Here is a 49,105-nt window from a genome sequence, read left to right as displayed (position 1 = left end):
ATTAATTTAGGTTAGTCTACCTTCCTGATTAAAAGGAAGGGGTTTTTTTTATGAAGTGACACAGTTACAAGGGCTATCTATCTATTAGTGAAATGTCAACTCATTTATTCGCTTATATCCTGGACTTTAATCATTAGGATTGAATAATCAGAATCACCTTAGGCCACCGCTCCTCCGAATGACAAAATGTTTCAAAATTCGACAACAAGGGTAAAAGAATGTTGGCGCATTTATACGGTTATACTAACTCCGTGGGTCGTCAGGATTATTCTCGGTCCTGGACGGCTTTTGTTTTGGCCAAAAATACATTTATATAGGAGGCTGTACTTTTGGAAAAATGGATGAAATTCCTCGAGGTCAATGCACCTCGGATCCTTGATTTGACCATAGAGCATGCGGTGCTTGTTGGACTTGCGATTATCGTGGCGCTTTTAATCGGGGTACCTTTGGGAATCTATTTAACGACAAATGATTATTTGGCGGAAACTGTGTTACAGATTGCGTCTGTTATGCTGACGATTCCGAGTATTGCTCTTTTTGGAGTGATGATTCCGATCTTTTCTATCATCAATCAGGGAATTGGATTTGTTCCTGCCTTTGTGGCATTGGTGCTTTATTCTCAGCTTCCGATCATACGGAATACATATACTGCAATACGGAATGTAAGCCCTGAAATGCGCGATGCAGCGAAGGGGGTCGGAATGAAGACCCATCAGCGTCTCTTAAGAGTTGAAATACCGAATGCCTTTCCAGTGATTATGGCAGGAATACGTACGGCGGTTGTTATGAATATAGGAATTGGTGTAATCGCAGCTTACATAGGTGCTGGCGGCCTCGGTGTCCTAATCACCCAGGGGATTTCCAGGGGTGATAACTATCTGATCATCAGTGGATCGGTTGCCGTGGCGATTTTAGCCATGATAGCAGACGCGATTTTGTTATGGTTGCAGAAACGTTACACACCAAAAAGCATTGCATAAAGTGGAAGAGGTGAAGCTATGATTACGTTTGATCAAACAACGAAGACATATGATGGCGGTGTCACAGCTGTAAAAGGTGTCGACTTTACCGTAGAGGAAGGTCATATCGTCGTATTACTTGGACCATCGGGATGTGGGAAGACCACTTTACTACGGATGGTGAACCGGCTGGAATCGATAACCGACGGGAAGATCATCATCGACGGTCAGGATTCAATGGAATTAAATCAGATTGAACTTCGCAGAAAAATCGGTTACGTCATTCAAAGTAACGGCTTATTCCCGAATATGACCATAGAAGAGAACGTCATGATCGTACCCGACATGTTGGGCTGGAGCAAGAAGGAGAAGAAGGAGCGCTTCAATAAGCTGATGGACATGATCGGGCTTGACGGGGATAAATTTGGTAAAAGATATCCTCACGAATTATCGGGGGGACAACAACAGCGTATTGGTGTGATCCGTGCACTTGCCGCAGATCCTCCCGTTATGTTGATGGATGAGCCATTCGGGGCTCTTGATCCGATTATACGTGAAAAGATTCAGGATGAATTCCTGCAGATACAACGGGAAGTGAAGAAAACCATCTTGTTTGTAAGTCATGATATCGATGAGGCGATTAAGATGGCTGACAAGATCGTGTTATTACGAGGTGGCGAAATCATGCAATATGATACTCCCTCGGAAATGCTCGTCCGTCCAAAGAGTGACTTTGTCTATGAGTTCTTTGGGAAAGATCGTGCCATCAAGAGTCTCAGCCTGCATACGATATCGAACTTGGAAAATATCATAGGTTTAGCAGCATATGATGAATCCATTCCTGATACAAAGACCATCAATGTTCATCATGACCTCAGAAATACATTGTCGATGCTCTTGAATCAGGAAGCTGATCAGGTAATCGTAACCGATGATCATGGGAATAAATTAGGCGCGATAACCATCGATCTGGTTCAAAAATATCTTCACTATGAAATCAAAGGAAAATCGAACGTGGTTCAGAAAGGATGATTCTGTGAACACGAAAAAGGTTGTCAGCAATATTGTCCGTTACGCTGTGTATGCACTGGTCATCCTGTTCTTTTTCTGGGCAATTAAAAATCAATATTTTGATTATATGTTCAGTCAATCCAAGACATTTCTCCATTTATTGAAACAGCATCTTCAACTGGTCCTTGTATCTTCTTTACTGGCTCTGGTCGTTGCGGTTCCGGCGGGCATCCTGATTACCAGGAAACAGTTCAGAAGAGCGGAGTGGATTGTATCCAATACAGTCAATTTCGGTCAAACCATTCCAAGTTTGGCGGTTCTTGCCCTTATGATCAGTATATTGGGGATCGGTTTTAAAACAGCCATATTTGCCCTGTTCATTTATTCTCTACTACCGATTTACCGGAATACAGTGGCCGGAATTGACTCGATTGACGAGAACCTGATTGACGCTGCAAGAGGGATGGGGATGAAGCCTTATCAAATCCTTTTCCGGATCGAACTGCCAAACGCAGCATACTCGATCCTGGCCGGAATCAGAACAGCGGTTGTATTGAACATAGGAACCGCAGCCCTTGCTTATGTCGTGGGAGGCGGAGGATTGGGCGTCTGGATTTTTACAGGCATTCAATTATTTGACAATGGTTATTTAATTTCCGGTGCGATTCCGGTTACCATACTGGCTATTCTGGTTGATTTATTATTGAGATGGATCGAAAGAGTAGTTGTACCTAAAGGGACTAAACAAACATTAGAAATGTAATGGTTGAACGAGGAGGTGAGATTCATGAAACAGAAGCTGAAATGGGTCGCAATCATGTCCCTTATACTTATGCTTACCGCTTGTTCAAATGTCGGGATAGGCGGTAAACAAATATCCGTCGGTGGTAAGAACTTTACAGAGCAATACATACTTTCCGAGATGACAGCTTTTCTTCTGAAAGAAGAGGGATTTAAGGTCAAGCAAATGAACAATCTCGGAAGTACCGTCGTACGTAAGGCGCTGGAAAATGAGCAGGTGGATATGATGTGGGAATATACGGGTACTGCCTTAATCACATACATGGGGCAGGATCCCATGTCAGATCCCCAGAAAACCTTCGAAAAAGTGAAAGAGCTTGATGCCAAAAGGGGGATTCATTGGATGAATATGTCCAATGTGAACAACACTTACGCTCTTGCTATGAATAAAGATCAGGCAAAAAAATTGGGAATCGAAACCATCAGTGATCTAGCTGATTATGTCAATAGCCACCCCGGGAAATTGACCATGGCATCCGATGCCGAATTTGCTAATCGTCCAGATGGTCTTCCGGGTGTGGAGGAAAAGTATGGTTTCAAGTTCGGTTCCGGGCAAATTAAACAAATGGATCTCGGCCTGACCCAGAGAGCGTTGAATAATCGCCAGGTGGATGTATCGGTTGCCTTTGAAACGGATGCAACCATCGTTGATTATGACCTTGTGACCTTAAAGGATGACAAGAACTTCTTCCCGCCATACAGGGCAGCCGTCAGCATCAACAAAGATGTTTACAAAAAGTATCCCGAAATTAAAAAAATCACCGCAAAATTAGCAGATAAACTCAATAGTGACATTATGCGGAAACTGAACTACAAAGTGGATATCGAAGGAAATAGCGTCTCTGTCGTGGCCCATGATTGGCTCGTAGAGAACGACTTAATAAAAGAATAATAAAGACGATAGGGAGGACTGGACCAGTTTTGGTTCAGTCCTTCTTGGGGAAGATGATTCTTTATTATAAATAATGAAGCTTAATAAAACGTTTCGTTTGACATATGACACCGTGTCACATAAAGTGGAGAATGTTCCATATGACACGGTGTCATTTTTTTATGAAGGAGGAATGGCAGCATTGCCTAAGACTACTTTTTTCAATTTAAGGGAAGAGAAAAGAAACGTATTGGTGGAAGCAGCCAAGAAGGAGTTCTCCAGGGTTTCGTTATACGAAGCTTCGATTGCAAACATCCTAAAGACGGCCGGCATCCCGAGGGGCAGCTTTTATCAATACTTCGAAAATAAAGAAGATGCCTTTTTCTACCTGGTGGGGGAACATGCCCGTAAACGGTTTGAAACGTTCATTTCTCTGCTGGGAGCACATGAAGGAGATTTGTTCGAAGCTACGAGGATCATGTTTCATTCCATGCTGGAGTTTTCTTATGAAAATGGACAAAATAACTTCATCCGAAATGTATTGTTGAATATGAACTATAAAATAGAAAAAACCTTCACTCAGACTTTGACCAGGAAAACGATCGATGAGCGTTATGAGGAAATCTTTCGTTTGGTCAATAGAGACCTGTTCAATATTGAAAATAAAAAAGATTTGTATCATGTATTGCAAATCCTCTCAGCCGTCACCTTCCATAATCTTGTGCAGAGCATCTCAGATGAATTGACGCTTGATGAAGCCATGGAGAAATATGTGAAGGAAATGAACATGATCAAAAGAGGGTTGTGTAAATCCCCGTAATCATTTCAAAGAAAGAAGGGAGAACATGAAAAGCAGAGACACTGATACTCAATCCGAAAGTTTTAATAAAACACCGTTGCTCATCGTCCTGATTTCAGGGGCATTCGCAGCTATTCTTAACCAAACCTTATTAGGGACGGCTCTCCCTCATATCATGAGCGATCTGGATCTTGATGCGAGTACCGCCCAATGGCTTACGTCCATCTTCATGCTTGTCAACGGAGTCATGATTCCGATTACGGCATTCCTTATTGAACGATTCACGACGAGAGCGCTGTTTTTAAGTGCGATGGGATTGTTTGCAGGGGGTACGCTCATTTGTGCCATTGCACCAAACTTCGGTTTCTTAATGGTAGGAAGAGTCATACAGGCATCGGGAGCCGGTATCATCATGCCTCTCATGCAAACCATCCTTTTTCTTATCTATCCTGTGGAAAAAAGGGGAGCGGCCATGGGGATGTTCGGACTTGTCATTTCCTTCGCTCCGGCAATCGGTCCGACGCTTTCGGGATGGCTGGTTGAACAATTCCCATGGAGAAGTTTATTCTATGTGATTTTACCGATTGTCATCATTGATTTTATCGTCGCCTATTTCATTTTAAAGAACGTGACCAAACAAACGTATCCGAAACTCGATATCCTTTCCATCATCCTGTCTTCCCTTGGCTTTGGAGGCTTATTATATGGATTCAGTATTGCAGGCAGTCAAGGGTGGGGAAGTTTTCAAGTTGTTATCTCGATGATCATAGGAGGCGTGGCGCTTTTCTGGTTCATCACCAGACAATTTAAGCTCAAGCAGCCGATCCTGGAATTCCGCGTGTTCCAAAATAAGATGTTCACGCTAACGACCGTTCTTGGGATGGTTGTATTCATCGCAATGATCGGAGCTGCGACCGTACTTCCTCTTCTCATGCAGAATATGCTTGGATTCTCGGCCTTTGAATCGGGACTTATGCTCCTGCCCGGGGCGCTCTTGATGGGGTTAATGAACCCTATTACCGGAAGGATCTTTGATAAATTCGGTGCACGGTGGCTTGCCATCATCGGGCTTTCGATTCTGACGATCACGACTTTTATGTTTACGAATTTATCGGCTGACACAACGTTCATGTATCTCGCGATTGTCAATGCCATCAGGATGTTCGGTGTGGCCATGGTCATGATGCCGGTGACTACCGCGGGGCTGAACCAGCTGGACAGAAGCCTGATTCCACACGGTACGGCCATGAATAACACGATGAGACAAGTCTCAGGTGCCGTTGGAACTGCTCTTCTCGTAACAGTGATGACAACCAGTGCAGAACCTTCCAAAGGGCTTGAAGGGATGATTCATGGAGTCAACGTCTCATTCATCGTTGCCGGTATTACAGCCATTGCAGGACTTATGCTCTCCTTTTTCATAAAAAGCGGCCGACCCGGAAAGGTTAGAAGTGGTGCACAATAATAAGTGATCAAGGAGGGACGGACCTTCAGCTTTTATAAGCAGAAGGTCCGTCCCTCTTCTTATTTCTCTTCCTTCAAATACTCATCATTTTTCCAGTCTGTCACGAACATGCAGCCTGGGGAATGAGTCAACATGTATGGTACCTTCGCATGAAGTGCCACTGATTGAGGTGTTACTCCGCATGCCCAGAAGATAGGAGTCTCTCCTTCTCTGATTCCCACAAAGTCACCATAATCGGGTTGTGTGATGTCATGTATTCCAATTTCAGCCGGGTCACCGATATGCACAGGGGCCCCGTGCATCTTGGGAAATAATGAGGTGATGTCCGCCGCTTTTTGTACGAGTGAATCGGGTACGGGTCTCATGGATACGATCATCGGGCCTTCAAATACACCCGCTTTATTTGTCTGGAGGTTGGTTTTATACATCGCTACATTTTTATTTTCCTCTATATGACGAATAGGTATGCCCCCCTTGATGAGCCGGCTTTCAAATGTGAAACTGCATCCGATGAGGAAGCTGACAAGATCATCCCTCCACAGCTCATCGATCCGCTGTTTTTTCTCAATCAATTGCCCATGTTTATACACATGGTACATAGGGATGTCAGTACGAATATCGGAATCCTGGGCATATCTCGATTGAAATTGTCCTGGTTCAAGCACTTCGATGATCGGGCAGGATTTTGGGTTGCGCATGGTGAATAATAAAAAATCAAAGGCGTATTCTTTCGGAAGGACAACCAGGTTGGCTTGTACGTAGTCCTGACAGAAGCCTGAGGTATGGGCTTGGTGCTTTCCGTTTCGGATATTGGATCTTAGTTCTGAAGGTATCATGGAATCAGGCTCCTCTTATATATTTATAATTATCTGAAGAATCTTTATCATTTTATCATATCATCCAACCATATTTGTGTTACGTTAGCAGTAATCATCTAGTTGCTTTAGGAGGAATCCCCCCTTATGGAAAATAGTTTTCACCTCGCTCCGGACTTGTTTTCAGATTTAAAAAGCTCTAAAGAAACGTTTTGGGCGAATCCTTCCCTGGAAGCCTGCATCCCTTCAGGGAAAGGGATGCAGGATATCGTCGAAGCGGAGAATCGTCTCACCCGTTTTGCTCCTTATCTGAAACAGGTATTCCCGGAAATGGAAAACGGAATCATCGAGTCCCCCCTCAAACACCTTGCAAACATGCAAACAGCACTTCAGGATTATAAGAAATCGACGATACATGGGCAGTTAATCCTGAAATGTGACAATGAGCTTCCGATTGCAGGTTCGATTAAAGCGAGGGGCGGCATTTATGAAGTATTAAAACTGGCTGAAACGGTCGCTCTTGAACAAAAGTGGATGAAAGAGACAGACGACTATTCTATGATGGCAAATGACAGATTCAAGAAATTATTTTCCCGATATTCCATTTCTGTAGGCTCAACGGGGAATCTTGGTTTAAGTATCGGGATCATGGGGGCCGCCCTCGGGTTTAAGGTGACCGTCCATATGTCCCGGGATGCGAAACAATGGAAGAAGGATCTCCTTCGAGACAAGGGAGTGCTTGTTATCGAGCATGAACAAGATTTCTCCCATGCTGTCACAAAAGGGAGAGAGCAGTGCAGGAAGGATCCCCACTGTTTTTTCATAGATGATGAAAATTCAAAGGACCTTTTTATGGGCTATGCGGTCGCTGCCGTAAGGCTCAGGGAACAGTTTGACAGTGAGGGGATAAAAGTGGACCGGGAACATCCGTTGATTGTGTACTTACCGTGCGGGGTGGGCGGGGGTCCCGGTGGGGTCACATATGGTTTGAAACATGTATTCGGTGAACATGTTCATTGCTATTTTGCAGAACCCGTGCAATCCCCAAGCATGCTCCTGGGGCTTGCAACTGGAGAGCATGAAAACATTTCTGTTAAAGACATCGGATTATGCAATCGTACCGAGGCTGATGGATTGGCAGTGGGACGTCCATCAGCCCTTGCAGGAAAAATGGTGGAAAAGCTGGTGAACGGGATATATACAGTCACCGATGAAAACCTGTTCAAGATGCTTGCCCTTTTACAAACGTCAGAATCGATCACACTTGAACCATCTGCGCTTGCCGGTATGATCGGACCAACAATGCCTTCCGTACAGAAGCATCTTACAATGCTTCAAGTCAAATCCGCCAAAGCGACTCACTTAGTATGGGCAACAGGAGGAAATCTTGTCCCACCTTTCATAATGGGAGAGTACGTGGCAAAAGGAAAAAGATATTTAGTAGAGTAAAACATCGTGAAAAAAGCCATTCAGAGAAAATGGGCATATGCACAACTCCTGAAACCGCGCATATGATATCGTGGTAAAAATCAGAAGGGATTGATCACGATGTACAATTTACCGATTACCTATTCATATCAGGCACACCCTTATACACCTATGTCCACAAGAAGCGGGGATAATCCTCAGCATTTTGTGAATGCCCTGCTTAATGGTATCAGCAGGAAGGCCTCTACTGTTGATTTATATAATCGATTGGCCGGTGTTGCACCGAATCCAGACGACCGTCAGGATCTTATGAGAATGATGGAAGATGAGCAGAGACATTGGTGGGAGTTGACAAATTTATATACTTCCCTCACTGACACACAGCCGGTTTATCAGGTGGAAAGGATTCCGTTTCATTCTTATCGGGAGGGACTTCAGAGAGGGTATGAAACGGAATTGGCGGATTATGAGCAGTTCCGTATCTGCAGCATGCAGGCACAGCATTCCGCAGCATATGAGATCTTAGTGAACACGTGCAGGGATGAATGGGAGCATGCAGGAAGATTAGGTGCGCTGCGAGCAGCGGAGGAGAGCAGGGTGATATCAAAGGATTATGGACCAAATCCTTATTCTTTGAATATTGATGAAGCCACCGTTCAGAATGACACCTTTCGTACGGCTTTATGGACAGGAGAACATTTGCAGGTCACTTTGATGAGCATCAACCCCGGGGAAGATATTGGATTGGAGATCCACCCGAATATTGATCAGTTCCTGCGTTTAGAGCAAGGGGAAGGAATTGTCCGAATGGGTGATCGTCAAGATAACTTAACGTATGAAAAAAGGGTGAAGCAGGACTTTGCCATCATGATTCCGGCGGGAACGTGGCATAATGTCATCAATACCGGGAATACCCCTATCAAGCTGTACTCGATTTATGCACCTCCACAGCATCCGCGGGGTACGGTCCATGTAACCAAGGCTGACGCCATTGCTGCTGAGGAAGGGCATGCTCGGTACTGAAAATACGGAGCCCAAAATAGATGCGGAGTCTGCTTGGTTCTGCATCCTTTTTGGCTTTGAATTCTTTTTATGAATGATGTATATCAGGGATTGTATGTTAAAATAAAGCGGTGTTGCGGCAAAAGATTGTGAGTTTACAAGAGAGGGGAAGGATGAAACGTTGAAAAGCAAAAGTAGCATAATCGGCTGGGCTCAACCCCTGTTGATAGGGATCGTATTAGCTGTATTGATTCGCTCCTTTATCGTGGTTCCCATAGTGGTAGAGGGAGCTTCGATGAACACGACTTTACTCAATCATGACCGGATGATTGTAAACAAGATGGATAAACCGGAGCGCTTTGATATTATCGTATTCCACGCAACCGAAAAGGAGGATTATATTAAACGTGTAATCGGACTGCCGGGTGACCGTATTGAGTATAAAAACGATAAGCTGTACATAAATGGCAAACCTTATGATGAACCATACCTTGAAAACCAAAAACAAATGGTGATGGGGGCATTGACCCCTGACTTTACCTTGGAGGATACACCGGTTCGACAACGAACGGTTCCCGAGGGCGAGTTATTCGTCATGGGAGATAATAGGAGATACAGCAAGGATAGTCGTCAAATCGGTTCGGTTCCGATCGATAAGGTAGTGGGGACAACGAATATTGTGTATTGGCCGGTCAATGAGATGAAGATCCTTAAGAACTAGGAAGAATTCCGATCCCGCTTAAAAATGAGTTAGAGGCATGATGGAATGAAACAGGGAAGCAAACGTTGTCCATCATATTTTGATATACTAGACTCGTATGAAATGTAATTTTATACCATACAGAAAAAGGTGAAGGATTTGGAGGGATTCTCGAATGGACAGCATCATTTTCGATCTTGACGGAACACTGTGGGACCCGATTGATTCTGTGCTTGAAGCATGGAATAAGGTCATCTTAGGGAATAGGCGTGTGCAGCATGGTATTACGAGGGATCATCTGGAAGGGACCATGGGGCTTCAAATAAAGGAGATTGGTAAAATATTGTTTCCTGAGTTAGATGAAGAAGGAAGGGAGCAGCTTTTGAAAGAGCTTTCCCAACATGAAATTCCCCACCTGCGTGAACGTGGCGGCCGGTTATATGATCATGTTGAGGACGTCCTAATCGAGTTGTCTAAGAAATATAAACTGTTTATCGTCAGCAACTGCCAGGACGGCTATATCGAATCCTTCTATGCCTTTCACGGTCTGGATAAGCATTTTATCGATTATGAAAATCCAGGAAGGACTGGACTTTCAAAAAGCGAGAACATCAAACTTATCATGGAGCGGAATAACTTAAAGAAAGCTGTATATGTAGGCGATACAGAAGGAGATCAAAAAGCAGCCAAAGATGCCGGGATTCCCTTTGTCTATGCAGCATATGGGTTCGGGCAAGCGGGTACTTACGAATATAAGATCGAATCATTTGAAGAGCTATTGGACATGTTCTGACTATATGAAAAAGGTCAAAGAATCTTGGTTGATTTTTTGACCTTTTTTCACGTCTTCAGGGACGGGCCGGCATTGACTTTCGTTTATTTTTGTAAGATAGTTACAATATCCTGTCATTGAATGGGAGAATTGTAGATTACTAGTAGGAGATTATAATGAAAGAATTCCATGATCGGTTACATAAAAAATATTATTATATGATTATTTCGTTTATTATCTTATTGATGGTGGCAGGACTGGTGATTGATAACCCGTTTAATTCAAGATTTGTGATCCATGGTGTGATGGTCATCGTCATTTCTACCTGTCTGCTTCTATATCCCCGATATGAGAATACCTGGTTGAGGTACATGACGGTGATATCCTCAACAGGGTATTTTTATACGTTGTTTTATCTTTACCCGGAAACATGGTCGGATTTCGTTTTACTTTGCTTCATCCCGGCCTTTTCCATTTTGTTTTTTGACAAAAAGCTCTTCTTCTTTTCTCTCGTACTAAATATAGGTTTCATTGCCTTTACTTTTAGTTATATTGGATGGATAGATAAAGGTCAATTCTACCCCTACATATATATAGATATGACAGGGAATGTGGTGAACTTCATCGCCAGTCAGATCCTGCTGTACTTTATCTTCCATTTAACAGATCTTCGCATGCAGAAGCAGCGGTTGTATTATGAGCAGGTACAGCAGGCAGAACGGATGAGAACGACGGGACAGCTGGCGGCTGCTGTCGCACACGAAATAAGGAATCCCCTGACCGTCGTCAAAGGGTTTTTGCAGTACTATGCAGAAGATGAAGCACTCAGTCAAAAGCAGAATTTTCCCCTTATGATCAATGAGCTTGATACGGCAGAGCACGTCATCTCTGAATTCCTGAGTATCTCAAAGCCTGATTCTGTAGAGAAGGTGCAGAAGATCGATGTGGAGACTGTTCTTATGGATGTCACGGAGCTCCTCACAATGTACGGTTTATTGAATGATAATAGCATCCATCTTCACGTGGGTAAGGAATGTAACGTCTTTGCCAATTCCATCGAGATGAAGCAATTGTTCATTAATTTGATCAAAAACGCAATTGAGGCATCCCGGGATACCGGAACCGTTTCCGTTAAAGTTCATAAAGAAAAGGGCTATGTCATCATGCGGATTACAGATAACGGCAAAGGGATGACGAAAGAAGAACTTGCTAACCTCGGTACCCCGTTCTACTCTTTAAAAAGCAAAGGAACCGGACTCGGCCTTATGATATGCTTTAATATCGTAGAGAAATTCAACGGTAAAATTCTATTTGACAGCACACCTGATAAAGGCACAACTGTAACCCTTCAATTCCCGATCGCATCTTGAGGGACGGACCTTTTGTTTCCTTAAACAGCCATCATCAACTGTGTTATGGACGGAATGGCCCTGACATGTAGAAATGCAGGCTTCTATTTCTCAACTTAAAATGGTAAGCTAATGATTTAATAATGTGCCAAAACCCAGGAGGTTTTCAGATGAATCTTGATAATAACGATATTCTCATTCGATTGCGTTACGCTCTCGATATAAAAAATACAGAGATGGTAGAAATTTTTAGACTTGGCGGCTTTGATTTGTCAAAAGAAGAAGTGCTGAAGGTCCTCACGAAGTCGTTGGATGAAGACGATTTTAAAGAAGGCGTAGATGATGAAGAGCATATCCATTGCGACGATGAAATGTTTGAGTCCTTTCTCAATGGTTTTATTACGTTCAAGAGAGGTAAGCAGGAACCAAAGCCTGGTCAGCCTGAGAGACCGGCACTATCCTATGAACATGTGAATAATCTCCTGCTTAAGAAAGTGAAAATAGCTCTTTCCTTAACAAGTGAAGATATGATCGAAATCCTGGAACTGGCAGACGTTACGATCACAAAAGGTGAACTAGGTGCGATCCTGCGAAGAGAAGGCCATAAGAACTATCGGGTATGCGGTGATCGTTATGCACGTAATTTCTTAAAAGGACTCGCAATTAACTATAGGGGTTAAGAGATGAACCATACGTATTCAGGTGAAACCATTCATTATGATTTGAAATATAAAAATCGTAAGTCCATCGGCATTTATATCGATAGTTATGGCCACATCGAAGTCCATGCACCTAAAGGAACAAAAGATGAGTCTGTCATCCGGTTGCTGGAGGATCATTGGGATAGGATAATGTTGAAATCGAAAGAATTGAAGGGGCGCTTAAATGGGCCGCAGGTGAAGAGTTACCAGCATGGTGAGCCTTTCCTTTATCTGGGGGAGAGCTTTCCCATTGAAGTTCATCACAATCCTGAAATTTCCCGGGACCATGTGACTCTTGGGGAGGGGCGGATTAATATCCATGTGAAAGAGCAAGATGAGGAACGGATCAAACAGGCGCTGAAACGTTTTTACTACAGGGAGTGCAAGTCCCTCGTAGAAAAGCGCATCTCTATTCACCAGGAGAAATTCAAGGCCAAGCACCGGTCGGTGCGCATCTCAGACAGCCAAACAACCTGGGGAACGTGTGACGGAAGAAGACAGTTGACCTTCAACTGGAAATTGGCCATGGCCCCTCAGGATGTCATCGACTATGTGGTTGTCCATGAAATGTGCCATATGATTCACTTGAACCACGATCGCTCCTTCTGGAGGCTGGTAGGGAAGTTCGTGCCGGATTATAAAGAGAAAGAGCAATGGCTGGCAAGATCGAGTTGGAAGATGACGTTGTAATGAACACATTCAGTGAATTTTAAACAGAGAGTAGGGTCTTTTTTGAATTGAAAGGATGAGTGAAGTGACTGATAATCAAGGAATGTCCATGAAAGAAATAGCCATGTCGTTTTTAGAACTCGTTGCGGCGGGGGATGTCCGGGAAGCATTTAAGAACTACATAGGGAAAGATTTTCACCACCACAATCCCTATTTTCGCGGAGATGCTGATTCTCTAATGATTGCAATGGAAGATAATGCAGCAAAGAACCCAGGAAAGATTTTCGAAGTCAAACGAGCGTTGGAAGATGGAGATGGCGTGGCGATTCATTCACATGTGAGGCAAAATCCAGACGATATTGGAGCAGTTGTTGTCCACATCTTTCGATTCAAGAATGGTAGAATCGTTGAATTATGGGACGTAGGTCAACCTATTCCGGAAGATACCATTAATGAGAACGGGGTATTTTAGGTCCATTCATGAGAAATGAAGGTTCGATTAAGGTCTAAACGTGAGAAGCGATCATTGATCATCGTTCATGGGGTACCAGGGAGTGACGTATGTATACTTTGTGAAAATGAAAAAACCTGCTCAACTACTAATATATAGTCGGGCAGGTTTAAATTTTTATTGATTATGTATGGTGAATATGATAAATTAGTACAGAAACACTTATTTTTTATATAAATGTATTCAGATTACCTCAATAATAATTATACAACGAATTCTATTCATTCGTCAACCCCTATTTTTTAACTGAAGGAGTGCTTAGATGAAAGCTGAAATGAGCCATGAGCAAAAACGAGTGGACCTTGTCATTGGAAGTATAAAGGAACAAATAGAAATGCTGGAACATGAAACGGGACGTCGCCAGGAGGAAGTGGTGGAGATCCGTAAACATTTTTGGGATGAAGTAAAAGTAAACACAGATACATTCGATGATTTTCTGGAAACCGTTCTCGCCTTAAGACAGCAAGCTCAATCGTTGACCGTTTCCGAGAGCACTCATAAACAGGCTGCAAAGAAATTAAATGCCTTACGCAGAATGAAAGAGAAGCCATACTTCGGGAGGATCGATTTCAAAGAAGAGGGAGCGGATACTGAAAAGGTTTATATCGGTATTTCTACACTGACGGATCAAAGCGGGGAGGATTTCCTAGTTTACGATTGGCGGGCACCGATATCCAGCGTGTATTATGACTATCCACCCGGACCGGCAGAATACGTCACCCCGGGAGGCGTCATTCGAGGGGACGTTGAGAAAAAGTGGCAGTTTCTCATCAGGGATGGTGTGATCCAGTCGATGTTCGATACGAGTCTGACGATTGGGGATGAGATTTTACAGGAGGTCCTCGGTAAGCAATCAGACAACTACATGCACAGCATTGTCGCTACGATTCAACAGAGGCAGAATCAGATCATCAGGCATGACCATGGCAGGCTTCTCATTGTCCAAGGAGCTGCAGGAAGTGGTAAGACTTCAGCTGCCCTCCAGCGGATTGCCTACCTGCTTTACAAGTATCGGGAAACATTGAAGGCGGATCAAATCGTCCTGTTTTCGCCAAACTCCATGTTCAATAGTTATGTATCTCAAGTACTGCCTGAACTCGGCGAAGAAAACATGGAACAGGTGACATTCCAGGAGTATTTGGACCACCGTTTAAGTAAGGAATTTCAAGTGGAGGGTCCTTATGATCAATTGGAATATGTTTTAGATAATGAGGGCGACAGCCAGACTTACAGGATCAGGACTGCTGGTATTCGATTCAAGGCAAGTACTGATTTTTTTGAGGTTATTAAATCCTATCGGATATCGCTTGAAAGATCCGGGATGAAATTCAGGGGAGTCAGATTCAGGGGTAAGCAGATTGTCACGTCCGAAGAGATCACGGAACGGTTTTATACATGTGATAGCTCACTCCGCTTCCATAATAGACTCGGTAAGCTGACTGAATGGCTGAGTACTCGAATCGATGAAGCAGAGAAACGTGAACGTATGGAACCATGGGTGGAAGAAGCTATCGAGCTGATGAGCAATGAAGAATATTATAAGGCCAGGAAGCAATTACGGAAGAAAAATATCATTGATGATTATGAAGCAGAGTATGACGCACTCAGGAGAATGATTGTCCGAAAGAAATATAAGAAGCTGCGCAAACAGATTGAGTGGCTTCAATACGTGGATGTTAAAGGGATTTACCGACAACTCTTTGCAGACCCCATGAAAATAAGTTCATTTATGAATGGGGAGACACCTGAAGAATGGGAGGAAATCTGTCACTCTACGTTGAACATGTTGGACGAGGGGCATCTGTATTACGAGGATGCAACCCCTTTTCTACTGTTAAAAGAGCTGGTTCTCGGTTTCCAGACCAATACAGAAATTAAACATGTGCTCATAGACGAAGCCCAGGATTATTCACCTTTTCAATTTGAATTCATCAAAAGGTTATTTCCTTCAGCCAAAATGACTGTCCTCGGAGATTTTAATCAGGCGATCTTTGCTCATGCCAATGAACATGTTGATTTCAGCAATCTGACCTCGTTATATGGTTCTGAAGAGGCGGAACTGATCAACTTGACACAGAGCTACCGGTCCACTAAGCCGATCATTGAATTCACCCGAAAGCTTATACCAGGCGGTGAACAAATCACCGCTTTTGATCGGGGCGGAGAAAAACCATCACTCTCAAAAGTGACAGACCGCGTTGATCTCCATAACCGTATAATAGAAAATATTAGGAAATGGCAGGATCAAGGCTATCATTCCATCGCCGTCATATGTAAAACAGCTTCAGAAAGTGAACGGGTATACGATTCCTTAAAAAATATAGGGAACATAAAACTCATGAAAAGTGCCTCTCTGGAATACGAGCAGGGAGTTATCATCATTCCCGCATATTTGGCTAAAGGAATCGAATTCGATGCCGTCATCATATATGACGCCTCAGCTAAATCGTACGGTCACGAAAACCTCCGCAGACTATTCTACACAGCCTGCACAAGAGCCATGCACCAACTAAAACTCTACAGCATCGGCACCCCCAGCCCCTTCATTGAAGGGACGGACCTCTAAAATGTAGCGGAAAGCCTATGATAGAGGGATTCTGCTCTGAAATATAAGGTCCGTCCCTCATTGAAAGGAATGAAGACGATGAAGCTTGATCATGAGCGATTGAAGATGATTACTTCTGGGAGTGAAAAGCAAAGGTATATTTTAGGGATAGACGGTTTAAGCCGTTCGGGGAAAACCACTCTTGTTAATCAATTAAGGATAATGTTGAATGAAGAAGGCAGTGAATATCACATTTTTCATATCGATGATCATATTGTGGAACGGAAACGCCGTTATGAAACGGGTTTTGCAGAATGGCAGGAATACTTTCATTTGCAATGGGATGTGGAATGGCTGGTAACCCATTTTTATCAGAAGCTGATGGAAGTAGAACAAATCACTCTCCCTTTTTATGATGGTTACACGGACACTCATGAAAACAGGACCATTCAGTTACCTGTGGAAGGATTGATCATTATAGAAGGGGTATTCCTTCAACGGAAAGAATGGAAGCATTTCTTTGATAAGGTTGTCTATTTGGATTGTCCACGAACCACTAGATTTAACCGTGAATCACCAGAAACGAAACAGAACATCACGAAATTCAGGAACAGATATTGGAAAGCTGAGGATTATTATATAAATCATTATCATCCAGTGGAAAAGGCGGATATGGTTATAACTTCATAAGGCAATGAAACTTCAAAAATGAAAGGGAAATCGTCCCGGTATCAAGTATATTAGAAGCGTATAAAACAATACTAATAAAAAACGATTAGGAGTCGAACCGAATTGTTCCATGTGGATTTCTTAGAAATGATCGTTCGTTCCACTGCGAGTTTCCTGGTTCTTCTTCTTCTCGCACGCTTACTTGGACGAAAACAATTAAGCCAATTGACCTTTTTTAACTACATTACCGGGATAACCATCGGTTCTATCGCTGCTGACATTGCAGGGGAATCAAAGACGCATTTCTTTAACGGTCTGACAAGTCTTGTTTGGTGGGTTTTTTAACATTCCTTGTCGCCTATTTCGGATTGAAATCTCCGAAATTGCGTGTGTTCATTGATGGTCAGCCCGTCATTGTCATAAAGGATGGAAAAATACTAGAGGATACATTAGGGAAACATCACCTTAATATGGACGATTTAAGCATGCTCTTAAGAGAAAAAAACGTTTTCTCAATAAATGAAGTCGATACAGCCATCTTTGAACCAGATGGAAAATTAACCGTGTCCTTAAAGTCCGGGAATCGCCCATTAACCAAAAAAGACGTGAATATCATCAGTGGAAAACCAACATATATCCCAACAGAATTAGTTGTCGACGGAAACATCCTATACCAAAACCTAAAGGAAGTGGGGATAACTGAAGAGTGGCTGCGAAATCAGCTCAACTACTTCCAGGTTAAGATTCAAGATGTGTTCTATGTCGAACTTCAGGAAGACGGGACCATTTACATTGATCAGCGCAGTGATCGGTTGAAGGAATAGAGAGGTGTCAATCCTTAATGGGTTGGCACCTCTTTATATGGGAAAGGATTGTGTTTTGAACAATAATTTGGAATAATTGGAATATATATTGTGCAATTTCAATAAGTGGATTCTAAGAATGGGGGTAACGAAAGTGGGTTTATTCTTCCTATTCCCTTTTGTTATGGGATTGCTTGGCGTGTATCTGATCACTGTCGGTCTTTGGGAGCCGAGGGTCGGGACTGATAGAAGGAAATATTCAACTTATATGTTTACAGGTCTCGCCTTGATTGTTTTCCTGACGATGGGTTTCTGATTGCCGTTAGATCTTAATTAGAAAAATGCATCCTATTAAACACTCCGCTAATCTATTAACCTTCTTCCACCACTATTCAAAGAATTCAGGCGAGAGAAAACCGGAAAGGAGCCATAATGAAGTCTAATAAAAAAGTGATTGAAATCATGAATCCCGAAGAAAATACTCCCGATACATTTGAAGATATCGTGAAACTTTCAACCAAGTGTAAATTCACGAATTGCACTCATAATACGGAGCCGAACTGCGCTGTGAAAGAAGCCATCCTAAAAGGTGCTCTTCCCCAAGAAAGGCTCATCACCTATCATAGGGATAAGAACGAAGCAGCCTATGTGGCCAACCAAAAAAACAAGACAAAGGCAATCGATTACATGAAGCAACGTAAACTGTTTAGAAAGTAGTGAGTAATAAATGAGTGAAGACACCATGAAATTTTATCTGGCTTCAAGCTTCGCAAATAAGGATCTCGTACGTTACGTAAGTGAACAGTTGAAACGGGAAGGCTGTATCCATACGTATGATTGGACCGTAAATGAGCGGGCGTCGACAGTTGAAGAACTTCAAGGAATCGGTCTGAAAGAGAAGAATGCCATTTTTGATTCAGATGTGGTCATCATTCTCCTCCCCGGCGGGAAAGGGAGTCACGTCGAACTTGGCATTGCCATTGGACATGGGAAACGGGTCATTTTGTATTCACAAAATGATGAATTACATGACCTCGCTAACTCAACTACCTTTTACCACTTACCGGAAGTGGAAAAGTATTCGGGGAGTATAGAGGATTTAGTGGTTTACACGTTGGAAACTAACACAAAAAGGTAGATGATCTACTAAGGGATTTATTATGTCACACGTTTTTTAGTCAGGCCGGCTGATAAAAGACCATTTCAGATTATAAGCAACTCTTAAGGAAGGAGCATCCCATTGAAGAAAATTAAACGTTTAAGCATTCCCCGTCAAGGAAGGATCATTGTGATTTCGGATATCCACGGAGATCTGAACCTGTTTACGGAGCTACTTGAAAAAGTGAATATCGGCTCAGAGGATTATTTAATTATTAACGGAGATCTTTGTGAAAAAGGGAGTAACAGTAAAGGGGTAGTCCGATATGTCATGGATTTAGAAGAGCGTCACTCAAACGTCCATGTAACGGAAGGGAATTGCGACACATTGGTGGAGGATCTTCTTGAAGAGAATCCTAAATTGATGAACTACATAAGCTCAAGAAAACATTCCATCCTAAATGAGTGGCTTGATGAAGTGGGATTCGAAATGCAAGAAGATACAACGGTTCAAGAAGTGAAGAAAATCCTGACACATCATTTCTCTGCTGAAATTAACTGGCTGATGGATTTGCCGACTGCGATTGAAACCGACGACTATATTTTCGTTCATGCCGGTCTTGAGGATAAAGAAGATTGGAGGGATACGGATCGATTAGCTGCCATTACGATGCCCGCATTCATGGGAAAATCTCATCGTTCAGGTAAGTATGTCATTGTTGGGCACTGGCCGGTCGTCAATTATTCCAAGAGTGTTCCTTCGAATAATCCGATAGTGAATAAGGATAAAAAAATCATCGCCATCGATGGAGGCAACGTCATTAAACAGACAGGTCAATTAAATGCTTTTATCATACATAGAACAATGAAAGAAGATTCTTTTTCCCATATTTATACGGATCATCATGAACACTATGAAGTAGTGAAGGACTTCATTTCAGAACAGAAGATGGAGGGAACCATCTCTTACCCACACTATGATTTGGTCCTCCTTAAACGGTTTGAACATTTCACCCTTTGTAAACAAGCTGGAACGATTGAACATTTATACGTTAAGAATGAGTATATTCACCACAATGTACAAGGGGATTTCTCTGCGAAAATGGATCTTTCATGTGCCCAGTTATCCGTAAAGAAAGGAGAGACCATTTCTGTTGTAGACAATAGCTGCACAGGGTTCGACTTAATCAAGAAAAACGGGTCAGAAGGATGGGTGCCTAAAGACGTCCTCCTCCAAAAGAAAAAAAGTGAATTGACGACTACTGGATAAAAAATGTCAAAAAATTGAGGTGACACATTTTATGGAATTCACGATAGACACACGACAGGGTCTTAGTCCGCAAATCAGTTATCTTGTCACGCAAATGGAGTATGTGAGAAAAACCACCTTGGATAGTGTAAAAGGGTTAACCTGTCCGGAACTGGATTTTTTACCTTGCGAGGATGGAAACAGCATTGGAGCGCTATTATTACATATGGCGGCAGTTGAAAAAGGTTTTCAAATAGAGCTATTCGATGACAGAAGACCAAATGAACAAGAAATGGATGAATGGGGTGCAGCCTATAGTCTTGGTGAAAAAGGAAGACAGAATATAAAGGGGTTTCCATTAGAATTTTACCTGGAAAAACTTAATGAAGTCAGAAGCAGGACGCTCAGGGAACTTGCTGAACGAAATGATGATTGGCTCTTTGAAAACAGATCATGGGATACCCATCCATCGAATAACTATTTCATCTGGTTTCACGTTTTTGAAGATGAGATCAATCATCGTGGGCAGATCCGGCTGATTAGAAAGATACTTTCTGAAAAGTAGTAGATCACTAGTTTTTGTCCAATAAATGAAAGATGTTTTGCAGTTAAATTGGTCATTTCATCTTTCTTGTGGGCAGGACGATATGACTGGTGCAGTTTTTAAGGTGAAGGGACGGTGACACATGTTGAAAAACATAAATATTGGAAGGCCACATCCAGATGATAAGAAAGAACTGAATCATTTTTTTCGTGCCGTCATTGAAGATACGTTTGCAAATGAAGGATTATCAGAACTTCATGATGACATAAAGAATGAAATCTCAACGAAGATCCAATATTTACAATCTGACTATGATAGCGCCGGGACAGACCGTTATTTTTTAATTGCAAAAATGGGTCAAACGATAGTCGGAACTATTGAATATGGAGAAGCCAGTGAGTTGATTAAAATGACAACAGGCGGTGATCTAACAGACATACATGAGGTAGGGACGATATATGTTCATCCCTGTCATCAAGGACGGGGAATCGGTTCACTGCTATTAAACACCATGATCCTCACTTTACTCAACAGGGGAATTGAAGAGTTTTGTCTGGATAGTGGTTTTACCAATGCTCAAAAAGTGTGGACAAAAAAATTAGGGAATCCCGATTATTGGTTGAAGGATTATTGGGGGAAAGGCTCAGATCATATGATTTGGAAGAGGAATGTAAGGGAATTCCCCATCATCTTCAGCGTTTAAAATAGACTGTAATTCAGGAATGATCCTAGGGGGTACCATGAAATCGAAAACAGTCAATATCCCTAAACTATTGGAAAAGTATCAAATAGCCGGACTAAGTATGGCAACCATTGAAGGCGCGGCCATAAAAAGAACAGAATTCTTCGGTTTCCTTGAAATTGGATCAAACAGAAAAGTGGAGAGCAATTCCATATTCAATGCATGTTCAATCAGTAAGTTTTTCACCTCCATATTAGTGATGATCTTAGCGGAAAAGGATATTCTGGATCTGGATAAGGATATAAACGAAAATCTGTCATCATGGAAAGTCCCGGTGAAACCATCCCATCGATTTATCACATTACGGCATTTACTTAGTCACCAGTCCGGGGTAGTGGATCCTGAAGGAAGCTTTGATGTACTCAACCCATTGCTGGGTACTCCTACTATGATTGAGATTGTGAAAGGAAAAACATCGTATTGTCATGTTCCTATTCAACTAAAGTATGAGCCGGGAAGCGAATTTCATTATTCAGATGCAGGCTATTGCATCATTCAACTTCTTATTGAAGAAATAACGGGGAAATCATTTGAAGCAGTCATGAATGATTATTTATTTCAGCCATTACATTTGAACAACAGTACATTTGAACTGCCTGAAAACAAACATCAGTTTGCGTGCGGACATTCCAAAAGAGGTGAGTCAATAAAAGGGAGATTCCCCATTTATCCCTATCCTGCAGCCTCAGGATTATGGACCACCCCGACAGAAGTAGCTCGCTTGGTTATTGAGATAATGAAGGCGCTTAAGGGTGAAAGTAAATGTCTTTCAGCAGATATTGCTCAAGAGCTAATGAAGTCTCAAGGCGGAAAAGAATGGATGGGGCTGGGAGTTTTCCTTGATAAACCTGAAAAGGGGATCGAAATATCTTCCCTCGGTTGGGGTGTCGGTTTTCAGTGTATGGTGGTCGCATATCCTTATAAAGAAACGGGACTGGTGATCATGATCAATACGGACCCGGGTGTTCATCAGCTGAAAGGGATCATCGGCGAAGTGTACAGGTCTTATAATAGCGAAAGCAGTTTACTAAGTTAATGGGGTGAAAGAATGATCATTTGGATTAATGGCGCTTTTGGATCGGGAAAAACGCAAACAGCTTATGAACTACATAGACGTTTACCAGGTTCATATGTTTATGACCCTGAGGAAGTAGGTTACTTATTAAGAAAGATGATCCCAGACGAGGCATCCAAGGAGGATTTTCAAGACTATCCATCCTGGCGGGACTGTAACTATTCCATCTTGAAATACATTGATAAACAGTACAAAGGAGTAATCATTGTCCCTATGACAGTGGTCAATGCACAATATTTCAGTGAAATGGTCGAACAATTAAGAAATGATGATCTGAATGTGAATCATGTCGTTCTGTGGGCGGCTAAACCGACCATAGAAAGAAGACTGAGAAGTAGAGGCGAAAGGAAGAATTCATGGGGAGCACAACAAATCGATCGATGTATGAGTGGACTATCACACGAAATCTTTGAAAATCGTATCCTTACAGATCATCTGACAATCGAAAAAGTAGCAGAAACCATTGCAGATATGTTCGAAATCAAATTGATGCCTGACGATAGGAGCAGGGTAAGGAAGAAATGGAGCAGGCTGAAAATACAAATCAAACAACTTCGAATGTTCGCTTAATGGTCTATTAGAGGGGGGATATCAAATGTATCTGTATTTTAACGGCTTAATCATAAGGGAAGGAACCGATGGAGTGCCTGCACGTCAAGTTGAAGCATTATTTGAAGATGCCGGCTGGGCAAGGAATACACCGGCCTGGCAGAAAGAAAAGTTTTCTTTGATATTTACGAACTCCACCTGGGCATTCACCGTTTGGGATCAAGACAAGATGATAGGCATGGTCAGGGTGATTTCAGACAAGATCATGGCTGCCAACATCATGGACCTCATCGTTTTGTCAGAATATCGGGGCAAGGGGATCGGGAAGAAACTTGTTGAATTATGTGTCAATAAATTGCCCCACGGGGACTGGTTCGCCCATACCTCTGCAAACAATTTCAAATTCTATGAAACATGTGGGTTCGAAGTGAAGGATTTAACTGAGAATGGGACATGTGCCTATTATGGATATATTCAAGCACGTAAGGATGGTCATCGATAAGTATATGGGGAAGACATTTACGTATTTAGTAAATGAAAATGATTTGATATAAAGGCGGCTATAACAAGGCTTTCCATACTTTTTGAAGATTTTAATTTCCGCAAGTTTAAACAGGAAGTGGTACAAGCTTGAAAAACACTAAACCGAACAAACCTATAAAAATAGGAATCAACGTCCTATTTCTTTCTCTGATTCTGGGAGCCGGGATGATCTTTTTTGATGATGACTATCAAAATGATCATAAGGGCTGGATTCTTTTACTCATTTTTTGGGGAATAAGGAGTGTCATCAGCCTCATAAAAAATGTAAGGGACGTAAATAAAGTACTTGTGGTGGCAGATCTTCTACTTATAACATTGGCGGTTGGGTTTTTATGCTGGCAAGCAATCGGGAATTGGTCTTAAATACATCAAAAAGGCTCAAAACCCTTCTGAGCCTTTCCCTTAGAAATTTCTATTTTTTCTGTTTTTTTTTCTAAAATAACCAATTGTTATCCCTATAATGACCGCAATAATTATTAGAGGAATGATAAAATATAACACAGCCCCGGATGCTCCGATCATTGATGTTCCTCCTCTCGATTCATTCATCATTCTATTCCCCGCTTGTTGTTTTTAGAAACGTTAGAGTGTGCTTCGAATTGTACTCAATTAAAAACTCTGGGGCTGATTAGGGATGAGACGTTAATAGGATGAGAAAACCCTTGTTCTTAATTTGGTGCTTTCTCAAAATAAAAAAATTTTCCCGTACAATTTTTCAGTCGCCATACGTTATACATATGAACGAAGAAATGGAGGATGGATATGAAGGAAAATACCATGAAAACTTTTGCTGAGAAAAACCGGGAGCTTTCTACAGAGTTCAATACGATGATCAAAGAGTTCAAGGACGGATTATGGAGATATTGCCGCTATTTGACCGGTTCACCGTGGGATGGGGAGGACTTGTTCCAGGATACGATGTTGAAAGCCTTCGGAGGGTTCTATCAGCGGTGGCATCCGACGAATCCGAAAGCATACTTGTATCGAATGGCCACAACTACCTGGATTGACCAGTGCCGAAAAGAAAAAAGAAATCTTGGTCTCCTGGAGGAATGTGAAGTACCTAAGGTGGATTTCGCTGATGACCTGGAGGCAGAGGAGGCCATGACCATTCTTTTTGAATTATTTCCTCCTCGGCAGGTCGCTGTCTTTCTTTTAAAGGAGGTGTTCCGGTTTGATGCCAAGGAGGTTGCCGGTATGGTGCGGACGACACAGGGAGCAGTCTATGCAACCATCCGTCGAATGAAGGAGAAGCTGCATGAACGACCTTCTTTGAAAAATACATCCAAAAGTGTGGAACCTGTTTCCCATCCGATTATCCAAACCTACCTGAAAGCACTGAATGAGGGGGATATTGAAGCAGTACTGTCATTGATCAGTGAAGAAGCGAATAATGAGGCTGTACTTGGTTTCCAGGAATATTCCAAGAAGGAAATGCGTTCCGGTTCGATGAAATATGGTCTCCCTGGTATGCGTGCAGAGGAACACATCCTATGGGGTCGGAATGTCATTGTCCTGTTTGCAGAAGGAGGACATGGGCCTGAAATCCATGATATTCAGTATCAAGAAGTAGAAAATGGAAAAATCGTCCATCACATCAGTTACTATTTCAGAAAAGAATTCATTTTTGCTGCTGCTGAAGAACTTGGCTTCAAGCCACAAACCGATAAACCTGTTGTAGATTGGGTATAAGTGGTCGATATTTACTATTTTGTGCAGGAGCTAAATGTGTGCGTATGCGTTGAATGACTGGGTGGAGAAAGTATAGGAAAAAACAGTTGTCAGGGAAAGTGGGGGGTCTCCAAGATGCAAATAAGATTAAAAAATGAGGACTTAATTGATTTCAGGACCTATCGATCAGAAGATTTTATCCATATACACACTCTGAATGCAGAGGAACAATGGAATAATCTTGTGGAAAATAAGGAAAGTACAAAAAAGGCTTGGGAACATTCGAATATAGCGTTTGTAGCGGAGGCAAGTGGCCAAGTTATCGGTTATATCAGGGGACTTACAGATCAAAATGTCTCAATGTATATTTGTGAATTATTAATCAAGCGTGAGTTCCGTGGGTTGGGAGTAGGAGACGCTCTGCTCAAATTCACTCATGGTCTTTATCCAAAGACCAGAATTGAAATGCTGACAAATACCTCTTCGCATTCGTATTATGAACAGAAGGGGTACAGACCATTTTATGGGTTTAGAAAGACATTTCAAGAACATCAATGATTATGGTAAGAATTTGCAAGGGCATAAAATGAGGATAGATCATACTATTATTCAATCAATTAATTATAAGATATAGTGATGGGTTAATAGTCCTTTGAGACTTTCATTATAAAAAGATTGTATTACTACCAATAATTTGAAATAATTGGTAGTAACAGAGGGGGAGGGGTCTTTAAAATGGAATTAACCCATACCAGGTTACTAGTGAATGATTATAAGAACTGTTTTCTTTTTTACAGGGACGTCTTGGGCTTTGAGGTTTCGTGGGGGGATGAAACCTCCTTGTACGGACAGTTTAAGGTCGGGAACACACATCTAGGCATTTTTGAACGAAAGCAGATGACGGATGCACTGGGCACCATTGATTACTCCAGCAAGTCTTCCTGTAACCGAATGGCTTTGATTTTCGAAGTGGCAAGTGTCGAGGATACATATGAAAAGCTGAAAGAAAAAGTTGAATTTATCACAATGCCCATGGAGAAAGTCGAATGGGGGATGAAGGTCGCTCATTTTCGCGATCCAGAGGGCTCACTTATAGAAATCTATGAAAATATTTAAGGCGACTATACGTTTCCAATAGATTATGGGGGATAAAATGACCAATTTAACAGGCAGGATAGCCATCGTGACGGGAGCAAGTCGCTCGAAAGGAATAGGGGCAGCCATTTGCCGTTCACTTGCGTTGGCGGGGGCTGATATCTTTTTTACCCATTTGACTTCGTTTGATGAGTTGAGTGGAACCGGTGCAGATAATAATTTTCCCCATCTATTATGTGAGGAACTGCAAAACACCGGAGTTCGTGCTGCCCATATGGAGCTGGACTTGAGTGACGAAACCGCACCCACCCGCTTAATGGACCAGGTACAAGAAATGCTTGGTGAGCCTTCTATATTAGTGAACAACGCGACATTCGAATCACCAGCGAATTTTCGTACATTGGATAAGGAAATTCTGGATAAACATTATCAAGTGAACAACAGCGGGGCGCTCATGCTCACATTGGAGTTTGCAAGACGATATGAAAAAGCTTTTCCGACAAGTAAACATGGACGAATCATCAACATGGTCTCAAAAGGACCGGATCCCAATAATTTAGCTTACATCGCCACAAAGGGCATGTTGATTGCCATCACAGAACCGTTATCGGTCGGGCTTGCACCGATAGGGATCACGGTGAACTCAGTGGATCCGGGACCGACTGATTCAGGCTGGATCAATGATGAAATCCGAGATCATTTACTGCCGCTATTCCCGAGCGGCCGTATCGGTGAACCCGAAGACGCTGCTCGATTGATCCGGTTTCTTGCCAGTGAGGATTCAGGCTGGATCACCGGGCAACTGATTAAATCCGAAGGGGGATTTTTAGGGAAGTAAATGCTTTTTAGAGAGGGACGGACCTACTTTATAGAAATATAGGTCCGTCCCTCTATTTACATATTTATCTATTAATGAGATAATAAGGATAGTAAGTTTATGGAACCAACTAATTGCTGATTAATTTATTTTTTAAATTAATGTGGATTTTGTAATGAGCGGGAAGTGCCTATGAAAGATAGGTTTATTTGTTATGCTCTTTATGGAATCAGGCAATTAGAAGGAAACTTACTTTTCTACTATCTAGATGGTTTTTCATGGAGAGTTACGCCACGTCAGGATTTGAATTTGTGGTTGGCCTAACGGCTTCTTTATGAAATGACTCATGATAACGGACTGTGAGAAGGATTCCCTTCTTATGGTCCTTTTTTGTTCCCAAATAAATAGGAGTTAAACTTTTTTTGACCTGTCCATAAACAGCGTAACTTCAATATTGGAGAAGGAAGGTACGCATATGTTGGAGTTAAAACTGAATGGAATTAAAAAATATATGGAAGCGACCCTTGTCGTTGAAAGTGTTTCACTTGAAGCGTATCAAGGGGATAAAGTGGGCATCATCGGCGCAAACGGATGCGGGAAGAGTACGGTCTTGAAACTGATTGCTGGCGTTGAGCCAATGAATTATTATCCTGGTTATCCACAAACCTCAAGCTATGGATATGATGAAGGTATAATTCATGTTTCGAAGGGTGCTACCAGTTCGTACCTGGAACAATCACCTGACTATCCCAAAGGCTTAAAGGCAAGGGATGTCCTTTATTCAGCATTTGAAGAGGTAGACAGAATAGAAACTGACATGCGCCACTTAGAAACTGAAATGACCCATTTAGACGGTGTGTACCTTGATAAAGCCTTAAAACGGTACAGTGATCTCATTCAATCATTTGAATATAAGGGCGGCTATGAGCGGGCTGAAAAAGTCAGTAAGGTCTGTACAGGACTTCAGCTGACGGAAAGACTTCTAAATTGTGATTTTGACTTGTTAAGCGGAGGGGAGAAGACCACTGTGTTACTGGGGAAGCTATTAATTCACCAGCCGGACATCCTGCTCTTGGATGAACCGACGAATCATCTGGATATGTCCTCAATCGAGTGGCTGGAAAGCTTTCTTAAGAATTATAAAGGAATCGTACTCATCGTCTCACATGATCGCTATTTCCTGGATAACGTTGTGACAAAGATCGTTGAAATCGAAGATAAGAAATCCATTTCTTATAAGGGGAATTACTCCTCTTTTGTTCTTCAAAAAGAAGAGAATATGAGAGTCCAATATGACCATTATAAAGAGCAGCAAAAGAAAATCAATCGCATGGAAAATACAGTGATGAGTTTACGGGACTGGGCAATGAGGGCTGATAATACCAAGTTCTTTAAAAGGGCTGCAAGCCTCCAGAAAAAACTATCCAAGCTGGAGATTATCGATAAACCGGTGTTTGAGAGGAGGAACATGCAACTTGACGTGAAAGCTTCAGGAAGATCAGGAAAAGAGACCATCAAAGGCATTGGATTGTCTAAGCGGTTTGGAGATAAGTGGCTCTTTGCCAATACCGATATAATGGTCCGTCATGGTGAAAGAGTGGCTATGCTTGGACCGAACGGAAGCGGAAAAACCACTTTCCTGAAAATGCTTATAGGAGAAGATCACCCTGATGAAGGTATAATTCAATTCGGTGCGAATGTAAAAACAGCCTATTTGCCTCAAACCATAACATTTAATAATGAAGACGCCTTCTTACTGGATACGTTCCGGGAAGATATTTCGATACTAGAAGGGAAAGCACGGGAATATCTTTCAAAGTTTATGTTCTATAAAGGAAGTGTGTTCAAAAGAGTAAAACATCTATCAGGAGGTGAGCGAATAAGGTTAAAACTCGCCATATTACTGTATCAGGATATAAATTTACTGATACTTGATGAGCCGACGAATCACCTTGATATTGACACCATTGAAACAATCGAAGAAGCCCTGGACGAATTCAGTGGTACAATCTTCTTCATCTCCCACGACCGTTATTTTATCAATCGAATGGCGAAGAGGATCATTACTGTAGAGGATTATTCATTAAATAGCTTCAGCGGCAATTATGATGATTACAAGCAAGAAATCGAAAAGCGAAGTGATCAGGGTAAGAGTTAATCAATCTTGGAGGGACGGACCTTTAAAAATAGGTCCGTCCCTCTAAGTTTGGTAAATGTTTCTTGACAATATATGTTATTTAGGAGTATCATTTATTTAAACACTGGTCAATAAAAGGAAGTTGAATACTATGTCACCAAGAAGAGCGGTAGAACAGGAACTTACAAAGGACATGATTATGTCGGCTGCCCGTGAGCTGTTCCGTAAAAAAGGTTACCAACAGGTTTCCATAAGGCAGGTCGCATCTGAACTTGGCTACAGCCACGGGTCTATCTACTATCATTTCAAAAATAAAGCAGATTTGTTTTATGCGATAATAGAAACTGATTTCAAACTGTTAGATCGATGGCTTGACGACGTGATGAATCTAAATATGGATAACCAAGGAAAGCTAAGAGAAGTACTCTCTGCTTACATCCGTTTTGGTTTGACGCATAAAAGCCAGTATGAAATGATGTTTTTATTATCAGATGACGAAGTGAAGAACTATGTGAACAAAGGACCGAACGAATCCTATGAAAAATTCGCTCATGCACTTTTTCATTTAAGTAACACTAAGATCACAATCCAGCAAACATGGTCTATTTTCTTATCACTTAACGGGTTTGTCAGTCATTACTGTCGCTGTGAAGAAACATACGATGAAGTAAAGAAACTTGCAGAATTACATGTAGATTTTATCCTAAAATCTTTAGGATAAAATTTTTTACACTTATTTGACCGGTGGTTAATTAAATAAGGGGGAATGAAATATGAAAAAGGCTACGGTAGTAGGGGCATCTGGAGGAATGGGTTACGCCCTCGTCCAGGAATTAGTGAACAGGGAAATCCAGGTTGTAGCGTTTGCCAGGGGAGAAGAGAAGTTAACTCAGTTGTATGCTGATAAAGAACTTGTCTCTATCAAGACTGGTGATGCTGAAAATATAGATCAGCTTATTCACGCATCGAAGGATAGTGATATCATTTTTCATGCAATGAATCTTCCATATGAAAATTGGAAACAAAAATTAGAGGTTATTACGAAAAATATCATCGTTGCCGCAGAAGAGAATAATGCCAAACTGGCTGTTGTAGATATTATTTATGCTTACGGAAGGAGCGGAGGATCACTGCTTACTGAGGAAGTGAATAAAAAACCTCATACGCGTAAAGGTAAATTGCGCTTGGAGATGGATCGGTTATTGAAGGAGTCTTCCGTACCAACACTTATTTGCCATTTCCCGGACTTTTATGGACCCAATGCCACTAATACCTATATACACTTTACACTTGAACAGCTATTGAAGAAGAATAAAGCGGGATTTGTAGGTCCGGGGAATATTATCCGGGAATTCATTTATACAAAAGATGGAGCAAGAATGATGGTAGATCTGTCGTTACATGAAGAAACATACGATCAAAATTGGAATATACCCGGATGCCCCCCGTTAACCGGAATAGATATCGATCAGCTTCTGAGAGAGGTTCTCGGAGAGGAAAAAGGACTTTACTTCATCTCGAAACCTATGTTTGCTTTATACTCACTTTTCGCTGGTAAAGGAATGCGTGAAGCAGTGGAGATGCAGTATATCAATTCAGAACCCACCATTCTATCAGGTAGTAAATTGGAGACGTTCCTGGGAAATGTAAGTGCGACTCCTTTTGAGCAGGGAATAGCGGAGACGATAGCATTCATGAAAGCTTAAAGGAATTGTACGTCTCCCATCTATTCAATGTGTAAAAAGAATCGTAAAGTGAGAGGTGGCAGCTTGGAGGGACGGACCTTTAAAATTAGGTCCGTCCCTCTTCTCGTAAAAGTGTTATAATGAGTGTCTGAAAAAATATAGGTAAGGGCGTAGATGAAAATGAAGTACATATGGAAGCAATATATGAAAGTACCGTTTGTTTTGAAGATGTCAGCAGGGTTCCTTTTAGGGATCATCGTGGGTCTGATCTTCAAATCGGATGCTGAGATCCTAAAGCCATTTGGAACGGTGCTCATTCACCTTTTGAGCTTGATTGCGATTCCGGTGATCTTTCTGACCGTGGTCCTGGCAGTGAACAAGATGAGCGTGACCCAACTTGGACGGATGGGATGGAAGCTGATTCTTTATTATGCAGCCACCACGGCGGCAGCAGTCTTCATCGGTCTTGGTTTAGCGTTCTTGTTCAATCCCGGAACGAACTTAGAATTGCCGAATGAACAGGTGGAAGAGCCGAAAGCACCACAGTTTGCGGATGTTCTGCTGCAGATCATCCCTGATAATCTGTTCAAGGCTTTCGCTGGTGGTGATACACTTGCCATCATGTTCCTGGCCATTATAATGGGGATATCCATTTCGTTGATGAAGTTCTCTTCAGATCAAACCATGAAGGAATATGGGAACTTGTTGGATAACGTTTTTGCTGCATTAAACGAAATGTTCTATATTCTTCTACGAGGGGTTCTGACTTACGCTCCCATCGGGGTATTTGCGATCAGTGCAGCGACTTTCGGCCAGCAGGGATGGGAAACGATGCAATCTCTTCTTAAGTTTGTAGGTGTATTTTATCTTGGCATCCTTCTCCTCTGGATCGCTGTATATTCAAGCTTCCTGAAGTTTGCAGGTAAGCCTGTCTTACGCTTTTTCAAACAAACGAAAGAAGCATACAGTACAGCCTTTTTCACGTCCAGCAGTATTGCCTCTCTGCCTGTAGCCATTCAGTCTGCCAAGAATGCCGGAATTTCTGAGAAAACAGCGAATTTCGCCCTCCCATTAGGTGCCATCTTTAATTCAGATGGAGGAGCCTTAAGAATGGGTGTATCGATCGTATTCGCAGCAAACGTGACGAATCTGCAGCTGTCAGTTACAGACCTCCTGATGATTGTTCTGGTTGGAACCCTTCTTTCCATTGGAACGTCCGGAGTCCCGGCCGCAGGATTGGTCACATTATCAGCCGTCTTAACCATGTTCGGGTTACCTCTCAAAATCGTCGCCCTTATAGCAGGGGTCGATGCCATCATTGGAATGGGTGGAACTGCTTCTAACGTTACCGGTGACATCGTCGGTGCTGCCGTTGTCGATCAGTCTGAAGAAAAAAATGAGTAAGCAGAAAGAGGGACGGACCTTCAAACGAAGGTCCGTCCCTTTCACATGGGTGACTCAAACAAAGCCACCAGTTCTTTTATGATGGAGATGGAATTCACGTGTTCAGGATGAACGGCGTAAAAGGGGCGGTGGATGACGTATGGTTCAATTGGGACAAGTTTTCCTTGCAGCACTTCATCTTTGACCATGGAGCTCGAAAGAAAGGCGATTCCGAGTCCCCTTACCGCCAATTGTTTAATCAAGAAATGACTGCTCGCTTCAAGGACTTCAACCGGGACGATTCGCTCAGACCTTAAGAAATCTTCAGCATACTCCCTCGTTCCAGAGCCCAGTTCCCTAAGAATGAAAGGTGAAGAGTGAAGATTCATCCTGCTGCTCGCGAAGAAGCGAAGCTCATCCCGGCTGATCACCTCTACATGAAATGGCTCCAATCCTTTCATTCCTTCAACAAGGGCCAGGTCGAGCTCTTTAGCATTCAAAGCCTCTACAATGGTTTCATGATTATGGATCATCAATTGTAAACGGACTTGAGGGTAAAGGACCTTTATTTTTTTAACAAAGTCCGGTAGCAGAACGTCACTGACTGTGTGAGTGGATCCAATCCGTAATTGGACTTCCTCTTTCTTTTGATTGATTTGTTCCATCGTCCTCCACAAGTCCATCATCTGCTTTCCTTGCTCAAACACCCGCTCTCCTGCTGGTGTCAATTCAAAAAGCTGATTCGTGGAGGAACGATGGATGAGTGGTACGCCCAGGGTTTGCTCCAATTTTTTGAGGTGGACGCTGACGGTAGGTTGAGACAAATTCAGATATTCGCTTGTCTTGGTGAAATGCTGAAGTTGTGCAAGGGTGACAAACGTTTGAATCCAATCCAGCTGCATAGGGTACCTCCATTAAGAAACGTAATCGACTGTATTATCATTATTCATTTCTATTATAGCTCATTGAGAGGTATAATGTTATACGAAGGAAGTGACGTACGACATGGAATGGATTTTATTTATGATAGGCGGTGCCGTCATAGGCATCATATCAGGTTTTTTTGGCATTGGAGGCGGAATAGTTCTGACTCCTACCTTACTGATCCTTGGATATGAGCCCAGTCAGGCCATCATCTTATCCTTGATGCTAACATTAGGCTCGACGGTGACGGGAACTCTTTCCCACCTTCGACTAAAGAATGTAAATAAGAAATTAGCAGTGATCCTTGGTGTTTCCGGGGTGATCGGCTCGGTTATCACCGTGCCATTTGTAAAGTGGCTTGACGCCATCAATGGGGCATCCACATTTATTTCTATCGTGTATATTGCTATATTAAGCTGGTTTTCTTACCAGTTCTTAAGCAAACGACAACAGGACACGAAACCTAAAGGAGCATCTGCAGGACCCGTCATCGGCCTATTCACCGGTGTGATCTCATCACTAATGGGAGTGAGCGGGGGATTTGTCATGACCCCTTTACTGACAAAGTGGCTCAAACTAGATCTCAACAAAGCGATTGGAACCAGTATTTCCGCAGCTTCGATCATTGTTTTGTCGGGAATCACCTCATATATGTATACAGGGGAGTCACTTGATTATCGCCATGGGATCCTGCTTATTATCGGAGCATTGATTGGTACACCCATCGGCTCAATCCAACTGAAACGATTCTCAGGCGTTATCGTCAAACGAATGCTTGCCATCCTCTACATGGTGGTGGCTGTCAGTGTCATTTTCAAAATGCTTTCCATTGCTTCGGTTTCCCTGGGACTGATTCTGGGAGCGGTCCTTGTATTCTTTGGAATGCTGCTATATTCACTGCAGCAATCAAAAGGGACGGCAAATTACTGAAGAATCAATTAGAGAGGCTAGAAGCCTCTCATTTTTTATGTAAAAAAATGAACAGAAATCCTTTAATCCTAAGGCTCTTTTCGCAAAGATTGTTGCTTTTTACATATGTTGTGCCTAGGCTCTGTCAATCAGTGTGTGCAGGGATGGTGAGGGGAATTGCTTCGCTTTCCGCGGACGAGCGGCCGAGCCTCCTCAGCTTCGCTTCCGGGGTCTCGGCACGCCCGTTTTTCCGCAGGAGTCTACGCAATTCCCTTCACCATCTTTAAAAGAGTTTTCGTGACAGAGCAATAGTGTCAAAAAACAATCTAACTTTCTTTCTCAAAACGAAATCAACTAGCACTTTCTTCTCTAAGATAGCAACAAACTTTAAGAAAAGAGCTAATCCTAAAGAGGAAAAAGAGAACAGGAATAGAATCTATTATTAGTGTGGGAAACAAACCATATCATTTGATGATTTAACAGAAAAATTCCCGCTATTATGGTTGGATATTACCCTACAACGGGTATTTTTAGACAAAGTGTCTAATGATTAGCAAGGCATTATACAATACAATGATCTTAAGGATAAAAATTTGTTAACAAAGGATGATTCTATGACTATCAATCGCGAAAGGTTAAATCGTCATCTACAAGAGTTAGCAGAAATCGGGAAGATCGGTGAAACAGGAGTGTGTCGTTTAGCTCATTCTAAAGAGGACCGGATGGGAGTGGAAATGGTAAAGGACTGGATGGAGGATGCGGGTTTGACGACCAAGATTGATGGATTTGGTAATCTGATCGGCCGAATGGAAGGGCTTGATCAAAAGAAACCTATCCTTGTCCTCGGTTCTCACATTGATTCGCAGCCTTATGGGGGAAGATTTGATGGAACGGCAGGGGCATTGGGTGCTATTGAAGTCGTCCACACCATGAGTGAAAACGGGATCGTCCCTGATCGGAGCATTGAAGTCATTTGCTTTTCTGATGAAGAGGGAAGCCGCTTTAATAAAGGAATCTTTGGTGTCCGGGCGCTGGCCGGGATGTTGGAGGAAGGGGAGCTTGAGCGTAAGGACAAGAATGGGATGACAAGACGGGAGGCGTTGAGGGAGTTTGGAGTCGATACGGATTTGACGCAAAGCCCAGTGTATAAAAAAGGGGATATAGCGGCCTTCCTTGAGCTCCATATAGAACAAGGACCCGTCCTTGAGGGTAAAGGGAAGCCGGTCGGGATTGTCTCCGGTATTTCAGGGCCGATTTGGTTGACGGTTACACTTGAAGGTTTTGCCGGACATGCCGGTTCCGTTCCGATGAAGATGAGACAGGATGCTCTTGTCGGAGCTTCAGAAATCATTCGGAAATTCGATGAGCTCATTAAAGATGAAGGGACCGATACAACAGTCGGAACCGTTGGAAGTATGCAGGTATTTCCGAATTCCAGAAATATCATTGCCGAGAAAGTGGAATTCACAATCGATCTTCGTGATATCGATCTTGAAGCACGTACTGAACTAGAACAAAAGCTCTATCAAATCATTGAAGAAACAGCTGCACATTACGACCTTACATTCAAGGTTAATGAAGATACACGAAGTGAACCGAGGTACTGTGCCGACTGGATAAAAGAAATCATGAGAGAAGAAGATGAAAAGCTCGGATTTCATTCACCGACCTTGATGAGCGGACCGTTCCATGATGCATTGATCATGTCCTACATCAGTGATTACGGAATGATCTTTGTCCGCTGCGAAAAAGGAATCAGTCATAATCCATTAGAATTTGCGGAAATGGAGGATATTGAAAAAGGGGTTGAACTGCTTTATGCGACGGCTTTAAGGATATGCAAGGTGGAGGACAAACACTTTGTTTCTGAAAAAGGGGAGCATTCTACATTGAATGACCAATAAGATTCAAAAAGAAGCTATCTCACATCAATAAAGGAGATAGCTTTTTTATATAGGAAAATCAGTTTTTTTATCGAATAATAGTTAAGAGATGTAAAAAGGGAGTGAATGGGTCAATGTACGATGATCAAAAAATCACAACATTTTTCATGTTTAACGGTAAGGCTCAAGAAGCAATGACTTTTTACACATCCATTTTTGAAAACTCCGAGATCATAAATATGATGCACCATGAAGACGGTACTGTTTTGCATGCCACTTTTATGTTAAAGGGGCAAACCTATATGGCCATAGACAATGCTAACCGGATTGAGCATCCTTTTTCACCCGCGATGTCTTTATTTGTCTCCTGTGATTCTGAAGAAGAAATCGACAGGTTGTACGATAAATTGTCAATCAATGGATCCATTCTGATGGCATTGGAGGAATCGCCCTTCAGTGAAAAGTTTGCATGGGTGGTGGACCGGTTTGGCGTCTCTTGGCAGTTAAATCTTTCTAAGAGCAATGAATAATCCTTTTAGCAACGGACAACCGTTTGCGCAAGGAACATAGGCACATATCTTTATAAAACGGAGGCAATTTATATGAAAACTGAAAAACAAAAAATGCTCGACGGTGAACTTTATGAACCATGGGATCCACAATTAATGGAAGAGAGAAAACAAGCCCGTTATTTAACTCGGAAGCTGAATCTTACAACTGAAGAAGAAGGCGAAGAGAGAGTTGCAGCCATTAAAAAGCTCTTCGGTTCTACAGGGGAAACCGTTTATTTAGAGCCGAACTTTAGATGTGACTACGGCTATAATATTCATGTAGGAAATAACTTCTTTGCTAATTTTGACTGCGTGATCCTTGATGTATGCGAAGTGAGATTCGGTGAAAACTGCATGCTGGCTCCGGGAGTACATATTTACACAGCAACTCACCCCGTTAATCCCTTTGAGCGTAACAAGGGCCCTGAATTTGGAAAACCTGTGCTCATTGGAAACAATTGCTGGATCGGAGGAGGGGCTATTATTAACCCTGGCGTGACGATTGGGGAGAACGTAGTGGTAGCATCTGGTGCTGTCGTTACAAAGGACATACCTTCAAATGTAGTGGTAGGCGGAAATCCTGCAAGGATCATCAGGGAAATTGACTTGGATGAAAGGAGTTAGTCGATCCGATGATAACAGAAATTTATTTTGTAAGACACGCTCACTCTGTATTCTCGTTAGACGAAGAAGAAACGAGAGGCTTGTCTGAAAAAGGATGGAAAGATGCAAAAAAAGTCACCGAAATATTGCTTGGAGAAAACATTGATTACATAGTGTCAAGCCCCTATACACGAGCTATTCAAACAGTCGAAGGTCTTGCCCGGAGATTAACAAAGAAAATCATTTTGGATGAAGACTTCAGGGAAAGGGATCTGGCTTCAAGGAGCCATCATTTCGATGACCCCTTTGGTGCTATGGAGTATGTATTTGAGAATCCCTACTTTCATTATCCAGGGGGAGAATCAAATAAGTCCGTGCAAAGAAGAGGGATTGAGGCTCTTAAAGAAATCATTTTAGCCCATAAAGGTAAAAAAATCGCAATTGGAATTCATGGGCATATCATGACCTGTACGATGAATTATTTTAGCGACCAATACAATTTAGAGTTTTGGAAAAGCACTTCAAAACCCGATATCTACAAACTTCAAATCGATGAAAACTTTAATCTCCTACATTGTAAAAGGCTTTGGAACGAGAAAACTGAAACCGGTGCTTTAGAGAAGTCGTAGCCAAAAAAAGTTGTCCATTTTTCATGAAATCGAGTTGCTTGTCCTCACCAACCAGACACTTCCAACATAATGTGTTCTATGGAGGTGATGCATTGGCAAGAAAAATACTCAACTATCTTTTCATCAGTCCGACTGTAACTCATGCCAATTTTGAATGGGGATCTCCATCCCTTTCAAATCAATACGTTGCACAGTTTGGGGTAGCTTTAAGGCCCAATATTTTGGGAAGCAAACAATGGTTATAAGATCAACAGTCCATACTGAAAAAATTTGAAGCGATCACAGTATGGATCTCCGCCGGTCGAAGAATGAAGACAATGATGATGAATAAAGTGAATAAGAACGAGTTTTTACAACTACAATAGAGATAAAGAAAAAATAAACCCTATAAGAAAGTTCCCTCCATAAAGATAGAATCACGAGTACAAGAATGTTCCCATGCTGACATGCCGGGAACATTTTTGTATGACTAGGTAAGGATAACCACTTTATGTGGAAACGTATATGGAAAGCATGTTTGGCTTATCTTGATACTCATAATAAGGTAAATACATACGGGTAAAATCAAATCGTAGTTCATAAAACCATACCTCCACGCAAATACTAAACGTATGTTCGGGAGGTGAAAGCAATGGATGAAAAGAATTTTGAGCAAATTTATGAAGATTATAAACAGCAGGGAAAAGCTCAAGTGAAAATAGAGATGGGTGAAGACCTTTCTTCCGGGGCAGAACAAATTGTTGCTGTTCGACGGAACAGGGACAATGACCTTATCGCTTTTAAGACCGAAAGCGGAAGGGAACTGGATTATATCACTGCACTTGAGGAAGCCAAATTAGGAAAAATCGCCCATGTCGATGTGATTCATCGTTATGGCAGGGATGTACTGCGAAGCGAACCGGACGGTTTGAAAGAGAATAATCTTAGTGAACTTCCTTCTTTCTAAGGAAAAAACGAGCATAACCTGATCAAGGTTCATGCTCGTATTTAATAGGAAGGATCCATCACGGCCTATAACAGTCGTCATCAATCAATGAATCACGTCACAAAATATTGTTTCATAATCTGATCATGATTCGTATCCGATTTCACCTTTACATTTACATTACCGGAACCAATCAACAGGAACTAAAAAATGCCATTACAAGGAGAGTAATGGCATTTTTTTATTTACCTTGCAGGTTCAAGAAGTACAATACTTTCTATGGTGGTCGCCAATAGGCTGATGTCAGTAAATTTTTCCACTTTCATTGTATCCAAATACGTAATATGAAAGCATTCCGTGTCCAAATGGTAAGTGACGGTCATGACTGGTGAGTGCTCATGATCTGAAATCGTATGAACAATCTCACTTTCCTTGAATTCCTTAAGAGTCTTGAGCATGGTTACGATATTTTCTAGTGACATATAACATGTCTCCCTTCTACTAGCACGAGGGATTGACTAAATACAGTCTCGTAGACCCAATGAATCTTAAGTATAACATAGATGCGTAATAATAGAAACATGCGTTCTGAAAATAATTGGAAATAAGCTTTATGGCACACGAAATGAATGTATACCCCCCTCAATAGATTCATATGATGAAAGAACAAGAGAGGCAGGTGTAAAATGGAAAATCGAATAAGCAGAGATGCCCCTTCAGAATTGAAATATCCTGATGATATGCTGACTATTATCCGAAAAGGGTTAAAGCCTTCTAAATCAAAAAAAATCGTGATTATCGGTGCCGGAATGAGTGGCTTGGTTGCAGCCTCAATACTAAAAAAGGCAGGGCATGACGTTACGATTCTCGAAGGAAACAAACGAATCGGTGGGAGGGTATATACTGTTCGAAAACCGTTTACCTCCGGAAATTATTTGGATGCTGGCGCTATGAGGATCCCAGACAACCATCAATTGGTATTTGAATATATCAAAAGATTCAATCTTCCATTTCAGCCATTTCAGAATTCTACACCAAGAGACCTTATTTTAGTAAATAACAGATTAGTGACGAGAAAACAGTACGAAGAAAATCCGGATATCCTTCAATATCCACTTCCAGAAGAGGAAAAGGGAAAAACCGCTTCTGAACTCTTTCTTGAAGCGACCAAGCCCTTTATAGATTTGTATAATAACAGTGAACATGAAGAACAATTAGACCTGATTAAAAAATATTCCAGTTATTCAATGGGGCAATTTCTGTACAATAATCCTTTTGGACAATCATTATCTTTCAATGCGGTTAGGAAAATCAATGTCATCCTGGGTATAGAAGGGTTCCCTGAATTTTCATTTGTGGACATTCTAAAAGACATTATTTTTCCGATTTTCAGAAAAGAGACGAAGTTCTATGAAATAACAGGAGGTAATGATCGTTTAGCTTATTCTTTTATGAGAGAACTGAAGTCCTCTATTTTATTAAATCAAAAAGTCACGAGAATTAATCAATCCCACTCGGGTGTCACTGTCGAAACGGTAAATCCCATGAACGGAACACATGGGGAATGGGGTGCTGACTTCGTGATTGTCACAATCCCTTTTACCGTATTTCAATTTATTGACGTTGTACCCTATCACTCTATTTCATTTAAAAAGTGGCAGGCGATCCGTGAAGTGACCAATGTCCCATCGGTAAAAGTCGGAATCGAGTTCAGGACTCGTTTCTGGGAAGAATTGAATTATGGAAATATTGTTTCTGATCTCCCAACACGGTTTACCTATATGCCGAGTCATGATATTGGAAGTGATAAACCCGGAGTCATGCTTGCTAGTTACAGTTGGGGACAGAACGCCCTATTGTGGAATAGTAAATCGAAAGAGGAGATCATTTCCGAGGTTCTGAAGGATCTATCCAGGGTATATGGTAATCGGGTCTACACGGAGCTCATCAACTACTTTGTCTATAATTGGAGCAAGAATCCTTTCTCGGCAGGATGCTTCACTCTTTATACGCCCGGACAGGCAGCTGATATTGGAGATTACATTCGAAAACCTGAAGGTAGGATTCACTTTGCAGGTGAACACACGTCCTCTTTTCATGGCTGGATAGAAGGGGCGGTTGAGTCAGGTATCAGGGCTGCATATGAAGTGAACGGGAGATGAAGCTGAAAACGCATTTGTACATGCGTTTTTTTCTATTTTGCCTTGATTGAAATCGGATGCCATAGATCCTTTTAGTGTATATGAGAACGTAAATGATATTCCCGTTAGAAAGGGGCGGAACAAAAATTTCCGAAACTCACGTAGGAATTCAGACCGAATCCCGGAAAAAACCTTCTACTCTATCCACCCTCTGCATAAAGTTAACTATTAAATACTTTATATAGGGGTACTGATGATGTCGTATAAGTCTCGAAATAATAATAGCCTAGTCCCACTAGTATTCGTTTCTATGAAAGCCGTCATCCGGATAATGTTGATAGGGATCATCCTCATGTATGCAGCGGTTTGGCTGATTTCAACGACTGCCATCAAATTGAGGGTGGATAGCTTATTTTATACTTCCGTTTCTGAGATCGTACCAAAGGAAACCTTTCTCATGCTTCTCTCTCAGGAAATGACCGGACTGCGCATCGCGAATGAAGACGAATTGAACAATGACTTTGATTGGTTGGAAAGCGTGACGGAAGTATCACTTCTCGATCCAAGAAGTCTGTTTGGACGTGAAATCCCAGGTATTGAAAATTATCATACTCATATTGCAGTAGCGGGGAAGGGGACGGACATCACTAACCTTCCCAACGAATCCCCTGCACCTACGGAAGATCAGCTGAAGGATCAGGAAATCGATCAGAATCAAATTGATCAAGCAAACAACAGCCCAGGGAATGGGGTGCAGGAGATAGCTGAAAAGTCCGTGTTCATCTATCATTCACACAGTTGGGAAGCCTTTAGCCCTTTGATTAAAAACAACGATTCGAAAGACCCTGCAAGTACCAATGAGAAGGTCAACGTGATCGCTGTGGGGTCAAAGCTAAAGCAAGAGCTTGAATCACGTGGGATTGGCGCTATTCAGGATAAGACAGATGTTAACAAAGCGTTAAAAGACAAATCCTGGACCTATTTTGAATCATATAAACTGACCAGGGGACTGGTTCAGGAAGCTATAGCACAAGATAATGATTTAACCTATCTGATTGATATCCATCGGGATTCCCAACCAAGGAACATTACAACCAAAACGATTAATGGTAAAAATTATGCCCGGTTATTTTTTATCGTAGGTAAAGAAAACAAAAACTTTGAAAAAAACTTGAAAATCGCGAAAGAATTAAATGCTAAGTTAGAGGAGAAGTATCCGGGCATCAGCCGTGGAGTGTTCGTGAAGACGAGGGCGGAAGGAAACGGTGTCTACAATCAGGATTTGACAGAAAGGGCCATGCTCCTCGAATTTGGCGGAGTGGAAAATAACCTAGTGGAATTATACAATTCTACAGAGGCATTTGCAGATATCTTCGCTGAATACTACAAGAAGGATGCTGTGGAAGTGAATGCTCAATAGATCTTCAACTAAAGTGACGTGGACCATTGGTCCACGTCACTTTAGTTTGTCAATTAACAGCTCAGTTTCGCACAATTCTTCCAATGAATGGAGCCGACATCACTGTGAGGATGGCATTCCTTCTGAATATAGTTGTATTCGTCCTCCAGCTCCTTAAGTGTCAACTCAAATAATTGTTTACCGCCTTTTTTGAAGATGTTATGGACAATCAATTTGTTGATTAACTCTTTTCTTCGATTATGGATCGCTTCCTGCAGGATTTCACCCATTGTGATCACTCCCCTTATAGTGTAAACGAATAGAGGAAGAGACTTTCTTACGGAAAAAAAGCCCGCTTCCTAGTTGATAAGAAGAAGGCTTTTTGTATTAAACTTCAACTTATCTTTCAAGCTCGACGCTTGTGGAATTAGCACAGTGTTCTAGCTAATAGAATCTGTTGCTGAGGTATCATCGGGCCAGTCCCTCTACCTCTCTGGATAAGTGGCTATGCGGTTATCGATATGTAAATATATTTTATATCATACTATTCATAGTTGTCAACTAGGTATTTAATTCAAACCTCTTCGGTTTAGAATAAACGAGGGAATATCAATGAATCATTCCGTCTTTTTTTTTATGTTGGTGAGGGGATCACTGGAAAGCAACCAGCACTTTCTTCTTTAAAAGTATAAAAGATTACGAAAATAGACATTTACGTTCCATTTTACTATTTCAGACACAGTTTCTTTTTCTAATCCGTCCAAAACATGATAATCTGTATACATCAACGTAATTATTGGAGTGAATCGCATGAAGACAGTGGTAGTCGTAGGTGGTGGGATCACGGGTTTAACCGCTCTATATTATCTCCAAAAAATGGTCAGGGAACAAAACGTGGAAATAGAGTTGGTACTGATCGAACGTGATCATCAGCTCGGTGGAAAGATCAGAACCATAACGGAAGGAGAGTTCATCATGGAAGCAGGTGCTGATTCCATTGTTGCCCGCAATGAGGGAGTCCTTCCATTGGTCAATGAACTCCATCTACAAGACGAGCTTGTTTACAACGAAACCGGTACATCTTACATATACACAAATGGTCAACTTCACAAAATACCAATGGACACGATATTTGGGATTCCGATGAGTTTGGAAGCACTTAATGAGAGCACGCTTATTTCTGAAGATGGAAAAAAAGCAGCGCTCCTGGACCTGGAAACCACAAACAAAGGATTTACGAAAGAAAGCTCCATTGGAGAATTTTTGGAAGCTTTTTTGGGGAAAGAACTGGTGGAAAATCAGATTGCACCTGTACTATCAGGGGTTTATTCAGGAGATTTGTATAAACTGACCATGGCCTCGACGCTTCCCTATCTACTCGATTATAAAAACGAATACGGAAGTATTATTAAAGGGTTATCTGATAACAAGGAGAAATTTAAAGGTTCATCTAATAAGAAATTCATTTCATTTAAGAATGGTTTATCCGCCATCATCGACCGTTTAGAAGAGGAATGTGGAGATGCAACCATCTTAAAAGGTGTAGAAGTGACTAAGCTTCTAAAATCCGGTAGCACGTATGAGCTGACTTTAAGTGGACCTGGGAGCATACAGGCGGATCATGTTATATTTGCGACCCCCCATGATGTCACTCAAAAAATGCTGAACCATGAAAAATTGGATCCTGACTTCAATGAATTAAGGAATTCCTCCCTGATTTCGATTTATCTGGGGTTCGATGTCCCGGATGAGCAGCTACCGGCTGATGGTACAGGTTTTATTGTTTCCAAGGGCAGCGAAGTAAAGTGTGATGCATGTACGTGGACAAGTCGAAAATGGAAGCACACATCCAGAAAACAGAAACTTTTAGTAAGACTCTTTTATAAAAGTACGAACGCTCACTACAATCATTTAAAGAATTTGAGAGAGGACGAACTGAAGAGTGTGGCACTGGAAGATATAAAAAAGAGCGTCGGGATTGATGCAAATCCAATTTCAGTGGAAGTGACTAATTGGAACAATCTGATGCCGAATTATCATCTGGGACACAACCAATCTGTCCAGGCCCTGGGCCGGAATTTATTGACAGAGTTGCCGCAAGTTAAGTTAGCTGGAGCATCTTACTACGGTGTGGGGATTGCAGCTTGTATTCAAAACGGGAAGAAAACAGCTGAATCCATTATGGAAGACATCATCAAAAAAGCTTGATCTNNAGATCAAGCTTTTTTGATGAGTTGGAGAGGGTTCACAGGTCCTGCCTGAAGTGAAATTGGATGCTCAAACATCATAATCCGTCCCTTACATGCTCATACTAAAAATAAATGGACGATAGGAGTGTATACTCATGAGCGAAACTCAAAACGCTATCCTTACAAGGCTGAAAGATATACAGAAGGACCAAACCGATACGTGGATCGACTACTGGCTCAAGTTTTCAGATTTGGGCTCCTGGCAGTTCTGGATCATGTCAGCACTCTTTATTTTACCGCTGATTTTCTTATATATTTTTCTGGATAAGAAGAAAGCCGTGTTCTTTGGATTTTATGGATATAACGTTCACGTTTTCTTTACCTATGCGGATGCCATCGGTGCAAATATGCTGAAGTGGTTTTATCCATATAAACTCTATCCCTTATTGGCTAGTTCTGTTTCACTTGATGTTTCTCTCGTTCCGGTATCGTATATGCTCATGTACCAATGGTGTTACCACAATAAGAAAAATTATTACGTGTTCATGCTTATACTTTGCGCCGTTTTTGCATTTGTGTTTAAGCCTCTCCTTCTTGCTGCCGGTCTCTTTCAAATGAATAACGGGACATCGTACATTCATCTATTCATGATTTATGTAGCTGTAGGATTGATTGCGAAGTGGATCACCAATTTATTCGGTTATTTCGAAACTAAGAACAAAAAGAGCGCACAGTGACGGTAAAAGTAGCTGTGTGCTCTTTTTGATCGACGGGATGAGGCAGATGGCATTCCTTAGCTTTGTTGCTGAAATCTTATACCTTTTTGACAATCTCCATTCCTAATTGATCCAACGCATAATTCACACCTTGCTGAAGGAGGGAAAAGGAGGGGATATGGCTCATGCTAAATCCCCTCTGGGTGACTTTGATACTTAATTCAGGTGAGATTCCCACGAGCAAGCAAGTCGTTCCCAGGAGCGAGGCCGCGCTGACGAACTTCTGTATGAAGGAAAGGGTATAATCATCAACCTTACTGAGGCTGGTCAGGTCGATGATCAGGAACTCAGCCTTATAGCGCGGCAGATTCAGAAGTGTTTTATTTAATAATTCTTCTGCCCGGATTTCATTATAGCGACCTACGAGAGGGACGACCAGAATGGATTCGAGAACGGGAATGATTGGAGAAGAAATCTCTTTGATGATATCGGATAAAACTTCGGTTCTCTGGTTCGTCACACGATCTAATTCAGCCTGAGCGGCAGCTGTCTGTTCTTCCAGCAGAGCGCTGACGTTCAGGGAAGGGGAGATATCGGAAGCAAAAAATTCATACACGCTACAGTCGTCCCCACTGATCTGGCTCTTGACTACCCGGTACCAAACATTGGAGCCGAATATGCCAGTCAATACACCTGCCCAATGACCGGGCATGAACGTTCCTTCTTCGGATTTCCCCTGAGCGACATTTACTTTGTACTCCCACCCGTTACAGAATTGGACGACAGCCGTTTTCTTTTCAAGGGAATAAGACAAAATCTCGGTTATACCCCAACCAGCCGTTACATAGGTGTTAGGCAGTTTATCCAGGATCTCTTCCGGCTCTCCAATGGAATTCAAGTAAAAGTCACTGACGATGAGACCTGTACGGTAGCCGGCTGTCTCAAGGACCAGTCTGGCCTCTTTTTCACCAGCAATCTCCTCGATTGAATCAATCAATGTCTTAAAAGCAGTATTCACCCAGAATAGAACCACTTCATCATTTTCAAATGTAATCGAACCTTTGTCTAAATCCCAATCAAATAAAGAACCATTCACATCAATATCATACTTTGTCATCGCATAAACCCCCATCAGTACAAGAATATATTTTCTATATTTTTACTATGTATACGAATAAATCAAATACTACTCTTTTACCCTAACCAATCAATAGATAAACCATTTTTGTTTGATAGGAATGGATTATTTTATTTATTTAATATGGGGGATAATGGGGATTTACGGAAAGGAAGTCGTTTTATACAAGTGGGATAAATAATTGGAACGATTTTTTATAAGGAATGACAGAATCACGAATGCTTGGAGCATTCGTGATTCTAGAAAAAATTTCATCCTGTTTACTCTTTAGATGCTCGCCTAGCATATGGATAAATAGGATCCACTAAATTGAACTCATAGGTTTCACCGTTTACAATCCCTACCACTTTGTCACTGTCGTATAGATCCAACATGAATTGTGCCATTTCTTTTGCAGTATGATATTGAGGGACAGTACCGCTATATTCGAAATCAGTTACATCAAATGAACGCTGAGCAAATTCGGTTTCGGTCGCTGCAGGTGCCAAAACTTTTGCTTTCATCTGTGCACCTTTTGAAGAAAGTTCTTGTGCGAGACCTTCAGTGAACGCACTCACATAGAATTTCGTTGCGCAGTAGGTTACCGCATCTGCAACAATCGTATACCCTCCCCCTGAAGAAACATTGATCAGCTGAGTGCCAGCGACATTTTCATAGTCACGGACAAATAGGGAGGACAACACGGTCAATGCTTCGATGTTAAGGTTCAGCATGCTTTCAATTTTGGGAAGGTTTTGGTCCGCGACTGAATCGAAATTTCCAAAGCCTGCATTGTTAATAAACGTATGGATTTCATATTGCTTCAAGCTTTCATAAAATGAATGGACGTTCTCGATTTGGGATAAATCGACCGTCATGGTTACAACATCCAACTCAGGATGCAGGGTCAGAATCTCATTCTTAAGCTCATTTAATTTATCTTCCCGTCTGGCAACGGCAATGATATTATTTCCCCTGGCTGCAAATGCAAGTGACGCTTCGTATCCGATCCCTGAGCTTGCTCCTGTAATGACTGTATAGTTCATGTATTTTCCTCCTCTGTTTATGGTACACTTCTATCCTACGGGTTAGAGTGTACTCTAAGTCAAGAATATATTCAGGGAGGAATCATGTATGTTCAGTATCAGTGAAGCATCTGCAGCACTGGGGGTTACTCCCCATACTCTTCGTTATTATGAAAAAGAAGGAATCATTACACCGGAACGGTCCGAATCTGGTGTTCGAATTTACACTGATTCTCATATAAAGTGGCTGAAATTTGTCATGAAACTAAGGGAGACACAAATGCCTATTTCCTCTATTAAACGATATACCGAGTTAGTCTTGGAAGGAACTCATACAACGAGAGAAAGATTGTCACTATTGGAAGTACATCAGATTAATATTCAAGAACAAATTCACACACTTTTATCTACCAACGACATGCTGAATGATAAGATTGGTTCATATAAAAAGAGGTTGGCAGATGGGAATCCATCTATATAACCCTTACTGAAGTCTATTGACTTTAATTTTAAACACCAGATATCCTTAAGGGATTTTTTTCGGTGATTTGAAAGGTATCGGAGTGAATCCACCCGATACCTTCTTGTATATACCTGCATTTGATCCTGAATAAGATAGTGAGGCAAATGAAGTTGGGTATACTAAGTTCCAAACGTTGACAAAGGCAGGAATTGGTATGCAAAACATCTGGAGAATTTTCACAACGGATCTTAAACATGCAACCAGGAACGGGGTGGCAGCATTTCTGATAGGAGGTTTGATGCTGTTACCTTCTCTTTATGCATGGTTTAACATTGAAGCCTCATGGGATCCGTACAGTAAAACGGATCAGCTTCCGGTTGGGATCGTGAATGAAGATGAAGGAGCAACCCTAAGGGATCAAAATATTAATATCGGAGAGGATCTTGTAAAGGAATTAAAGAAAAACGATGATATGAACTGGCAATTTGTGGACAGGAAGAAGGCAATGGATCGTGTCGAATATGGGGAGTATTTTGCTGTCATTATTATACCCAGAGATTTCTCCAATAAGTTAGCCACTGTCATCGAGGATGAACCTAAGAAGGCCAACTTAGAATACTACGTCAATGAAAAAATCAATGCTATCGCACCCAAAATCACTGAAACCGGGGCAGGGGGGATAGTTGATAAAATAACTGCTTCCTTTATATCGACGGTAAATGGCACGATTTTCGGACTCTTCAACGAACTGGGAATTGAAATTGAAAAGGACCTTCCAGACATACGGAGGTTTGAAGAGTACGTATTCGGGGTGGAAGATAAGTTACCTGAAATCGGTGAAGTCTTAAATGAATCATTATCAGATGCCATAAGTGCCAAAGAAATCATCCATAAAGCAGAAGCAGAGATCCCGGATGTGAAACGTGTGACAAATCAGGGACTTAATACGATTGATAAGACCACAGCATTTCTGAGTAAAGCTGAGGATCGATTAAACAAAGTTGCGCCAAACATTCAGAAGGATTTGGAAAACGTTCAGGAAGCGGCTTCTGAGATTGACGGATTCTTGCAGCAAGTACAGGCATCTACGATAGACCTAAGGGGAGCAGAATCGGTAAACAAGCAAATGTCTGAAAGGCTTGCCACGTCCATTGATTCCATCAATACCATTGA

55 protein-coding genes and 1 riboswitch (1 of these 56 running past the window's edge) are annotated in these 49,105 nt (G+C 41.8%); of the genes, 49 read left to right on the top strand and 6 right to left on the bottom strand.

The genetic code is table 11. From position 1 onward, the window contains the following. Positions 1-329: 329 nt before the first annotated feature. The 6 genes from CN378_RS12410 to CN378_RS12385 all read left to right on the top strand — a co-directional run bounded on the left by CN378_RS12410 (position 330) and on the right by CN378_RS12385 (position 5,906). Positions 330-980, top strand: a complete 651-nt coding sequence (locus tag CN378_RS12410) for an ABC transporter permease (RefSeq protein ID WP_098352330.1) — start codon at positions 330-332, stop codon at positions 978-980. Positions 981-998: 18 nt separating this feature from the next. Beyond that, positions 999-1,991, top strand: coding sequence for an ABC transporter ATP-binding protein (locus CN378_RS12405; protein WP_098352329.1), 993 nt, complete (start codon positions 999-1,001; stop codon positions 1,989-1,991). Between the two features lie 4 nt (positions 1,992-1,995). Then, complete coding sequence (locus CN378_RS12400) at positions 1,996-2,733, top strand: ABC transporter permease (RefSeq protein WP_098352327.1); 738 nt, start codon at positions 1,996-1,998, stop codon at positions 2,731-2,733. A 24-nt stretch (positions 2,734-2,757) separates the two neighbouring features. After that, positions 2,758-3,663 carry an ABC transporter substrate-binding protein gene (locus CN378_RS12395; protein WP_098352325.1) on the top strand — a complete coding sequence of 302 codons (906 nt, stop codon included), beginning with the start codon at positions 2,758-2,760 and terminating at the stop codon, positions 3,661-3,663. Positions 3,664-3,835: 172 nt separating this feature from the next. Next, positions 3,836-4,462: a TetR/AcrR family transcriptional regulator gene (locus CN378_RS12390; protein ID WP_257141123.1), complete on the top strand. Its 627-nt coding sequence runs from the start codon at positions 3,836-3,838 to the stop codon at positions 4,460-4,462. A 25-nt stretch (positions 4,463-4,487) separates the two neighbouring features. After that, positions 4,488-5,906, top strand: coding sequence for an MDR family MFS transporter (locus CN378_RS12385; RefSeq protein ID WP_098352323.1), 1,419 nt, complete (start codon positions 4,488-4,490; stop codon positions 5,904-5,906). A 59-nt stretch (positions 5,907-5,965) separates the two neighbouring features. Here CN378_RS12385 and CN378_RS12380 read toward each other — a convergent pair whose 3' ends face one another. Then, positions 5,966-6,742 carry a putative hydro-lyase gene (locus CN378_RS12380; RefSeq protein ID WP_098352322.1) on the bottom strand — a complete coding sequence of 259 codons (777 nt, stop codon included), beginning with the start codon at positions 6,740-6,742 and terminating at the stop codon, positions 5,966-5,968. A 126-nt stretch (positions 6,743-6,868) separates the two neighbouring features. On the opposite strand from CN378_RS12380, the gene CN378_RS12375 reads away from it, so the two are divergent. The 30 genes from CN378_RS12375 to CN378_RS12240 all read left to right on the top strand — a co-directional run bounded on the left by CN378_RS12375 (position 6,869) and on the right by CN378_RS12240 (position 32,479). Further along, complete coding sequence (locus CN378_RS12375) at positions 6,869-8,170, top strand: D-serine ammonia-lyase (RefSeq protein ID WP_098352320.1); 1,302 nt, start codon at positions 6,869-6,871, stop codon at positions 8,168-8,170. Positions 8,171-8,269: 99 nt separating this feature from the next. Further along, positions 8,270-9,172: a cupin domain-containing protein gene (locus tag CN378_RS12370; protein ID WP_098352318.1), complete on the top strand. Its 903-nt coding sequence runs from the start codon at positions 8,270-8,272 to the stop codon at positions 9,170-9,172. A 160-nt stretch (positions 9,173-9,332) separates the two neighbouring features. After that, complete coding sequence (gene lepB, locus CN378_RS12365) at positions 9,333-9,872, top strand: signal peptidase I (RefSeq protein ID WP_098352316.1); 540 nt, start codon at positions 9,333-9,335, stop codon at positions 9,870-9,872. Positions 9,873-10,026: 154 nt separating this feature from the next. Then, positions 10,027-10,644, top strand: coding sequence for an HAD family hydrolase (locus CN378_RS12360; protein ID WP_098352315.1), 618 nt, complete (start codon positions 10,027-10,029; stop codon positions 10,642-10,644). A 155-nt stretch (positions 10,645-10,799) separates the two neighbouring features. Continuing rightward, positions 10,800-11,993, top strand: a complete 1,194-nt coding sequence (locus tag CN378_RS12355; protein WP_098352313.1) for a sensor histidine kinase — start codon at positions 10,800-10,802, stop codon at positions 11,991-11,993. 149 nt (positions 11,994-12,142) lie between these two features. Continuing rightward, positions 12,143-12,652, top strand: coding sequence for a YehS family protein (locus tag CN378_RS12350; protein ID WP_098352311.1), 510 nt, complete (start codon positions 12,143-12,145; stop codon positions 12,650-12,652). Between the two features lie 3 nt (positions 12,653-12,655). Then, positions 12,656-13,363 (top strand): M48 family metallopeptidase, encoded by a 708-nt coding sequence (locus CN378_RS12345; protein WP_098352310.1) that lies wholly within the window; start codon positions 12,656-12,658, stop codon positions 13,361-13,363. Between the two features lie 55 nt (positions 13,364-13,418). Beyond that, positions 13,419-13,814, top strand: a complete 396-nt coding sequence (locus CN378_RS12340; RefSeq protein ID WP_098352308.1) for a nuclear transport factor 2 family protein — start codon at positions 13,419-13,421, stop codon at positions 13,812-13,814. Positions 13,815-14,115: 301 nt separating this feature from the next. Then, a complete protein-coding gene (gene helD / locus CN378_RS12335) occupies positions 14,116-16,419 on the top strand; it encodes an RNA polymerase recycling motor HelD (protein ID WP_098352306.1) in 2,304 nt (767 codons plus the stop codon). Positions 16,420-16,497: 78 nt separating this feature from the next. Then, positions 16,498-17,088, top strand: coding sequence for a kinase (locus CN378_RS12330; RefSeq protein WP_257141122.1), 591 nt, complete (start codon positions 16,498-16,500; stop codon positions 17,086-17,088). Between the two features lie 111 nt (positions 17,089-17,199). After that, positions 17,200-17,412, top strand: a complete 213-nt coding sequence (locus CN378_RS23090; RefSeq protein WP_368731160.1) for a DUF421 domain-containing protein — start codon at positions 17,200-17,202, stop codon at positions 17,410-17,412. Further along, positions 17,400-17,891 carry a DUF421 domain-containing protein gene (locus CN378_RS12325; RefSeq protein WP_306471866.1) on the top strand — a complete coding sequence of 164 codons (492 nt, stop codon included), beginning with the start codon at positions 17,400-17,402 and terminating at the stop codon, positions 17,889-17,891. The genes CN378_RS23090 and CN378_RS12325 overlap by 13 nt, the downstream gene beginning before the upstream one ends. 133 nt (positions 17,892-18,024) lie before the next feature. Beyond that, complete coding sequence (locus tag CN378_RS22625; RefSeq protein ID WP_179884884.1) at positions 18,025-18,186, top strand: hypothetical protein; 162 nt, start codon at positions 18,025-18,027, stop codon at positions 18,184-18,186. A gap of 116 nt (positions 18,187-18,302) precedes the next feature. Further along, a complete protein-coding gene (locus tag CN378_RS12320; protein WP_098352304.1) occupies positions 18,303-18,587 on the top strand; it encodes a P-loop NTPase family protein in 285 nt (94 codons plus the stop codon). A gap of 25 nt (positions 18,588-18,612) precedes the next feature. Further along, the gene (locus CN378_RS12315) at positions 18,613-19,008 is read left to right on the top strand and encodes a nucleoside 2-deoxyribosyltransferase (protein ID WP_098352359.1); all 396 of its coding nucleotides are present in this window, start codon (positions 18,613-18,615) and stop codon (positions 19,006-19,008) included. Between the two features lie 102 nt (positions 19,009-19,110). Then, complete coding sequence (locus CN378_RS12310) at positions 19,111-20,238, top strand: metallophosphoesterase (RefSeq protein ID WP_098352303.1); 1,128 nt, start codon at positions 19,111-19,113, stop codon at positions 20,236-20,238. A gap of 31 nt (positions 20,239-20,269) precedes the next feature. Next, positions 20,270-20,782 carry a DinB family protein gene (locus tag CN378_RS12305; protein WP_098352301.1) on the top strand — a complete coding sequence of 171 codons (513 nt, stop codon included), beginning with the start codon at positions 20,270-20,272 and terminating at the stop codon, positions 20,780-20,782. Positions 20,783-20,906: 124 nt separating this feature from the next. Further along, positions 20,907-21,464: a GNAT family N-acetyltransferase gene (locus tag CN378_RS12300; protein WP_098352358.1), complete on the top strand. Its 558-nt coding sequence runs from the start codon at positions 20,907-20,909 to the stop codon at positions 21,462-21,464. Between the two features lie 37 nt (positions 21,465-21,501). Further along, a complete protein-coding gene (locus CN378_RS12295) occupies positions 21,502-22,539 on the top strand; it encodes a serine hydrolase domain-containing protein (RefSeq protein WP_098352299.1) in 1,038 nt (345 codons plus the stop codon). A gap of 12 nt (positions 22,540-22,551) precedes the next feature. Then, entirely contained in the window at positions 22,552-23,148 is a 597-nt protein-coding gene (locus tag CN378_RS12290) for an AAA family ATPase (RefSeq protein WP_098352297.1), read from the top strand. A 25-nt stretch (positions 23,149-23,173) separates the two neighbouring features. Continuing rightward, positions 23,174-23,629 (top strand): GNAT family N-acetyltransferase, encoded by a 456-nt coding sequence (locus CN378_RS12285; RefSeq protein ID WP_098352295.1) that lies wholly within the window; start codon positions 23,174-23,176, stop codon positions 23,627-23,629. A gap of 128 nt (positions 23,630-23,757) precedes the next feature. Next, a complete protein-coding gene (locus CN378_RS12280; protein ID WP_098352293.1) occupies positions 23,758-24,033 on the top strand; it encodes a hypothetical protein in 276 nt (91 codons plus the stop codon). A gap of 399 nt (positions 24,034-24,432) precedes the next feature. Further along, on the top strand, positions 24,433-25,362 hold the full coding sequence (locus tag CN378_RS12275) for an RNA polymerase sigma factor (RefSeq protein ID WP_098352291.1): 930 nt from the start codon (positions 24,433-24,435) through the stop codon (positions 25,360-25,362). A 114-nt stretch (positions 25,363-25,476) separates the two neighbouring features. Next, positions 25,477-25,899 (top strand): GNAT family N-acetyltransferase, encoded by a 423-nt coding sequence (locus CN378_RS12270; RefSeq protein ID WP_098352289.1) that lies wholly within the window; start codon positions 25,477-25,479, stop codon positions 25,897-25,899. A 177-nt stretch (positions 25,900-26,076) separates the two neighbouring features. Further along, a complete protein-coding gene (locus tag CN378_RS12265) occupies positions 26,077-26,457 on the top strand; it encodes a VOC family protein (RefSeq protein WP_098352287.1) in 381 nt (126 codons plus the stop codon). 37 nt (positions 26,458-26,494) lie between these two features. Beyond that, positions 26,495-27,274 carry an SDR family oxidoreductase gene (locus tag CN378_RS12260; protein WP_098352286.1) on the top strand — a complete coding sequence of 260 codons (780 nt, stop codon included), beginning with the start codon at positions 26,495-26,497 and terminating at the stop codon, positions 27,272-27,274. A gap of 454 nt (positions 27,275-27,728) precedes the next feature. Beyond that, positions 27,729-29,411, top strand: a complete 1,683-nt coding sequence (gene abc-f, locus CN378_RS12255; protein WP_098352284.1) for a ribosomal protection-like ABC-F family protein — start codon at positions 27,729-27,731, stop codon at positions 29,409-29,411. Positions 29,412-29,541: 130 nt separating this feature from the next. Continuing rightward, the gene (locus CN378_RS12250) at positions 29,542-30,111 is read left to right on the top strand and encodes a TetR/AcrR family transcriptional regulator (RefSeq protein ID WP_098352282.1); all 570 of its coding nucleotides are present in this window, start codon (positions 29,542-29,544) and stop codon (positions 30,109-30,111) included. Between the two features lie 52 nt (positions 30,112-30,163). Beyond that, the gene (locus CN378_RS12245; RefSeq protein WP_098352281.1) at positions 30,164-31,096 is read left to right on the top strand and encodes an NAD(P)H-binding protein; all 933 of its coding nucleotides are present in this window, start codon (positions 30,164-30,166) and stop codon (positions 31,094-31,096) included. 159 nt (positions 31,097-31,255) lie between these two features. Then, positions 31,256-32,479: a dicarboxylate/amino acid:cation symporter gene (locus CN378_RS12240; RefSeq protein ID WP_098352356.1), complete on the top strand. Its 1,224-nt coding sequence runs from the start codon at positions 31,256-31,258 to the stop codon at positions 32,477-32,479. A gap of 41 nt (positions 32,480-32,520) precedes the next feature. Here CN378_RS12240 and CN378_RS12235 read toward each other — a convergent pair whose 3' ends face one another. Then, entirely contained in the window at positions 32,521-33,360 is an 840-nt protein-coding gene (locus tag CN378_RS12235) for a LysR family transcriptional regulator (protein ID WP_098352279.1), read from the bottom strand. Positions 33,361-33,463: 103 nt separating this feature from the next. Here CN378_RS12235 and CN378_RS12230 point away from each other — a divergent pair, with 103 nt between their 5' ends. The 7 genes from CN378_RS12230 to CN378_RS12205 all read left to right on the top strand — a co-directional run bounded on the left by CN378_RS12230 (position 33,464) and on the right by CN378_RS12205 (position 38,903). After that, positions 33,464-34,312, top strand: a complete 849-nt coding sequence (locus tag CN378_RS12230) for a sulfite exporter TauE/SafE family protein (protein WP_098352278.1) — start codon at positions 33,464-33,466, stop codon at positions 34,310-34,312. Between the two features lie 593 nt (positions 34,313-34,905). After that, complete coding sequence (locus CN378_RS12225) at positions 34,906-36,195, top strand: Zn-dependent hydrolase (RefSeq protein WP_098352276.1); 1,290 nt, start codon at positions 34,906-34,908, stop codon at positions 36,193-36,195. Positions 36,196-36,308: 113 nt separating this feature from the next. After that, on the top strand, positions 36,309-36,704 hold the full coding sequence (locus CN378_RS12220; RefSeq protein ID WP_098352274.1) for a VOC family protein: 396 nt from the start codon (positions 36,309-36,311) through the stop codon (positions 36,702-36,704). Positions 36,705-36,776: 72 nt separating this feature from the next. Continuing rightward, positions 36,777-37,349 (top strand): sugar O-acetyltransferase, encoded by a 573-nt coding sequence (locus tag CN378_RS12215; protein WP_142323600.1) that lies wholly within the window; start codon positions 36,777-36,779, stop codon positions 37,347-37,349. Between the two features lie 8 nt (positions 37,350-37,357). Further along, positions 37,358-37,957, top strand: a complete 600-nt coding sequence (locus CN378_RS12210) for a histidine phosphatase family protein (RefSeq protein WP_098352270.1) — start codon at positions 37,358-37,360, stop codon at positions 37,955-37,957. Between the two features lie 92 nt (positions 37,958-38,049). After that, on the top strand, positions 38,050-38,202 hold the full coding sequence (locus CN378_RS22620; RefSeq protein ID WP_179884898.1) for a hypothetical protein: 153 nt from the start codon (positions 38,050-38,052) through the stop codon (positions 38,200-38,202). Positions 38,203-38,588: 386 nt separating this feature from the next. After that, positions 38,589-38,903: a DUF3892 domain-containing protein gene (locus CN378_RS12205; protein ID WP_098352269.1), complete on the top strand. Its 315-nt coding sequence runs from the start codon at positions 38,589-38,591 to the stop codon at positions 38,901-38,903. Between the two features lie 224 nt (positions 38,904-39,127). Here the strand turns inward: CN378_RS12205 and CN378_RS12200 are convergent, their stop codons facing one another. Further along, entirely contained in the window at positions 39,128-39,364 is a 237-nt protein-coding gene (locus tag CN378_RS12200; RefSeq protein ID WP_098352267.1) for a hypothetical protein, read from the bottom strand. A gap of 204 nt (positions 39,365-39,568) precedes the next feature. Here CN378_RS12200 and CN378_RS12195 point away from each other — a divergent pair, with 204 nt between their 5' ends. Beyond that, positions 39,569-41,044 (top strand): flavin monoamine oxidase family protein, encoded by a 1,476-nt coding sequence (locus tag CN378_RS12195; protein WP_098352265.1) that lies wholly within the window; start codon positions 39,569-39,571, stop codon positions 41,042-41,044. A gap of 235 nt (positions 41,045-41,279) precedes the next feature. Next, a complete protein-coding gene (gene spoIIP / locus CN378_RS12190; RefSeq protein WP_179884897.1) occupies positions 41,280-42,443 on the top strand; it encodes a stage II sporulation protein P in 1,164 nt (387 codons plus the stop codon). A 53-nt stretch (positions 42,444-42,496) separates the two neighbouring features. Here spoIIP and CN378_RS12185 read toward each other — a convergent pair whose 3' ends face one another. After that, positions 42,497-42,712 (bottom strand): Fur-regulated basic protein FbpA, encoded by a 216-nt coding sequence (locus CN378_RS12185; protein WP_098352261.1) that lies wholly within the window; start codon positions 42,710-42,712, stop codon positions 42,497-42,499. A gap of 106 nt (positions 42,713-42,818) precedes the next feature. Then, positions 42,819-42,926: riboswitch (SAM riboswitch) on the bottom strand. Between the two features lie 306 nt (positions 42,927-43,232). Here CN378_RS12185 and CN378_RS12180 point away from each other — a divergent pair. Next, on the top strand, positions 43,233-44,630 hold the full coding sequence (locus tag CN378_RS12180; RefSeq protein WP_098352259.1) for a protoporphyrinogen oxidase: 1,398 nt from the start codon (positions 43,233-43,235) through the stop codon (positions 44,628-44,630). A gap of 136 nt (positions 44,631-44,766) precedes the next feature. Continuing rightward, complete coding sequence (locus tag CN378_RS12175; protein ID WP_098352257.1) at positions 44,767-45,348, top strand: CBO0543 family protein; 582 nt, start codon at positions 44,767-44,769, stop codon at positions 45,346-45,348. A 76-nt stretch (positions 45,349-45,424) separates the two neighbouring features. On the opposite strand, the gene CN378_RS12170 is transcribed toward CN378_RS12175, so the two are convergent. Both CN378_RS12170 and CN378_RS12165 read right to left on the bottom strand, forming a co-directional pair. After that, on the bottom strand, positions 45,425-46,444 hold the full coding sequence (locus CN378_RS12170) for an STAS domain-containing protein (RefSeq protein ID WP_098352255.1): 1,020 nt from the start codon (positions 46,442-46,444) through the stop codon (positions 45,425-45,427). A gap of 281 nt (positions 46,445-46,725) precedes the next feature. Beyond that, positions 46,726-47,490, bottom strand: coding sequence for an SDR family NAD(P)-dependent oxidoreductase (locus tag CN378_RS12165; RefSeq protein WP_098352253.1), 765 nt, complete (start codon positions 47,488-47,490; stop codon positions 46,726-46,728). Between the two features lie 88 nt (positions 47,491-47,578). Here CN378_RS12165 and CN378_RS12160 point away from each other — a divergent pair, with 88 nt between their 5' ends. Together CN378_RS12160 and CN378_RS12155 are read left to right on the top strand one after the other, a co-directional pair. Then, complete coding sequence (locus CN378_RS12160; protein WP_098352252.1) at positions 47,579-47,950, top strand: MerR family transcriptional regulator; 372 nt, start codon at positions 47,579-47,581, stop codon at positions 47,948-47,950. Between the two features lie 196 nt (positions 47,951-48,146). Continuing rightward, positions 48,147-49,105 carry the start of a YhgE/Pip domain-containing protein gene (locus CN378_RS12155; RefSeq protein WP_179884896.1) on the top strand. Its footprint extends 1,198 nt past the window's final position, so 959 of the gene's 2,157 nt are visible here — the first part of the coding sequence; the start codon lies at positions 48,147-48,149; the stop codon falls past the right edge of the window.

The sequence above is a fragment of the Bacillus sp. AFS015802 genome (genome assembly GCF_002561455.1).
Classification (GTDB): domain Bacteria; phylum Bacillota; class Bacilli; order Bacillales; family Bacillaceae_B; genus Rossellomorea.
This window is presented reverse-complemented; position numbering and strand designations above follow the sequence as displayed.

Coding starts and splice junctions, on each gene's coding strand:
- CN378_RS12405 (WP_098352329.1), top strand. CDS start 999: ATGATTACGTTTGATCAAACAACGAAGACATATGATGGCGGTGTCACA.
- CN378_RS12395 (WP_098352325.1), top strand. CDS start 2,758: ATGAAACAGAAGCTGAAATGGGTCGCAATCATGTCCCTTATACTTATG.
- CN378_RS12390 (WP_257141123.1), top strand. CDS start 3,836: ATGGCAGCATTGCCTAAGACTACTTTTTTCAATTTAAGGGAAGAGAAA.
- CN378_RS12385 (WP_098352323.1), top strand. CDS start 4,488: ATGAAAAGCAGAGACACTGATACTCAATCCGAAAGTTTTAATAAAACA.
- CN378_RS12380 (WP_098352322.1), bottom strand. CDS start 6,742: ATGATACCTTCAGAACTAAGATCCAATATCCGAAACGGAAAGCACCAA.
- CN378_RS12375 (WP_098352320.1), top strand. CDS start 6,869: ATGGAAAATAGTTTTCACCTCGCTCCGGACTTGTTTTCAGATTTAAAA.
- CN378_RS12370 (WP_098352318.1), top strand. CDS start 8,270: ATGTACAATTTACCGATTACCTATTCATATCAGGCACACCCTTATACA.
- CN378_RS12360 (WP_098352315.1), top strand. CDS start 10,027: ATGGACAGCATCATTTTCGATCTTGACGGAACACTGTGGGACCCGATT.
- CN378_RS12355 (WP_098352313.1), top strand. CDS start 10,800: ATGAAAGAATTCCATGATCGGTTACATAAAAAATATTATTATATGATT.
- CN378_RS12350 (WP_098352311.1), top strand. CDS start 12,143: ATGAATCTTGATAATAACGATATTCTCATTCGATTGCGTTACGCTCTC.
- CN378_RS12345 (WP_098352310.1), top strand. CDS start 12,656: ATGAACCATACGTATTCAGGTGAAACCATTCATTATGATTTGAAATAT.
- CN378_RS12340 (WP_098352308.1), top strand. CDS start 13,419: ATGAGTGAAGTGACTGATAATCAAGGAATGTCCATGAAAGAAATAGCC.
- helD (WP_098352306.1), top strand. CDS start 14,116: ATGAAAGCTGAAATGAGCCATGAGCAAAAACGAGTGGACCTTGTCATT.
- CN378_RS12330 (WP_257141122.1), top strand. CDS start 16,498: ATGAAGCTTGATCATGAGCGATTGAAGATGATTACTTCTGGGAGTGAA.
- CN378_RS12320 (WP_098352304.1), top strand. CDS start 18,303: ATGAAGTCTAATAAAAAAGTGATTGAAATCATGAATCCCGAAGAAAAT.
- CN378_RS12315 (WP_098352359.1), top strand. CDS start 18,613: ATGAAATTTTATCTGGCTTCAAGCTTCGCAAATAAGGATCTCGTACGT.
- CN378_RS12305 (WP_098352301.1), top strand. CDS start 20,270: ATGGAATTCACGATAGACACACGACAGGGTCTTAGTCCGCAAATCAGT.
- CN378_RS12295 (WP_098352299.1), top strand. CDS start 21,502: ATGAAATCGAAAACAGTCAATATCCCTAAACTATTGGAAAAGTATCAA.
- CN378_RS12290 (WP_098352297.1), top strand. CDS start 22,552: ATGATCATTTGGATTAATGGCGCTTTTGGATCGGGAAAAACGCAAACA.
- CN378_RS12285 (WP_098352295.1), top strand. CDS start 23,174: ATGTATCTGTATTTTAACGGCTTAATCATAAGGGAAGGAACCGATGGA.
- CN378_RS12275 (WP_098352291.1), top strand. CDS start 24,433: ATGAAGGAAAATACCATGAAAACTTTTGCTGAGAAAAACCGGGAGCTT.
- CN378_RS12270 (WP_098352289.1), top strand. CDS start 25,477: ATGCAAATAAGATTAAAAAATGAGGACTTAATTGATTTCAGGACCTAT.
- CN378_RS12265 (WP_098352287.1), top strand. CDS start 26,077: ATGGAATTAACCCATACCAGGTTACTAGTGAATGATTATAAGAACTGT.
- CN378_RS12260 (WP_098352286.1), top strand. CDS start 26,495: ATGACCAATTTAACAGGCAGGATAGCCATCGTGACGGGAGCAAGTCGC.
- abc-f (WP_098352284.1), top strand. CDS start 27,729: ATGTTGGAGTTAAAACTGAATGGAATTAAAAAATATATGGAAGCGACC.
- CN378_RS12250 (WP_098352282.1), top strand. CDS start 29,542: ATGTCACCAAGAAGAGCGGTAGAACAGGAACTTACAAAGGACATGATT.
- CN378_RS12245 (WP_098352281.1), top strand. CDS start 30,164: ATGAAAAAGGCTACGGTAGTAGGGGCATCTGGAGGAATGGGTTACGCC.
- CN378_RS12240 (WP_098352356.1), top strand. CDS start 31,256: ATGAAGTACATATGGAAGCAATATATGAAAGTACCGTTTGTTTTGAAG.
- CN378_RS12235 (WP_098352279.1), bottom strand. CDS start 33,360: ATGCAGCTGGATTGGATTCAAACGTTTGTCACCCTTGCACAACTTCAG.
- CN378_RS12230 (WP_098352278.1), top strand. CDS start 33,464: ATGGAATGGATTTTATTTATGATAGGCGGTGCCGTCATAGGCATCATA.
- CN378_RS12225 (WP_098352276.1), top strand. CDS start 34,906: ATGACTATCAATCGCGAAAGGTTAAATCGTCATCTACAAGAGTTAGCA.
- CN378_RS12220 (WP_098352274.1), top strand. CDS start 36,309: ATGTACGATGATCAAAAAATCACAACATTTTTCATGTTTAACGGTAAG.
- CN378_RS12215 (WP_142323600.1), top strand. CDS start 36,777: ATGAAAACTGAAAAACAAAAAATGCTCGACGGTGAACTTTATGAACCA.
- CN378_RS12210 (WP_098352270.1), top strand. CDS start 37,358: ATGATAACAGAAATTTATTTTGTAAGACACGCTCACTCTGTATTCTCG.
- CN378_RS12205 (WP_098352269.1), top strand. CDS start 38,589: ATGGATGAAAAGAATTTTGAGCAAATTTATGAAGATTATAAACAGCAG.
- CN378_RS12200 (WP_098352267.1), bottom strand. CDS start 39,364: ATGTCACTAGAAAATATCGTAACCATGCTCAAGACTCTTAAGGAATTC.
- CN378_RS12195 (WP_098352265.1), top strand. CDS start 39,569: ATGGAAAATCGAATAAGCAGAGATGCCCCTTCAGAATTGAAATATCCT.
- spoIIP (WP_179884897.1), top strand. CDS start 41,280: ATGTCGTATAAGTCTCGAAATAATAATAGCCTAGTCCCACTAGTATTC.
- CN378_RS12185 (WP_098352261.1), bottom strand. CDS start 42,712: ATGGGTGAAATCCTGCAGGAAGCGATCCATAATCGAAGAAAAGAGTTA.
- CN378_RS12180 (WP_098352259.1), top strand. CDS start 43,233: ATGAAGACAGTGGTAGTCGTAGGTGGTGGGATCACGGGTTTAACCGCT.
- CN378_RS12175 (WP_098352257.1), top strand. CDS start 44,767: ATGAGCGAAACTCAAAACGCTATCCTTACAAGGCTGAAAGATATACAG.
- CN378_RS12170 (WP_098352255.1), bottom strand. CDS start 46,444: ATGACAAAGTATGATATTGATGTGAATGGTTCTTTATTTGATTGGGAT.
- CN378_RS12165 (WP_098352253.1), bottom strand. CDS start 47,490: ATGAACTATACAGTCATTACAGGAGCAAGCTCAGGGATCGGATACGAA.
- CN378_RS12160 (WP_098352252.1), top strand. CDS start 47,579: ATGTTCAGTATCAGTGAAGCATCTGCAGCACTGGGGGTTACTCCCCAT.